54 protein-coding genes and 1 riboswitch (1 of these 55 cut by a window edge) are annotated in these 56,908 nt (G+C 71.8%); of the genes, 19 read left to right on the forward strand and 35 right to left on the reverse strand.

What is annotated here, in order from left to right; genetic code table 11:
* Positions 1-200: 200 nt before the first annotated feature.
* From JKV81_RS16290 to rsmH, 16 genes are all read right to left on the reverse strand, one after another.
* On the reverse strand, positions 201-1,376 hold the full coding sequence (locus JKV81_RS16290; RefSeq protein ID WP_202076468.1) for a DivIVA domain-containing protein: 1,176 nt from the start codon (positions 1,374-1,376) through the stop codon (positions 201-203).
* 49 nt (positions 1,377-1,425) lie between these two features.
* The gene (locus tag JKV81_RS16295) at positions 1,426-1,722 is read right to left on the reverse strand and encodes a YggT family protein (RefSeq protein ID WP_031098947.1); all 297 of its coding nucleotides are present in this window, start codon (positions 1,720-1,722) and stop codon (positions 1,426-1,428) included.
* A 67-nt stretch (positions 1,723-1,789) separates the two neighbouring features.
* Complete coding sequence (locus tag JKV81_RS16300; protein ID WP_033303289.1) at positions 1,790-2,401, reverse strand: cell division protein SepF; 612 nt, start codon at positions 2,399-2,401, stop codon at positions 1,790-1,792.
* Positions 2,402-2,528: 127 nt separating this feature from the next.
* Complete coding sequence (locus JKV81_RS16305; protein WP_129262198.1) at positions 2,529-3,248, reverse strand: YggS family pyridoxal phosphate-dependent enzyme; 720 nt, start codon at positions 3,246-3,248, stop codon at positions 2,529-2,531.
* Positions 3,249-3,254: 6 nt separating this feature from the next.
* Positions 3,255-4,007: a peptidoglycan editing factor PgeF gene (pgeF, locus tag JKV81_RS16310; RefSeq protein ID WP_124276933.1), complete on the reverse strand. Its 753-nt coding sequence runs from the start codon at positions 4,005-4,007 to the stop codon at positions 3,255-3,257.
* Positions 4,004-5,218 carry a cell division protein FtsZ gene (gene ftsZ / locus JKV81_RS16315; protein WP_099176238.1) on the reverse strand — a complete coding sequence of 405 codons (1,215 nt, stop codon included), beginning with the start codon at positions 5,216-5,218 and terminating at the stop codon, positions 4,004-4,006. Before ftsZ ends, pgeF begins: the two co-directional genes overlap by 4 nt.
* A 276-nt stretch (positions 5,219-5,494) precedes the next feature.
* A complete protein-coding gene (locus JKV81_RS16320) occupies positions 5,495-6,289 on the reverse strand; it encodes a cell division protein FtsQ/DivIB (protein ID WP_124276931.1) in 795 nt (264 codons plus the stop codon).
* A gap of 49 nt (positions 6,290-6,338) precedes the next feature.
* Entirely contained in the window at positions 6,339-7,433 is a 1,095-nt protein-coding gene (gene murG, locus JKV81_RS16325) for an undecaprenyldiphospho-muramoylpentapeptide beta-N-acetylglucosaminyltransferase (RefSeq protein WP_014156748.1), read from the reverse strand.
* A 6-nt stretch (positions 7,434-7,439) separates the two neighbouring features.
* Positions 7,440-8,909 carry a putative lipid II flippase FtsW gene (ftsW, locus tag JKV81_RS16330; protein WP_202076469.1) on the reverse strand — a complete coding sequence of 490 codons (1,470 nt, stop codon included), beginning with the start codon at positions 8,907-8,909 and terminating at the stop codon, positions 7,440-7,442.
* A gap of 129 nt (positions 8,910-9,038) precedes the next feature.
* Positions 9,039-10,481, reverse strand: coding sequence for a UDP-N-acetylmuramoyl-L-alanine--D-glutamate ligase (murD, locus tag JKV81_RS16335; protein WP_202076470.1), 1,443 nt, complete (start codon positions 10,479-10,481; stop codon positions 9,039-9,041).
* Complete coding sequence (gene mraY / locus JKV81_RS16340) at positions 10,463-11,533, reverse strand: phospho-N-acetylmuramoyl-pentapeptide-transferase (RefSeq protein WP_099176243.1); 1,071 nt, start codon at positions 11,531-11,533, stop codon at positions 10,463-10,465. The genes murD and mraY overlap by 19 nt, the downstream gene beginning before the upstream one ends.
* Positions 11,530-12,948 (reverse strand): UDP-N-acetylmuramoyl-tripeptide--D-alanyl-D-alanine ligase, encoded by a 1,419-nt coding sequence (locus JKV81_RS16345; RefSeq protein WP_124276928.1) that lies wholly within the window; start codon positions 12,946-12,948, stop codon positions 11,530-11,532. Before JKV81_RS16345 ends, mraY begins: the two co-directional genes overlap by 4 nt.
* A 4-nt stretch (positions 12,949-12,952) precedes the next feature.
* Complete coding sequence (locus JKV81_RS16350) at positions 12,953-14,683, reverse strand: UDP-N-acetylmuramoyl-L-alanyl-D-glutamate--2,6-diaminopimelate ligase (RefSeq protein WP_129262210.1); 1,731 nt, start codon at positions 14,681-14,683, stop codon at positions 12,953-12,955.
* 16 nt (positions 14,684-14,699) lie between these two features.
* Positions 14,700-16,691 carry a peptidoglycan D,D-transpeptidase FtsI family protein gene (locus JKV81_RS16355; protein ID WP_124276926.1) on the reverse strand — a complete coding sequence of 664 codons (1,992 nt, stop codon included), beginning with the start codon at positions 16,689-16,691 and terminating at the stop codon, positions 14,700-14,702.
* Positions 16,692-16,695: 4 nt separating this feature from the next.
* On the reverse strand, positions 16,696-17,229 hold the full coding sequence (gene ftsL, locus JKV81_RS16360) for a cell division protein FtsL (protein WP_307820551.1): 534 nt from the start codon (positions 17,227-17,229) through the stop codon (positions 16,696-16,698).
* Between the two features lie 49 nt (positions 17,230-17,278).
* The gene (gene rsmH, locus JKV81_RS16365) at positions 17,279-18,244 is read right to left on the reverse strand and encodes a 16S rRNA (cytosine(1402)-N(4))-methyltransferase RsmH (RefSeq protein WP_202076472.1); all 966 of its coding nucleotides are present in this window, start codon (positions 18,242-18,244) and stop codon (positions 17,279-17,281) included.
* 409 nt (positions 18,245-18,653) lie between these two features.
* Between rsmH and JKV81_RS16370 the strand changes: the two genes are divergently transcribed.
* The 4 genes from JKV81_RS16370 to JKV81_RS16385 all read left to right on the forward strand — a co-directional run bounded on the left by JKV81_RS16370 (position 18,654) and on the right by JKV81_RS16385 (position 24,245).
* Positions 18,654-19,217 (forward strand): beta-class carbonic anhydrase, encoded by a 564-nt coding sequence (locus JKV81_RS16370; protein WP_124276923.1) that lies wholly within the window; start codon positions 18,654-18,656, stop codon positions 19,215-19,217.
* Positions 19,218-19,408: 191 nt separating this feature from the next.
* Positions 19,409-20,458 (forward strand): AAA family ATPase, encoded by a 1,050-nt coding sequence (locus JKV81_RS16375; protein ID WP_129262214.1) that lies wholly within the window; start codon positions 19,409-19,411, stop codon positions 20,456-20,458.
* On the forward strand, positions 20,458-21,828 hold the full coding sequence (locus JKV81_RS16380; RefSeq protein WP_129262216.1) for a DUF58 domain-containing protein: 1,371 nt from the start codon (positions 20,458-20,460) through the stop codon (positions 21,826-21,828). Before JKV81_RS16375 ends, JKV81_RS16380 begins: the two co-directional genes overlap by 1 nt.
* The gene (locus tag JKV81_RS16385; RefSeq protein WP_202076473.1) at positions 21,825-24,245 is read left to right on the forward strand and encodes a transglutaminase TgpA family protein; all 2,421 of its coding nucleotides are present in this window, start codon (positions 21,825-21,827) and stop codon (positions 24,243-24,245) included. Before JKV81_RS16380 ends, JKV81_RS16385 begins: the two co-directional genes overlap by 4 nt.
* Before the next feature lie 627 nt (positions 24,246-24,872).
* Here JKV81_RS16385 and JKV81_RS16390 read toward each other — a convergent pair.
* The 3 genes from JKV81_RS16390 to JKV81_RS16400 form a co-directional block, all read right to left on the reverse strand.
* Positions 24,873-25,277 carry an SCO2097 family morphological protein gene (locus JKV81_RS16390; protein WP_033303312.1) on the reverse strand — a complete coding sequence of 135 codons (405 nt, stop codon included), beginning with the start codon at positions 25,275-25,277 and terminating at the stop codon, positions 24,873-24,875.
* A 301-nt stretch (positions 25,278-25,578) separates the two neighbouring features.
* Positions 25,579-26,337, reverse strand: coding sequence for a class I SAM-dependent methyltransferase (locus JKV81_RS16395; RefSeq protein WP_129262220.1), 759 nt, complete (start codon positions 26,335-26,337; stop codon positions 25,579-25,581).
* A 102-nt stretch (positions 26,338-26,439) separates the two neighbouring features.
* On the reverse strand, positions 26,440-26,982 hold the full coding sequence (locus tag JKV81_RS16400) for an SAV_6107 family HEPN domain-containing protein (protein ID WP_147985343.1): 543 nt from the start codon (positions 26,980-26,982) through the stop codon (positions 26,440-26,442).
* A gap of 170 nt (positions 26,983-27,152) precedes the next feature.
* Between JKV81_RS16400 and JKV81_RS16405 the strand changes: the two genes are divergently transcribed.
* The 5 genes from JKV81_RS16405 (at position 27,153) to JKV81_RS16425 (ending at position 33,138) form a co-directional block, all read left to right on the forward strand.
* A complete protein-coding gene (locus tag JKV81_RS16405) occupies positions 27,153-27,926 on the forward strand; it encodes an ATP-binding cassette domain-containing protein (protein WP_129262224.1) in 774 nt (257 codons plus the stop codon).
* Positions 27,898-29,985, forward strand: coding sequence for a YhgE/Pip family protein (locus JKV81_RS16410; RefSeq protein WP_202076474.1), 2,088 nt, complete (start codon positions 27,898-27,900; stop codon positions 29,983-29,985). Before JKV81_RS16405 ends, JKV81_RS16410 begins: the two co-directional genes overlap by 29 nt.
* 29 nt (positions 29,986-30,014) lie before the next feature.
* Positions 30,015-30,626, forward strand: a complete 612-nt coding sequence (locus JKV81_RS16415; protein WP_124276915.1) for a TetR/AcrR family transcriptional regulator — start codon at positions 30,015-30,017, stop codon at positions 30,624-30,626.
* A gap of 354 nt (positions 30,627-30,980) precedes the next feature.
* Entirely contained in the window at positions 30,981-31,598 is a 618-nt protein-coding gene (locus JKV81_RS16420; RefSeq protein ID WP_129262228.1) for a DUF4126 domain-containing protein, read from the forward strand.
* Between the two features lie 31 nt (positions 31,599-31,629).
* Positions 31,630-33,138, forward strand: a complete 1,509-nt coding sequence (locus tag JKV81_RS16425) for a phytoene desaturase family protein (protein ID WP_129262230.1) — start codon at positions 31,630-31,632, stop codon at positions 33,136-33,138.
* 55 nt (positions 33,139-33,193) lie between these two features.
* Here the strand turns inward: JKV81_RS16425 and JKV81_RS16430 are convergent, their stop codons facing one another.
* The 6 genes from JKV81_RS16430 to JKV81_RS16455 all read right to left on the reverse strand — a co-directional run bounded on the left by JKV81_RS16430 (position 33,194) and on the right by JKV81_RS16455 (position 38,148).
* Positions 33,194-34,132, reverse strand: coding sequence for a hypothetical protein (locus JKV81_RS16430; RefSeq protein ID WP_202076475.1), 939 nt, complete (start codon positions 34,130-34,132; stop codon positions 33,194-33,196).
* A 50-nt stretch (positions 34,133-34,182) separates the two neighbouring features.
* A complete protein-coding gene (gene metF, locus JKV81_RS16435; protein ID WP_099176260.1) occupies positions 34,183-35,100 on the reverse strand; it encodes a methylenetetrahydrofolate reductase [NAD(P)H] in 918 nt (305 codons plus the stop codon).
* Between the two features lie 213 nt (positions 35,101-35,313).
* A complete protein-coding gene (gene thiE / locus JKV81_RS16440; protein WP_129262233.1) occupies positions 35,314-35,964 on the reverse strand; it encodes a thiamine phosphate synthase in 651 nt (216 codons plus the stop codon).
* 147 nt (positions 35,965-36,111) lie between these two features.
* Positions 36,112-36,477, reverse strand: a complete 366-nt coding sequence (locus JKV81_RS16445; protein ID WP_124276910.1) for an Rv2175c family DNA-binding protein — start codon at positions 36,475-36,477, stop codon at positions 36,112-36,114.
* 62 nt (positions 36,478-36,539) lie between these two features.
* A complete protein-coding gene (locus tag JKV81_RS16450; protein WP_129262235.1) occupies positions 36,540-37,778 on the reverse strand; it encodes an NAD(P)/FAD-dependent oxidoreductase in 1,239 nt (412 codons plus the stop codon).
* A gap of 28 nt (positions 37,779-37,806) precedes the next feature.
* Positions 37,807-38,148, reverse strand: coding sequence for an avidin-fold protein (locus JKV81_RS16455; RefSeq protein ID WP_129262237.1), 342 nt, complete (start codon positions 38,146-38,148; stop codon positions 37,807-37,809).
* Positions 38,149-38,199: 51 nt separating this feature from the next.
* A riboswitch (TPP riboswitch) is annotated at positions 38,200-38,312 on the forward strand.
* On the opposite strand from JKV81_RS16455, the gene thiO reads away from it, so the two are divergent.
* From thiO to JKV81_RS16480, 5 genes are all read left to right on the forward strand, one after another.
* Positions 38,310-39,545, forward strand: a complete 1,236-nt coding sequence (thiO, locus tag JKV81_RS16460; protein WP_202076476.1) for a glycine oxidase ThiO — start codon at positions 38,310-38,312, stop codon at positions 39,543-39,545. (Overlaps the previous riboswitch by 3 nt.)
* Positions 39,542-39,814, forward strand: a complete 273-nt coding sequence (thiS, locus tag JKV81_RS16465; RefSeq protein WP_129262241.1) for a sulfur carrier protein ThiS — start codon at positions 39,542-39,544, stop codon at positions 39,812-39,814. Before thiO ends, thiS begins: the two co-directional genes overlap by 4 nt.
* A gap of 1 nt (position 39,815) precedes the next feature.
* Entirely contained in the window at positions 39,816-40,610 is a 795-nt protein-coding gene (locus JKV81_RS16470; RefSeq protein ID WP_124276905.1) for a thiazole synthase, read from the forward strand.
* 149 nt (positions 40,611-40,759) lie between these two features.
* The gene (gene pknB, locus JKV81_RS16475; protein ID WP_202076477.1) at positions 40,760-42,679 is read left to right on the forward strand and encodes a Stk1 family PASTA domain-containing Ser/Thr kinase; all 1,920 of its coding nucleotides are present in this window, start codon (positions 40,760-40,762) and stop codon (positions 42,677-42,679) included.
* Positions 42,680-42,712: 33 nt separating this feature from the next.
* Positions 42,713-43,576 carry a deoxyribonuclease IV gene (locus tag JKV81_RS16480; RefSeq protein ID WP_202076478.1) on the forward strand — a complete coding sequence of 288 codons (864 nt, stop codon included), beginning with the start codon at positions 42,713-42,715 and terminating at the stop codon, positions 43,574-43,576.
* A 25-nt stretch (positions 43,577-43,601) separates the two neighbouring features.
* Here JKV81_RS16480 and JKV81_RS16485 read toward each other — a convergent pair whose 3' ends face one another.
* Complete coding sequence (locus JKV81_RS16485) at positions 43,602-44,234, reverse strand: sulfite oxidase-like oxidoreductase (RefSeq protein WP_129262245.1); 633 nt, start codon at positions 44,232-44,234, stop codon at positions 43,602-43,604.
* A gap of 155 nt (positions 44,235-44,389) precedes the next feature.
* Between JKV81_RS16485 and bfr the strand changes: the two genes are divergently transcribed.
* Positions 44,390-44,869: a bacterioferritin gene (gene bfr / locus JKV81_RS16490; RefSeq protein ID WP_124276902.1), complete on the forward strand. Its 480-nt coding sequence runs from the start codon at positions 44,390-44,392 to the stop codon at positions 44,867-44,869.
* A 45-nt stretch (positions 44,870-44,914) separates the two neighbouring features.
* Here bfr and JKV81_RS16495 read toward each other — a convergent pair whose 3' ends face one another.
* Positions 44,915-45,184 carry a (2Fe-2S)-binding protein gene (locus JKV81_RS16495; RefSeq protein WP_129262247.1) on the reverse strand — a complete coding sequence of 90 codons (270 nt, stop codon included), beginning with the start codon at positions 45,182-45,184 and terminating at the stop codon, positions 44,915-44,917.
* Positions 45,185-45,346: 162 nt separating this feature from the next.
* Positions 45,347-46,693: a class II 3-deoxy-7-phosphoheptulonate synthase gene (locus JKV81_RS16500; RefSeq protein ID WP_161198839.1), complete on the reverse strand. Its 1,347-nt coding sequence runs from the start codon at positions 46,691-46,693 to the stop codon at positions 45,347-45,349.
* 104 nt (positions 46,694-46,797) lie between these two features.
* Between JKV81_RS16500 and JKV81_RS36835 the strand changes: the two genes are divergently transcribed.
* Together JKV81_RS36835 and JKV81_RS16510 are read left to right on the forward strand one after the other, a co-directional pair.
* The gene (locus JKV81_RS36835) at positions 46,798-46,854 is read left to right on the forward strand and encodes a trp operon leader peptide (RefSeq protein WP_124277238.1); all 57 of its coding nucleotides are present in this window, start codon (positions 46,798-46,800) and stop codon (positions 46,852-46,854) included.
* A gap of 95 nt (positions 46,855-46,949) precedes the next feature.
* Entirely contained in the window at positions 46,950-48,908 is a 1,959-nt protein-coding gene (locus JKV81_RS16510) for an anthranilate synthase family protein (protein ID WP_202076479.1), read from the forward strand.
* Positions 48,909-48,987: 79 nt separating this feature from the next.
* Here JKV81_RS16510 and JKV81_RS16515 read toward each other — a convergent pair whose 3' ends face one another.
* The 5 genes from JKV81_RS16515 to JKV81_RS16535 all read right to left on the reverse strand — a co-directional run bounded on the left by JKV81_RS16515 (position 48,988) and on the right by JKV81_RS16535 (position 53,960).
* On the reverse strand, positions 48,988-49,992 hold the full coding sequence (locus JKV81_RS16515) for a 2-hydroxyacid dehydrogenase (RefSeq protein ID WP_202076480.1): 1,005 nt from the start codon (positions 49,990-49,992) through the stop codon (positions 48,988-48,990).
* Positions 49,993-50,105: 113 nt separating this feature from the next.
* Positions 50,106-51,143 carry a 6-phosphofructokinase gene (locus JKV81_RS16520; RefSeq protein WP_129262253.1) on the reverse strand — a complete coding sequence of 346 codons (1,038 nt, stop codon included), beginning with the start codon at positions 51,141-51,143 and terminating at the stop codon, positions 50,106-50,108.
* A gap of 112 nt (positions 51,144-51,255) precedes the next feature.
* Entirely contained in the window at positions 51,256-51,957 is a 702-nt protein-coding gene (locus JKV81_RS16525) for a response regulator (RefSeq protein WP_124276897.1), read from the reverse strand.
* Positions 51,954-53,180 (reverse strand): MacS family sensor histidine kinase, encoded by a 1,227-nt coding sequence (gene macS, locus JKV81_RS16530; RefSeq protein WP_202076481.1) that lies wholly within the window; start codon positions 53,178-53,180, stop codon positions 51,954-51,956. Before macS ends, JKV81_RS16525 begins: the two co-directional genes overlap by 4 nt.
* A gap of 60 nt (positions 53,181-53,240) precedes the next feature.
* Entirely contained in the window at positions 53,241-53,960 is a 720-nt protein-coding gene (locus JKV81_RS16535; RefSeq protein ID WP_099176278.1) for a lysophospholipid acyltransferase family protein, read from the reverse strand.
* 215 nt (positions 53,961-54,175) lie between these two features.
* On the opposite strand from JKV81_RS16535, the gene JKV81_RS16540 reads away from it, so the two are divergent.
* Positions 54,176-54,955: an alpha/beta hydrolase gene (locus JKV81_RS16540; protein ID WP_202076482.1), complete on the forward strand. Its 780-nt coding sequence runs from the start codon at positions 54,176-54,178 to the stop codon at positions 54,953-54,955.
* Positions 54,948-55,616, forward strand: coding sequence for a hypothetical protein (locus JKV81_RS16545; protein ID WP_202076483.1), 669 nt, complete (start codon positions 54,948-54,950; stop codon positions 55,614-55,616). The genes JKV81_RS16540 and JKV81_RS16545 overlap by 8 nt, the downstream gene beginning before the upstream one ends.
* Before the next feature lie 66 nt (positions 55,617-55,682).
* On the opposite strand, the gene JKV81_RS16550 is transcribed toward JKV81_RS16545, so the two are convergent.
* Positions 55,683-56,456, reverse strand: a complete 774-nt coding sequence (locus tag JKV81_RS16550) for an endonuclease/exonuclease/phosphatase family protein (protein WP_202076484.1) — start codon at positions 56,454-56,456, stop codon at positions 55,683-55,685.
* A 73-nt stretch (positions 56,457-56,529) separates the two neighbouring features.
* Positions 56,530-56,908 carry the 3' end of an ROK family glucokinase gene (locus JKV81_RS16555; RefSeq protein WP_099176282.1) on the reverse strand. 563 nt of this gene lie beyond the right edge of the window, so only the last 379 of its 942 coding nucleotides appear in the window; the start codon falls outside the window, past its right edge; it ends in the stop codon at positions 56,530-56,532.

Consider the following 56,908-nt stretch of genomic DNA (forward strand, 5'->3'; position numbering starts at 1 on the left):
CCGGCGTTTGAGGAGCGGGGTCCGGGGCGGAGCCCCGGTTCGGGAAGGGGCGGGTAGGGGATCAAGCCCCGCGCAGCGACCCACGCCCCCGCTCCCGCCCCCACCGGCGCCGGCCACGACAAAGGGCCGGGCCCCGGGGAAATCCCCGGGGCCCGGCCCTCTGCCTGCCGACGGCTACGCGCTCAGCGAGCGCGTCCCGCTCAGTTGTCGTCCTCGTCGATCAGGAACCCACGCATCGGCGACGGCGCCTGCTGCATCGGCTGCGGCGCCTGCGGCCGCACCGGTGCCATCGGCTGCGTCATCGCGGGCGACATCTGCTGCTGGCCGCCGCCGTACGACGGGCCACCGCCCATCGACTGGTTGCCGCCACCCATCTGCTGGCTGCCGTGACCGCCGTGGTTGCCACCCATGGTGTGCCCCATCGCACCCGCACCGGCCGGAGCCAGCGAAGGCGACGGCGGCAGCGAGGCGGCGGCGGGCGTCCGCGGCGGAGCCAGCGAGTCGTCGGCCTGGGTCTCCAGCTGACGCAGCTGGCTCTCCAGGTAGGACTTCAGACGCGTCCGGTACTCGCGCTCGAAGCCACGCAGGTCCTCGACCTTGCGCTCCAGCGTCGCGCGGGCCGACTCCAGCGAACCCATCGCCACGCGGTGCTTCTCCTGCGCGTCCCGCTCCAGGGCGTCCGCCTTGGCACGGGCGTCACGCTCGAGGCCCTCGGCACGGCTGCGCGCCTCGCCGACGATCTTGTTGGCCTCGGAACGGGCCTCCGCGATCGCCTGGTCGGCGGTCTGCTGCGCAAGGGAGAGGACACGGGCGGCGCTGTCGCCACCGGGGCCCTGACCGGGCTGCTGCATCTGCTGCTGCTGCATCTGCTGCTGCTGCTGCATCTGCTGCTGCTGCTGCTGCGGGGCGTGACCACCCATGGGGCCGCCCATCGGGCCACCCATGGGACCGCCCTGCATCGGGCCGGGGCCGTGCGGGCCCTGCGGACCGGGACCGTGGCCGCCCTGAGGACCATGGCCGCTGGGACCGGCAGGCAGCTGCGGAGCGCCACCGGGCAGCTGGGGGGGACCCATCTGCGGGGGCTGCTGCTGCTGTACCGGCGGACCAGATATGGCGGCGGGCACCGGGGCCCCCGGCCGGTCCTGCTGCTCCGGCGGTTTACGCATTCCCTGCTGCTGTTGCTGCTGCTGGTTCTGCGCGGCCGCACGCGTGGCGGCGGCCAGCTTGGCGCGCAGGTCCTCGTTCTCGCGGAGCAGTCGGGTCAGTTCCGACTCGACCTCGTCGAGGAAGGCATCGACCTCGTCCTCGTCATAGCCTTCTCGGAGGCGGACGGTCGTGAACTGCTTGTTCCGCACGTCCTCGGGGGTCAGCGGCATCTCTTCTTCACCTCTACGTAGTCGTCGGCAGTCGGCAAGACCGTATCGTTCACACGCTGCTCGCAAGCTTGCCCACGAGATTGAGCAGAATGTAGACGATGATCATCAGAACGAAGAAGGACAGGTCAAGTGCCACGCCCCCGAGACGCAACGGCGGTATGAACCGCCGCAGAAGCTTCAGCGGTGGATCCGTGACAGTGTAAGTGCCCTCGAGAACGACCACCATCGCCTTGCCTGGCTGCCATGAACGTGCGAACTGGAAGACATAGTCCATGACCAGCCGGAAGATCAGCACGATGAGGAAACACATCAGCGCGATATAGACCACATCCAGTGCGACGCCCATGTCCCGCGCTTCCCTCTCCCCTGGCTCTCGTAGCCCCGGCCTCCCGGCCGGGTTGTTCCCGGTGTTCTCAGCTCTGGTTGAAGAACCCGCCCTCTGCGATGCGGGCCTTGTCCTCCGCCGTGACATCGACGTTAGCAGGCGACAACAGGAACACCTTCTGCGTCACACGCTCAATGCTGCCATGGAGACCGAAGACGAGTCCCGCGGCAAAGTCGACAAGTCGCTTCGCATCGGTGTCGTCCATCTCCGTGAGATTCATGATCACCGGAGTGCCTTCGCGGAAGTGTTCCCCGATGGTACGGGCCTCGTTGTAGGTCCTGGGGTGCAGCGTGGTGATCCGGTAGGGCTCCCGCTCGGACACGACCTTGGGCATGATCACCGGTGCGTTCTTCTCCATGTTCGGGCGGTCAGGTGTGATGGATGCCACGGGGGCGATTCGGGCGGGTCGTCCGCTTTCCGCCGGGAGCTGAACCGGTTCCCGCGGTGCGGGTGGCTGTACCGCTCGTACCGGTTCGTCCCGTTCCCGCTCCACCGGGTGCGCGGGCTGATGCCGCCGCCGGTCCCGCTCGGGCTCCGGCTCGGGTTCGAATTCGTCGTCGGGGTCGAACCCCGGACCGTCGTACCCATCGTCCTCCACGAGGCCGAGGTAGACCGCCATCTTGCGCATCGCGCCGGCCATGCTCCGAGTCCTCCGCTCTGTGGTGGATCGGCATTCGTGTCACCAAGTGCCCGAGATCCACTCCGGCCTGCCCGCTCGAAGCGGGAATGACCATATTTTCTGCTGTGGTCCGACTTGCTTCGCGACGTTACCCGAGCCGGGGTCGGACTCCGAGTACCGCCGTACCGACGCGTACATGTGTCGCTCCGGCCGCGATCGCGTCCTCGAGATCCGCACTCATCCCAGCAGACACCATGTTCGCAGCCGGATGGTTCCCGCGCAGGCGTGATGAGAATTCCATCAGCCGGTCGAACGCGGCCCGCTGCCGGCCCGCGTAGGGACCGGCGAGCGGGGCGACGGTCATCAGACCGTCGAGTCTGAGCCCTTCCGCCGCCTCGACGGACGCGGCCAACTCCTCGATCGCGTCGGGCGCGACACCGCCCCGGTCCCCTCGTTCACCGCTCTCTGCGTCGAGGGCGACCTGGATGAGGCAGCCGAGCTCACGCCCACGCCGGACCGCCGCCGCCGAGAGCGCGGTGACGAGCTTCACCCGGTCAACGGACTGCACGACATCGGCATAACCGGCCACGGAGCGAACCTTGTTGGTCTGCAACTGTCCGACAAAGTGCCATGTGAGCGACAGATCCGCACATGCCGCGGCTTTTGGCGCCGCGTCCTGATCACGGTTCTCCGCGACCTGACGCACACCGAGTTCGTGCAGAATGCGCACGTCGCTCGCGGGGTAGGTCTTGGTGACCACGATGAGGGTCACTTCCTCCCGCTTACGGCCGGCCGAGGCGCAGGCGGAAGCAATGCGTTCCTCCACCTGTGCCAGGTTCGCCGCGAGTTGAGCCCTGCGATCCGTCATGTCCTATCAGTCCAACCAGACATATCCGGCGAGCCGTCCTGTGGTGCGGTCGCGGCGGTACGAGAAATGGTCACCGGATTCCAGTGTGCAGAACGGCGAGCTGTGCCGGTCGGTGACACCGAGCTCGGCGAGCTGGGCGTGGACCCCGGCCGTGACGTCCACCGCCGGGGTTCCCCAGGAGGTCTGCGACCACGATGCCGGGACGACCCCGGCGACCTCGGCGCGCATCTGCTCCGGAACCTCGTAACACCGTCCGCAGACGGCCGGTCCGGTGTGCGCGGTGATCCGGGACGGTTCCGCGCCGAGCGCGATCATGGCCTCGACGGCGGCCGGTACGACCCCCGCGACCAGACCCGGCCGTCCCGCGTGGGCGGCCGCGACGACACCGGCCGCCGGATCGGCGAGCAGGACGGGTGTGCAGTCGGCGGTGAGCACCGCGAGCGGCAGTCCGCGCCGGGCCGTCACCACCGCGTCCACCGCGGGGATGTCCCGGGTGTCGCCCCAGGGGCCTTCGACCACGGCCACCTCACGCCCGTGCACCTGGTTCATCCAGACCACCAGGGCCGGGTCGAGACCCAGCGCACGGGCCGCACGGGCCCGGTTGGCGCCGACGGCGGCGGGGTCGTCGCCGACCGCGCCGCCGAGGTTGAGCTCCTCGTACGGAACGGCGCTCACTCCGCCCCACCTGTCGGTGAAGGCGAAATGGGCGCCGCCCGCCGAAGACTCCGCGGCTCGCGCCGCGTGCTGCGGACCTATCACTTCAAGAAATCCGGTACGTCCAGCTCTTCGGCCTGGTTGTCCTGGTAGGGACGGGCCGTCGGGACGTGCGGAGGGGTGACCGGCGGGAGCGAGGTCTCGTTCGCCACCGGCGCCGGCTCGGCCGGCGTCTGGGGCTCCTCGCGCGGGGGCACGGAGCCCAGTCCGCCGGTCTGGCGGGCCGGTTCGGCGGTCCGGGCCGGCGGAGCCGACTCCTCCCGCTTGCCGACGCTCGATCCGAGGACGTTCTCCCGGCGGGCCGGCGGCTGGCCGCCGTCGAATCCGGCGGCGATGACGGTGACCCGCACCTCGTCGCCCAGCGCGTCGTCGATGACCGCGCCGAAGATGATGTTCGCCTCGGGGTGGGCCGCCTCGCTCACCAGCTGGGCGGCCTCGTTGATCTCGAAGAGACCGAGGTCGCTGCCGCCGGAGATCGAGAGCAGGACACCGCGGGCGCCGTCGATGGACGCCTCCAGGAGCGGCGAGGAGATCGCCATCTCCGCCGCGGCCACCGCACGGTCGTCGCCGCGGGCCGAGCCGATGCCCATGAGTGCCGATCCCGCCTCGGACATGACCGACTTGACGTCGGCGAAGTCGAGGTTGATCAGACCCGGGGTCGTGATGAGGTCGGTGATGCCCTGGACACCCGAGAGCAGCACCTGGTCGGCCGACTTGAACGCGTCGAGCACGCTGACCTGGCGGTCCGAGATGGACAGCAGCCGGTCGTTGGGAATGACGATGAGGGTGTCGACCTCTTCGCGGAGTTCGGCGATGCCGTCCTCCGCCTGGTTCGCGCGTCGCCGGCCCTCGAACGTGAACGGGCGGGTGACCACACCGATCGTCAGGGCGCCCAGCGAACGGGCGATGTTGGCGACGACGGGTGCGCCGCCGGTGCCGGTGCCGCCGCCTTCTCCGGCGGTGACGAAGACCATGTCGGCCCCCTTGAGGACCTCCTCGATCTCCTCACGGTGGTCCTCTGCCGCCTTACGACCGACGGCCGGGTTCGCCCCGGCGCCGAGGCCACGGGTGAGTTCACGGCCGACGTCGAGCTTGACGTCGGCGTCGCTCATCAACAGTGCTTGCGCATCGGTGTTGATCGCGATGAACTCGACGCCCTTGAGACCGACCTCGATCATTCGGTTGATGGCATTGACACCACCGCCGCCGACACCGATGACCTTGATGACTGCGAGGTAGTTCTGCGGTGCTGCCACGTCGAAGGCCTCTCGCCTCGAGTTACGTGTCGTCGCTTCGCGGTAGTCCCGCCGCGACGACGGATGCCGATTGGGTCGGTCCGGACGCCGACCCAAACCCTAACCTTGAAGTTTAGGGTTACCAGTGTGTCTGCTTCTTGGACTCTTCCGAACAGGACACTAAGTCGACAAGTGGCGCACGTTCAACGAACACGCCGAACCTCCCGTTTTTCTTTTCACCCTATGTGATCACCCGTAGCGCTGACCAACCAGGGGGTTGGCCAGGCGAAACGTGCGTCAACTCTTCGACACAGCAGGCGCGGTGGGAGCGCTCACGTCGAAGTGTCCTGCTTTGGGAGACGCTTTCATGAGAGCGGCGAGCACCCGCGCCTTCACGGGCCCCTGCTCACTGCTGCCCCACATCACCGTTCGTCCCCCGGTCAGTTCCAGTACGGCGGAGTCGTACGAGGTGACCCGTACGACCTCGGTCTCCCCCGCCACCTTCCCCGGAAGATCTCCCGCGACACGGACCGCTTCCCGCAGCAGACGGTCACCGCCGAAGCGGCGAAGGCTCGCCGACCGGTCGGGCTTCAACTCCAGGAGCGGGACATGGGCCGGCGCCTTGTCCACGGTTGCGAAGCGGACACCTTGTGCGTCCACTTCGATGAACTTTTCGCCCTTTTCAACCAGCAGGACCGGTTTCCGTTCGGTCACTTTAAGGCTGACACCGTGCGGCCATGACCGTACGACATCCACGGAGTCGATACGAGGCAACTTCTGGCGCAACCGGTCAGCGATCGCACCGGTGTCCACGGAGATCAGGGGGGACCCGACCGGGGCCGCCGCGGCGGCCTCCACCTCACTCCGGGTCAGGACGTCGGTGCCGGTGGTCGTCACCCGCTCCAGCCTCAGCCAGGACGAGCCGTAGAGCACCCACACCGTGGCCGCCGAGATCATGACGAGGCCGAGAGCGGCCAGGATCAGCCGCGTACGGCCCGTCAGTCCTGGCCCCTGGGGGCCGATGTGGGGCGGGCGGGCCGGGGTGTCGGCCCGCTCGGCCTCGCCGCGCTGGGCGGTCGTCGGTCCGGCCACGCTCGCTCCTTCGCCGGACCCGGGGCGCACACCCCGGGTCCGCACCGCCTCACGCCTGGCGGCGTGCGGCAATCGCCTCGTACACCATGCCGACGAGCAGGTCGTCGGCGTCCCTTCGCCCGAACTCCGCGGCGGCACGGGACATCTCGTACAGCCTGTGCGGATCCGAGAGCACCGGGAGGACGTTGCCCTGCACCCATTCCGGGGTGAGCGCCGCGTCGTCCACCAGCAGGCCACCGCCGGCGTTCACCACCGGCTGGGCGTTGAGCCGCTGTTCGCCGTTGCCGATGGGCAACGGGACGTAGGCGGCGGGCAGCCCGACGGCGGAGAGTTCGGCGACGGTCATCGCGCCCGCGCGGCAGAGCATCATGTCGGCCGCGGCGTACGCGAGGTCCATCCGGTCCACGTACGGTACCGGGATGTAGGGCGGCATCCCGGGCATGTTGTCGATGCGCGGCAATTCGTTCTTCGGGCCGACCACATGGAGGATCTGGATCCCGGACCGCTGGAGCAGCGGCGCGATCCGTGTGACCACCTCGTTGAGGTGGCGGGCGCCCTGCGAGCCGCCGGAGACGAGCAGCGTCGGCAGGTTGGGGTCGAGCCCGAAGGCGGCACGCGCCTCCGGACGGACCCGGGCCCGGTCGAGGGTGGCGATGGTCCGGCGCAGCGGGATGCCGATGTAGCGGGCACCGCGCAGCTTGCTGTCCGGGGTGGAGACGGCGACCCCGTGGGCGTACCGGGAGCCGATCTTGTTGGCCAGGCCGGGCCTGGCGTTGGCCTCATGGACGACGATCGGGACCCCGACGCGCTTGGCCGCGAGATAGCCGGGCAGGGCGACGTAGCCGCCGAAGCCGACCACGCAGTCCGCCTTGGTGCGCTCCAGGATCTGCTCGGCGGCCTTGATGGTGCCGCGCAGCCGCCCCGGGACGGTGATCAGCTCGGGTGTGGGCTTGCGCGGCAGCGGTACGGCAGGGATCAGTGCCAGGTCGTACCCCCGCTCGGGTACGAGCCTGGTCTCGAGTCCGCGCTCCGTGCCGAGGGCAGTGATTCCCACGGTCGGGTCCTGCCTGCGCAGGGCGTCTGCGAGGGCAAGCGCGGGCTCGATGTGCCCGGCGGTCCCCCCGCCGGCGAGTACGACATGCACCGAAATTCACCGCTCTCCGGACGGACGCTTCATGACGCGCCGTCTCATCGTCTTCCATCTGACCCCGGGCGTCCGCATGGCCAGGGCCGCTCTCGCCGCAGGGTCCTCACGCGCGAAGGCGATGAGGAGTCCCACAGCGAACATGGTCGGCAGCAGGGCCGACCCCCCGTAGGAGAACAGCGGCAACGGGACACCGGCGATCGGCAACAGGCCGAGCACCGCACCGATGTTGATCACGGCCTGCGCCGTGATCCAGGTGGTCACGCCTCCCGCTGCGTACCTCACGAAGGGGTCCTCCGTGCGTCCGGCCACGCGGATACCCGCATAGCCTAGAGCCGCGAAGAGGGCCAGTACCGACAGCGTCCCCGCCAGGCCCAGTTCCTCCCCGGTGATGGCGAAGATGAAGTCGGTGTGCGGTTCCGGAAGTTGACCCCATTTTTCCACACTCGCGCCGAGCCCGGATCCGAACCATCCGCCGGAGGCCAGTGCGTAGATTCCGTGCACCGCCTGCCAGCACGAGTCGCCGGGGCCCGGTTCGGAGGCGCCGATGCAGCCGAGCCGGGACATCCGGTTGGGGCTGGTCTTGATGAGCAGGAATCCGATGAGACCGGCGAAGGCGAGCACCCCGGCGAAGAGCCTGGTGGGGGCGCCGGCCAGCCAGAGGAGGCCGAAGAGGATCGCGGTGAGGATGATCGCGGTGCCCATGTCGCCGCCGAGCATGATCAGTCCGAGCAGCATGAAGGCGACCGGCACGAGCGGTACGAGCATGTGCTTCCACTGCGCGAGCAGCCGCTTGTCCTGTTTGCGGGCGAGCAGGTCGGCGCCCCAGAGGATGAGGGCGAGCTTGCCGAACTCGCTGGGCTGGAGCTGGAAGGGGCCGCCCAGATAGATCCAGTTCTGGTTGCCGTTGACCGACATCCCTATGCCCGGGACCTGGACCAGGATCATCAGGAAGACCGTGCCCATGAGCAGCGGGTAGGCCAGCGCCCGGTGGAGTTTGACGGGCATCCGGGAGGCCAGCAGCATCAGTGCGGCGCCGATCACGGCGGCGATGAACTGCTTGCGGAAGAAGTACGTGCCGGGCCGGGCCAGCTCCAGCGCCTTGATCATCGAGGCGGAGTAGACCATGACGAGGCCGAGCACCGTGATGAGCAGGCTCGATCCCAGGATCAGGTAGTACGCGGTCAGAGGGCGGTCCCAGGCCCGCCGTACCCGCTCGTAGCTCCTGCGCACCCCCGCGCCCCGGCGCGGCCCCGGCGGCACGCCTCCGGCGGCTCCGGACGGCCCCCTGCCGCGTGGCGCGGGGGCCCGTCGGGGTCCGGTGGCGGGCCTGCTGCGCAGGGCGGGCCCCGCGAGGGGCCCGTGGCCCGCGGGCAGCGGTCCTGCGGGCAGGGGCGGGGTGAGCGCCCGGCGGATCGCGGCGGTGGCCCGTGAACGGCCGGCCGCGCGGGCGGCTGAGCTCTCGTCGGCCGGCATTGTCGCTGTCCCCTCCACTGCTCGTGCCCGGGGCTGTCGCCGGGGGCCCGGGCCCCCGGCCGTGCTGCTGACGGCCGGTTCCCGGGCCGTCCGGTCCTCAGGGACGGTACGACGCGGAGACCGGGCCCGTCAGGCGCTCTCGTCGGCGAGTTCGCGGACCGCGTCCGCGAACGCCTCGCCCCGCTTGTTGTAGTTGACGAACATGTCCATCGAGGCACAGGCCGGGGCCAGCAGGACGGTGTCACCCGGACCCGCCAGCCGTGCCGCTTCACGGACCGCTGCGGACATCGCCCCAGTGTCGGTCCGGTCGAGGTCGACCACCGGTACCTCGGGGGCGTGTCGCGCCAGGGCTTCGCGGATCAGGGCCCGGTCGGCGCCCATCAGCACGACGCCCTTCAGCCGCTTCGCCGCCCCGGTCACCAGCTCGTCGAAGGTGGCGCCCTTGGCGAGGCCCCCGGCGATCCAGACGATCGGGTCGTAGGACGCGAGGGAGGCCTCGGCGGCGTGGGTGTTGGTGGCCTTGGAGTCGTCGATGTACGTGACGCCGGAGACGTCGGCGACGTGTTCGATGCGGTGGGCGTCGGGGCGGAAGGCCCGCAGCCCGTCGCGCACGGCCTTCGGGGGTACGCCGAAGGCGCGGGCCAGCGCCGCCGCGGCCAGGGCGTTGGCGATGTTGTGGGGGGCCGGCGGGTTGACGTCGCTCGTCTCGGCGAGCTCCTGGGCCTGCTTCTGCCGGTCGGCGACGAACGCCCGGTCGACGAGGATGCCGTCGACCACCCCGAGCTGCGAGGGGCCCGGGGTGCCGAGGGTGAAGCCGATGGCCCGGCAGCCCTCCTCGACGTCGGCCTCGCGTACGAGGTCCTCCGTCGCCGCGTCCTGCGCGTTGTAGACGCAGGCGACGCGGTTGCCCTCGTAGATCCGGCCCTTGTCGGCGGCGTAACCGGCCATGGAGCCGTGCCAGTCGAGGTGGTCGGGGGCCAGGTTGAGCACGGCCCCGGAGTGGGCGCGCAGCGAGGGCGCCCAGTGGAGCTGGTAGCTGGAGAGCTCGACGGCGAGGACGTCGTACGTCTCGTCGCCGAGCACCGCGTCCAGCAGAGAGACCCCGATGTTGCCGACGGCGGCCGTGCGCAGGCCGGCCGCCTCGAGGATCGAGGCGAGCATCCGCACGGTCGTGGTCTTGCCGTTGGTGCCGGTGACCGCGAGCCAGGGTGCCGGTTCCCGGCCGTCCTGCCCCCTCAGCCGCCAGGCGAGTTCGACGTCGCCCCAGACGGGGACACCCGCCTCGGCGGCCGCCGTGAAGAGCGGCTTGCCGGGCTTCCAGCCGGGGGCCGTGACGACGAGCTCGGTGGACTCGGGCAGGGTGTCGCCGTCGCCGAGGCGCACGGTGATCCCGAGCGCCTCCAGCTCGGCGGCCTGGGCGCGGGAGCGCTCGTCGTCGCGGTCGTTGACGACGGTGACCAGCGCTCCCCGCTCGTGCAGGGCACGGGCGGCGGGGATCCCGCTGACGCCGAGACCGGCGACCGTGACGTGCTTGCCCTGCCAGTCCACGTTGCTCACTTCTTGGCTGCCCATCCCGCGTAGAAGAGGCCGAGTCCGACGATCACGCACATGCCCTGGATGATCCAGAACCGGACCACGACAAGGACCTCGGACCACCCCTTGAGTTCGAAGTGGTGCTGGAGGGGCGCCATACGGAAGACCCGCTTGCCGGTCATCTTGAACGAGCCGACCTGGATGACCACGGACATGGTGATCATCACGAAGAGGCCGCCGAGGATGGCCATCAGGAACTCGGTGCGCGAGCAGATCGCGAGACCCGCGAGCGCGCCGCCGAGGGCGAGCGAACCGGTGTCGCCCATGAAGATCTTCGCGGGCGAGGTGTTCCACCACAGGAAGCCGAAGCAGGCGCCCATGAGGGCGGAGGCGACGACCGCGAGGTCGAGCGGATCACGTACCTCGAAGCAGGCGCTGGGGTTGGTCAGCGTCTCCGCGTTGGCGCAGGACTCCTGGAACTGCCAGAGCCCGATGAAGGTGTAGGCGCCGAAGACCATCACCGAGGCGCCGGTGGCCAGGCCGTCCAGACCGTCCGTCAGGTTCACGCCGTTGGACATGGCGAGGATCATGAACAGCGCCCAGACGCAGAACAGCACCGGGCCGATCGACCAGCCGAAGTCCTCGACGAACGAGAGCCTGGTGGAGGCCGGGGTGTTGCCGTGGATGTCGGCGAACTGGAGCGAGAGCACCGCGAAGGCGATGCCGACGATCAGCTGGCCGGCCATCTTCGCCTTGGCGCGCAGCCCGAGGGAGCGCTGCTTGACGATCTTGATGTAGTCGTCGAGGAAGCCGACGAGGCCCATCCCGGCCATCAGGAACAGGACGAGGACGCCGGAGAAGCGCATGTCCTCGCCGGTGATCACCTTCGCCAGGATGTACGCGATGATCGTCGCCAGGATGAAGGCGATCCCACCCATGGTGGGAGTGCCCTTCTTGCTGCCGTGGGTACGCGGGCCGTCGTCCCGGATGAACTGCCCGTAGCCCTTGCGGGCCAGAAGTTTGATCAGAAGCGGGGTACCGACCAGGGTCAGGAAGAGCCCTATGGCCCCCGCGAAGAGGATCTGCCTCATCGGACGGCGACCTCGCCCTCGGTCGTCTCCAGCAGTGCCATGGCGACCTTCTCCAGGCCGACCGACCGGGACGCCTTCACCAGCACGACGTCTCCCGGGCGCAGTTCACTGCGCAACAGGTCGACGGCCGCCTGTGCGTCGGACACGTGCACCGACTCCTCACCCCACGAACCCTCGTTATATGCGCCCAGTTGCAGCCAGGAGGCTTCTCTTCCTCCGACAGCGACGAGCTTGCTGACGTTGAGCCGGACGGCGAGCCGTCCGACCGCGTCGTGCTCGGCGAGCGACGCGTCACCGAGCTCGGCCATCTGACCGAGCACCGCCCACGTGCGCCCCCCGTCTGCCCGTCGGGCCTTGCCCATGGCGGCCAGCGCACGGAGTGCGGCCTTCATGGATTCGGGGTTCGCGTTGTAGGCGTCATTGACGACCGTCACACCGTCCGGACGCTCGGTGACCTCCATGCGCCAGCGGGAGAGGGTGCCCGCCCCGGAGAGCGCATCGGCGATCTCGGTCACGGACATGCCCAACTCATGGGCGACGGCGGCCGCGGCGAGCGCGTTCGACACGTGGTGCTCACCGTACAGGCGCAAGGTCACGTCGCTGCACCCGGTGGGTGTGTGGAGCTCGAAAGCGGGGCGGCCGTCGTCGGTGAGCCGCACGTTCTCTCCCCGTACGTCCGCATCCGGGCCCTCCCCGAAGAGGAGCACCCGGGCTTTTGTGCGGGACGCCATGGCCCGCACGAGCGGGTCGTCGGCGTTGAGGATCGCGGCGCCGTCCTCCGGGAGGACCTCGACGAGCTCGCCCTTGGCCTGGGCGATGGCCTCGCGGCTGCCGAACTCCCCGAGGTGGGCGCTGCCCACGTTGAGGACCAGGCCGATCCGAGGAGGCGTCAGGTCGGCGAGGTAGTGGATGTGGCCGATTCCGCGCGCACCCATCTCCAGCACGAGATGGCGGGTTTCCGCCGTGGCGCGGAGCGCGGTGAGCGGCAGACCGATCTCGTTGTTGAGGGAGCCGGGTGTCCAGACCGTGGGCGCCTTGCGTTCCAGGATCTGGGCGATCAGGTCCTTCGTGGACGTCTTGCCCGCCGAGCCGGTCAGCGCGACGACGGTGGTGCCGAGGCGTTCCACGGCGGCGCGGGCGAGGGCGCCGAGCGCGGCCACGACGTCGTCGACCACGATCGCGGGCACACCGACGGGGCGGGCGGCGAGCACGGCCACCGCGCCGGCCTCGACGGCGAGCTGCGCGTAGTCGTGGCCGTCGACGCGCTCGCCCGCGAACGCGGCGAACAGGGAGCCCTGCCGCACCTCCCGGGAGTCGATGACGACGGGCCCGGTGACGACGGCGGACGGGTCCGGTACGTCGTGCGGCTGCCCGCCGACGATTCCGGCGATCTCGGCGAGGGAAAGGGCGATCACTTGGTCATCCCTGACTGTTGTTCTCATGGGTGTCTACGCGGGCCTCGGGGGCCTGCGCGGTGCTCGTGCGTCCCAGGGAGCGTTCGATGGCCTCGCGCAGGACCTTCCGGTCGTCGAAGGGGCGTACCACTCCGTGGATGTCCTGACCCTGCTCGTGACCCTTTCCGGCCACCAGTACGGTGTCACCGGGCTCGGCGCGGGCGACCGCGGCGGCGATGGCCGCGGCGCGGTCGGCCTCCACGAGCACGTCGCCGCGCTCGTGGACGGGGACCTCGGCGGCGCCGGAGAGCATCGCGGCGAGGATCGCGAGGGGGTCCTCGGAGCGGGGGTTGTCGGAGGTCAGTACGGCGGTGTCGGCGAGCCGTGCCGCGGCGGCGCCCATCGGGCCGCGCTTCGTCGTGTCGCGGTCGCCGCCGCAGCCGAGCACGATGTGCACCCGGCCCTCGGTGACCTTCTGCAGGGAGCGCAGGACGGATTCGACGGCGTCGGTCTTGTGCGCGTAGTCGACGACCGCGAGGTACGGCTGTCCGGCGTCGACGCGTTCCAGCCGGCCGGGCACGCCCGGGACGTCCGCGATGCCGTCGGCGGCGGTCTGCGGGTCGACGCCCGCGACGGCCAGGGTGACGATCGCGGCCAGGGTGTTGGCCACGTTGAACGGGCCGGGCAGCGGGGCCCTGGCGGTGACGCGCTCGTCCTTGGGGCCGATCACGGTGAAGGTGCTGTCCCGGGGGCCGACCTCCACGTCCTCGGCCCGCCAGTCGGCGTCCGGGTGGCCCTCGGCGGAGAAGGTGACGACCGGGACGGACGCCTCCTTCACGAGCCTGCGGCCGTACTCGTCGTCGAAGTTGAGGACCCCGAGCTTGCTGCGCTGCGGGGTGAACAGCTGCGCCTTGGCCTGGAAGTAGTCCTCCATGCCGGAGTGGAACTCCATGTGCTCCGGGCTGAGGTTGTTGAAGACGGCGACGTCGAAGACGCAGCCGTCGACCCGGCCGAGCACCAGGGCGTGGCTGGAGACCTCCATGGCGACGGCCTCGACCCCGCGTTCGCGCATGACGGCGAACAGGGCCTGGAGGTCGGTGGCTTCGGGGGTGGTGCGCTCCGACTTGATGCGCTCGTCACCGATCCGCATCTCGACGGTGCCGATCAGTCCGGTGCTGCGTCCGGCACCGCGCAGGCCGCCCTCGACGAGGTAGGCCGTGGTGGTCTTGCCGGACGTTCCGGTGATGCCGATCTGGAGGAGGCCGACGCCCGGCCGTCCGTAGATCTCGGCCGCGATGTCGCCCATACGGCCGCGCGGGTCGTCGGTGACGAGGACCGGCAGGCCGGTGGCGGCGGCGCGCTCGGCGCCCGCCGGGTCGGTGAGGATCGCGGCGGCGCCGAGACCCTCGGCCTGGGCGGAGAAGTCGGCGCCGTGGAAACGGGCACCGGGCAGGGCCGCGTAGACGTCCCCGGGGCGCACGGCCCGGGAGTCGTGGGTGATTCCGGTGACCTCACCGGAATCCTGCGGTCCGGCACCGAGCCGGGCGGCCAGCTCTCCGATGGACGTCGGCCGGATCCGGTCCGGTCGGGGCGCTCCCGGGTAGGTCACAGGCGCGTCCTTCTGAGTGGTTTGGCACTGATCAGCGTGGGGCACGGCGGTGAGCGTACCGGGCGGACCCGGCCTCTCGCGAAGTGAGGGGCCGGGGTCGCGGTACTTCTCGTTCCGGTTCCCGGGATCAGGGGTGATGGTCGTCACTGAGGGTTCCCCCGAGTTACTCGCCGGGCTTGAAGGACACCGGCAGCCGGGCTGGATCGCTGCCGGAGGGAGGGGTCTGGAGGGTCTTCAGGGCGAACTCCATGACCTTCTTGTAGATCGGCCCGCAGATCTGGCCGCCGAAGTAGCTGCCCTTGGTGGGGTTCTGGATGGCGCAGTAGACGGTGACCTGCGGATCGTCCGCGGGGGCGAACCCCGCGAAGGACGCGGTGTAGCCCTTGTAGATGCCGCGTACGGGATCGACCCGGTTGGCCGTGCCCGTCTTGCCCGCGACGCGGTAGCCCTGGATGTGGGCCTTGGTCCCGGTGCCCTCCCGGTCGTCGACCACGGACTCCAGCATCTTCGCCAGGGTCCCGGCGGTCTTCTCGCTGACCACCCGGGTGCGTTCGGGGGCCTCGGAGGCGGTGTAGCGGCCGTCGGCGCCCTTGGTGCCGCGGACGAGGCTCGGCTCGATCCTGACGCCGCCGTTGGCGATGGTCGAGTAGACCGACGCCGCCTGCATGGCGTTGAGCGAGAGGCCCTGGCCGAAGGGGATCGTGTACTGCTGCGAGGTCGACCAGTCCTGGGGCTTGGCGAGGATGCCGGGCGACTCGCCCGGGTAGTCGAGCCCCGTGGTACTGCCGATGCCGAACTTGCGCAGGTAGGAGTGGAGGACCTTGTTGGCCTCGGCCTGGGTCTTGCCCAGCTGTCCGGTGGCCAGGATGGTGCCGATGTTGCTCGACTTGGCGAGTACGCCGTTGAGCGTGAGGTACCAGGTGGGGTGGTCGATGTCGTCCCGGAAGAGCCGGTCGCCCCGGTGCAGCCGGTTGGGGACCGTGACGTGCGTCCCGGGCGTGGCCGCTCCCTCCTCCAGCACTGCGGCCATGGACATGACCTTGCTGGTGGAGCCGGGCTCGTACACGTCCTGGAGGGCCGCGTTGCCCAGGCCCGCCGCATTGCTCCGGGCGAGGTCGTTCGGGTCGTAGCCGGGGGCGTTGGCCATGGCGAGCACCTCGCCGGTCCGGGTGTTCTGGACGATGACGTAGCCGCGGTCGGCCTGGGACTTCTCGACCTGGTCGGCGATGGCGCGCTGCGCCGCCCACTGGATGTCGCGGTCGATCGTCAGCTCGACGTCGGCGCCGGCGACGGCCGGGATCTCCGTGGAGCCGGCGGTCGGCACGGGACGGCCGCCCGCCTGGGCGTAGCGGATCTTGCCGTCCTCGCCCTGGAGCTGCTTGTTCAGCTGTGCTTCCAGCCCGCCGCCGCCCTTGCCCTCGGCGTTGACGAATCCCAGTATCCCGGCGGCGAGGTCGCCGTTGGGGTACACGCGCCTGGTGGTGGGCTCCTGGAGGACCCCGGCCAGCACGTCGGCTCCGGGGCCGCCCTTCGCCTTGTCCTCGGCCGCCTTCTCCGCGAAGACGGACTTGAGGTCCTTGATCTGCTTCCAGACCTGCGGGGTCTGCCGGCGGGCCAGCACGGTGTAGCGGCTCTTCGGGGTGGAGAGCTTCTTCGCCAGTTCCGCCTCGTCCTTGCCGAGGATCGGGGCGAGGAGGGCGGCCGCCTGCTGCGGCGCGTCCGGGGCCTTGCTGTCCTCGGGCGTGAACAGCTTCGGGTCGGCCGTGATGTCGTGCGCGTCGACGCTGGTGGCGAGGGCGATGCCGCTGCGGTCGGTGATCTCGCCGCGTTCGGCGGCGATCGTGTACTCCAGGTAGCGGTTCTTCTCGGCCTTGGCGGCGTACGTACTCGCGTCGACCGCCTGCACCTGGAGGAGCCGGATGACGAACGCCAGCATGACGAGGGTCAGGCAGAGGCTGATCAGGCGCAGCCGCGGGCGCGGGCTGCCCAGCCGGATGGACCGCGAGGAGCCGCCCCGTCGCTTCCTGGCCACCGGACGCCCCGGACGCCGGGGGTCGGGGCGGGCCGCGGGCCGGGGGCGTCCCGAGCCGCCGGCCGCGTTGCGGGAGCGCGCGGGGCCGGGTACTCGGCGGCGCGGCGGTTCCTTGGACGGCACTGCGTCACCTGCCGGAGCTCGTCGGGGTCGGGGTGGTCGGGGCCGGAGCGGCGGGCGCCGTCGACGGGGTCGCGGGGGACGGTGAGGGCGACGGCGGCACGGAACCGGAAGGGGAGGCGGAACCGGCCGCGCTCGCCTCCGGTTCGGGCGGGGCGGCGGGGGAAGGCTGCGCGGTGGCCCGCTCGGGCACTCCTCGGACCTTCCCGTCCGGGTCGAGGAAGGCGGGGCTGCCGCCGGGCACCATGCCGAGCTCCCTGGCGCGGCGTTCCAGCGCGTCGGGTTCGGAGTAGTTGTCGACGTCCCGCTGGAGGGCCTGCTGCTCGTCGGTGAGCTCGGTGGTCTCCCGCTTCAGCTTGCTCAGCCTGAACGATCCTTCATTGAGCGCCGAGTTCAGCAGGAGGAGCGAAATCAGGCCACCCGCGAGCAGCAGCACGACCAGCAGGACGAAGGGGGTGCGGGCCGCGGTGCTCGGCCCCGACGGCATCAGCCGGGCGAGCCGGCCGGCCCGCCCCTTCATCTGCTCGGCCGTCCCGGTCACCGCGGAGCCACCGTCCCCGTCCGCTTCCGGGCGGCCCGGGTGGGCGCGCTCATCGCTCCTCCTCGCGGATCCGCTGGGCGCCGCGCAGCCTGGCGGGGGCGGCCCGCCGGTTCTCGGCGACCTCTTCCTCGGTGGGCAGTTCGGCGCCGCGGGTGAGCAGTTTCAGCCGGGGCTGGTAGCGCTCGGGGACGACGGGCAGTCCGGGCGGCGCCGTGTTGGCGGCACCGGCCGCGAAGACCTGCTTGACGAGGCGGTCCTCCAGCGAGTGGTACGAGAGGACGGCGATCCGGCCGCCGACGGCGAGGGTCCCCACCGCCGCCGGGATCGCCCGCTCCAGGACGGTGAGTTCGCCGTTCACCTCGATGCGCAGGGCCTGGAAGGTGCGCTTGGCCGGATTGCCGCCGGTGCGCTTGGCGGCCTGCGGCAGGGAGTCACGGATCAGCTCGACCAGGCGGGCGCTGTTGCTGAAGGGTTCCTTCTCGCGTTCGCGCACGACGGCCGAGACGATGCGCTTGGCCTGCTTCTCCTCGCCGTACGCGCGCAGGATCCGCACCAGGTCGCCCGGCGGGTAGGTGTTGAGCACCTCGGCCGCGCCGATGCCGGTGCTCTGGTCCATGCGCATGTCGAGCGGCGCGTCCTGGGCGTACGCGAAGCCGCGGTCCGCCTCGTCCAGCTGCATGGAGGAGACACCGAGGTCGAAGAGCACTCCCTGGACCTTGGGGATCCCCAGCCGGTAGAGGACCTCGGGGAGTTCGTCGTAGACGGCGTGCACCAGCGTGGCGCGGTCGCCGTACGGCGCGAGGCGCTCGCCGGAGAGCCTCAGCGCCTCCTTGTCACGGTCCAGGGCGACCAGCCGGGCCTCGGGGAAGGCTTCGAGCAGGGCCTCGCTGTGCCCGCCGAGCCCGAGGGTGCAGTCGACGACGACAGGGGGCTGCGGTCCCGTCGCCTCCAGAGCCGGGGCCAACAGGTCCAGGCATCGCTGGAGCATCACCGGGACGTGTCGGGTCTGGCTCAAAGCGCCCTCTCAGGCTCTGCCCCGTGTGGCGGTACATACGGTCTGGTCCCCGCCCGCCCGGAAGGGGAGGTCGGCCGGCGCCGGGGAAGGAGGCGTCGGCCGGCCGTCGAGCGGGAGAGGGCCGGGCCGCACGTACGCCGCACATCACGGGGAACTCGAAACATGTAAAAATATGCGGAACGCGCAGGCGTGTCGGTAACTTCGCGTCACTTTAGTCCACCCTGCCATTCGATCCATTCCCGATCAACGAACCGCGCAGCGCGTCGGACCGCCGCGGCGGCAGGGGAACCTCACCCGGTCGGACGCCTGGCCGTGAGGCTTGTGGGTTACCTCACAACAAGCCACGTTGACGTTCTTTGTCCCCTTCCACAGCACGCCAGGAGCGGTCACGAACGCTAACGTCATACCTATGTCGACTTCTGCGCAGCCTTCCGCCGAGACCGATTCGCCTTCCTCCCCCGCGACCCGTTCCGAGGGCACGGTCACCGACCGCCTCGTCGAACTGAACGCGCGTTACGCGGAGGCGTTCACCGACCCGGGCATGGACGCACGGCCCGTCCTGCACGTCGCCGTGGTCGCCTGTATGGACGCCCGCCTCGACCTGCACGCCGCGCTCGGCCTGGAGCTCGGTGACTGCCACACCATCCGCAACGCGGGCGGCGTGGTCACCGACGACGTGATCCGGTCCCTGACCATCAGCCAGCGGGCGCTCGGCACCCGCAGCATCGTCCTCATCCACCACACGAACTGCGGTCTGGAATCGCTGACCGAGGACTTCCGGCAGGAGCTGGAGCGCGAGGTCGGCCAGCGCCCGGTCTGGTCGGTGGAGGCCTACACGGACGCCGACCAGGACGTGCGCCAGTCGATGCAGCGCGTGCGCACCTCGCCGTTCCTCCTGCACACGGACGACATCCGCGGTTTCGTCTTCGACGTGACCACCGGATCGCTGCGCGAGATCCTGCCCGCCTCCTGAACCCTCCTCGACATACGGCCTACATCCGGCATATCGCCCCCACTTATCCACAGGCGAGTGACACGAAGCGGTAACGGCAACAAGAATGCGGGTGTGACATCTCTCCGGGTCCTCCGGAGAGTGTCCGTATTTCGGGGCGGGCCGGGCAGCTTTGTGCGTCGGCCCGTGCACAAGGGGCCGAGGAGGGCCGGGTGACGACCTATGACGATCGAGCGAGCCTCACAGATCTGACCACGACAGCGGAGCGGGTGCGCAGGTCGGTCGAGGGTGTGATCGAGGGCAAGCCTGAGGTCGTACGGCTTTCGCTGACCGTGCTGCTCGCGGAGGGGCACCTCCTGATCGAGGATGTGCCCGGGGTCGGCAAGACGATGCTGGCCAAGGCGCTGGCGCGGTCCATCGACTGCTCGGTGCGGCGTATCCAGTTCACGCCGGACCTGCTGCCCTCGGACATCACCGGGGTCTCGATCTTCGATCAGCAGCGGCGGGACTTCGAGTTCAAGCCGGGGGCGATCTTCGCCCAGATCGTGATCGGCGACGAGATCAACCGCGCGTCCCCCAAGACCCAGTCTGCGCTGCTGGAGTCGATGGAGGAGCGCCAGGTCACGATCGACGGCACGACCTACGAACTGCCCGACCCCTTCATGGTCGTGGCCACCCAGAACCCGGTGGAGATGGAGGGCACCTACCCTCTCCCCGAGGCGCAGCGCGACCGCTTCATGGCCCGGGTGTCGATCGGTTATCCGAGCGCCGAGGCCGAGCTCCAGATGCTCGACGTGCACGGCGGGGCCTCCCCGCTGGACGACCTGCAGCCGGTGGCGCACGCCCACGACATCGTGAAGCTGATCGACGCGGTGCGCACGGTGCACGTGGCCGAGGCCATCCGGCGGTACGCGGTGCAGCTGGTGGCCGCCACCCGCCAGCACCCCGACCTCAGACTCGGCGCCTCGCCGCGCGCCACCCTGCATCTGCTGCGCGCCGCCAAGGCGTCGGCCGCGCTGAGCGGGCGGGACTACGCCCTGCCGGACGACGTCCAGGCCCTGGCGGTCCCGGTGCTCGCCCACCGGCTGCTGCCGACGGCGCAGGCGCAGCTCAACCGCCGTACGGCCGAGCAGGTCGTGCTGGACATCCTGCAGCGCACCCCGGTGCCGACATCCGGAGGTGGCACGCCGGCCCCGGCGCAGCCCCAGCAACGGCCCGGCAGCCCGGTGTACGGCGGTCAGCCCGGCGCACGGCGCCTGTGATGACGGCCGGGGCTCCCGGCCCCGTGGACGACAGCGACGACAAGGGCGGCCTGCGGGCGGCGCTGAGCGGGCTCACGACACGGGGCCGGTCCTTCCTGGCCGCCGGTGTGGCGGCGGCGGTCTGCGCCTATGTGCTGGGCCAGGGCGACCTCCTCCGGGTCGGTCTGCTGCTGGCGGTGCTGCCGCTGGTCTGCGTCACCGTGCTCTACCGCACCCGCTACCGGGTGGCGGGCAGCAGGCGGCTGTCGCCCTCGCGGGTGCCGGCCGGCTCGGAGGCTCGCGTCCATCTGCGCATGGACAACGTCTCCCGGCTGCACACGGGCCTGCTCATGCTCCAGGACCGGGTGCCGTACGTCCTCGGCCCCCGGCCCCGGTTCGTCCTGGACCGGGTGGAGCCGGGCGGCGTGCGGGAGGTGTCCTACCGGGTCCGCTCCGACCTGCGCGGACGCTATCCGCTGGGGCCGTTGCAGCTGCAGCTGAGCGATCCGTTCGGGATGTGCGAGCTTTCGCGTTCGTTCAGCGCCTACGACACCCTGGTGGTCGTCCCCCGTACCGAGCCGCTGCCGCCGCTGCGGCTGGCCGGGGCGGCCACCGGGTACGGCGACGGCAGGGCGCGCTCGCTGGCGCTGGCCGGCGAGGACGACATCATTCCGCGCGGCTACCGCCACGGCGACGACCTGCGCCGGGTGCACTGGCGCTCCACCGCGCGCTACGGCGAGCTGATGGTGCGGCGGGAGGAGCAGCCGCAGCGGGCCAGGTGCACGGTGCTGCTGGACACCCGGCGCATCGCCTACCGGGGTGCCGGGCCGGGCTCGGCCTTCGAATGGGCGGTGTCCGGGGCGGCGTCCGCGCTGATGCACATGCTGGAGCGTGGCTTCGCGGTGCGGCTGCTCACCGACGAGGGAAGCGTCGTGCCGGGTGAGAGCGCCGACGGGTTCGCCGGGTCGACCCAGGACTCCGCGGACTCGGCGGGTCTGATGATGGACACCCTCGCGGTCGTCGACCACTCCGACGGCGGCGGTCTCTCCCGCGCGTACGACGTGCTGCGCGGGGGGAACGAGGGGCTGCTGGTGGCGTTCTTCGGCGATCTCGACGAGGAGCAGACGGCGGTGGCGGCCAGGATGCGGCAGCGCAGCCGGGGGGCCGTCGCGTTCGTGCTGGACGGTGACGACTGGGCGCGCGGTGCCGAGGCCGCGCCTGCCGCGCCGGTCTCCGAGCGTCTGCGACTGCTGCGGGAAGCGGGATGGACGGCGATGGCGGTGCCGCCCGGGACGGAGCTCGCCCGGCTGTGGCAGCAGGCGGGCGAGGAGGGCGGCGGGCAGTCCTCCGCGGCCGGATCGACGACAGGGCTCTCCGGGGGATGGTCATGAGCGGGCGTACCCGACTGGCGCTCTGCGCCTTCGCGGCCACGATGCTGGCGGCGGCGTCCTTGCTGCCGCTGGTCGAGACGGCGAAGTGGTTCCTGCAGGCCGCGTTCCTGCTGGCCCTCCAGACCGGTGTGGGGGTGCTCGCCCGCCGGATGCGCCTGGCGCGGGTCCTGACGGTCTCCCTCCAGCTGCTCGTCACCCTGCTGACGCTGACCGTGTCGTTCGCCAGGGAGTACGCCCTGTTCGGGGTGGTGCCCGGGCCGCAGGCGGTCCAACGGCTCGGCGAGCTGCTGACCATGGGCGCCGACGACGTCAACAGGTACGCCATTCCCGCACCGGCGACGGACGGCATCCGGCTGATGCTGATCGGCGGGGTGCTCCTGGTCGGGCTCACCGTGGACGTTCTCGCGGTGACCGTGCGCGCCGCGGCGCCTGCCGGTCTTCCGCTGCTCGCGCTGTACTCGGTGGCGGCCGGTCTCTCCGACGGCGGGGCGGGCTGGCTCTTCTTCCTGCTCGCGGCGTGCGGTTATCTGCTGCTCCTGCTGGCCGAGGGCCGGGACCGGCTGTCCCGGTGGGGGCGGGTGTTCGGCGGGGTGTCCCGTACGTCGGGCGGTCTGTCGGCCGGCCTGGAGGGGTCCGGGCGCGCGGTGGCGTCGGTCCGTACGGGGCGGCGCATCGGCGTGGTGGCGCTGGGCATCGCACTGGTGGTGCCCGCGGCCCTGCCCGCCCTGGACGGCGGGCTGCTGGGCGGTACGGGAGGCGGTTCGGGCAGGGGTGGCGGCGGGGGCACCATCTCCGCGGTGAACCCGTTGGTCTCGCTGCAGAACAATCTCAACCAGCCGGAGAACCGCGAGGTGATGTCGTACCGCACCAACGCGGACAATCCCCAGGACTTCTATCTGCGCATCCTGGCCCTCGACCAGTTCAACGGCGGCGAGTGGCGTCCGTCGACCCGCCGGCTGAAGGACGTCCCCGACAGGCTGCCGCAGCCGGCCGGGCTGGCCGGGGACGTCTCGGTCACCGAGGTCAGGACGAACATCTCGGCGTCCCGCTCGTACCAGCAGACGTATCTGCCGCTCCCCTACCCGGCGAGCGAGGTGGACATCCAGGGCCGCTGGCGGTTCGAGCCCGAGGGGCGCACCCTCGTCGGCGACGACGGACAGACGACGCGCGGCGCGCGGTACGAGGTCAGCAGTCTGGTGGTGGAGCCGACTGCCGCGCAGCTCGCCGGGGCGATGGAGCCGCGTTCGGACCTGGCCCGTGAGTACACGCGGGTGCCCTCGTCGCTGCCCGATGTCGTCCAGGAGACCGCCGAGGTGGTGACCGAGGGCGCCGCGAACGACTACGAGCGGGCCGTGAAGCTCCAGAACTGGTTCGCCTCGGAGGGCGGCTTCCGCTACGACACCACGGTCACGTCGGGTACGGGCACGGCGGCGATCGAGCGGTTCCTGAAGGAGAAGGAGGGCTTCTGCGTCCACTTCTCCTTCACGATGGCCGCGATGGCCAGGACCCTGGGCATACCGGCCCGGGTCGCGGTGGGCTTCACCCCCGGCACGGTGCAGGCGGACGGTTCGGTGTCGGTCGGGCTGCGGGACGCGCACGCCTGGCCCGAGCTGTACTTCGAGGGTGTGGGCTGGACCCGCTTCGAGCCGACACCGTCCCGGGGCAGCACCCCGGTGTACACCCTGCCGGACACGCCCTCGCAGGACCCCAGCGATCCCGCGCTGCCGACGGACGGTGCCTCCGTGGCGCCGACCGACACCCCCTCCACCTCGGAGTCCTGCCCGGCGCAGGAGCGTCAGCAGGGTCAGTGCGGTGCCTCCACGGCTCCTGGTGCGACGGACTCCGCCGATCCCGGCACCCCGGCGGGCACGGTGGCCCTGTGGGTGCTCGGCTCCCTGGTGGTGCTCACGCTCCCGCTGCTGCCGATGCTCTGGCGTACACGGGTCCGTGGCCGGCGGCTCGGGTCCTCGGGAGGGCGTACGGCCGCCGACGCGGCGGCCAGGGTGATGGCCGCCTGGGACGAGATCACCGATTCGGCCTGGGACCACGGCATTCCGCCGGACGAGTCGCTGACCCCACGCAAGGCCGCGGCGCGGATCGTCCGGCTGGGACGGCTCGACGGGGCGGCGGCCGCCGCGGTCCACCGGGTCGCGGGGGCGGTGGAGCAGGTGCTCTACGCCCCGGAGCCGGGCACGGCGTCCGCACCGGCCGATGACGTGCTGGCCGTCCGGACGGGGCTGCGGGCCTCGGCCGGCCGCTGGGACAGGCTGGGGGCGACACTCGCACCGCGTTCGGCCGTACGGGTGATCTGGGCGGTCTCGGAACGCCGGACGGCGCTCGCCCGCCGATGGTCGGACCGCATGGGCCGGGACCGCTGGGCGGCCCGGCTCCGGCGGCCTTCACGACAGCAGGGCTGATGGCCTGGCCCGGGGTCGGGTAACCGGTAACCGGAGCGGGCGGGCTCGGCGGGGCCTGGGCGGGCCTGGGGCCGAGCCCTGGCTGGGCTGGACTGAGGCTGGGCCGAGGCCTGGCTGGGCCGGGGGCCGGAGCTGCTGGGCCTGAGCTGGGCTTGGGTCCGGAGTCGGCCAGGCCTGAGCCTGTGCCGGAGCAGCCCGGCTCCGGGCCTGAGCAAGGCTTGGGTCCGGAGGAGCGGGCGGTCCTGGACCTGGGCGTGGGACCGGAGCAGCCGGGCCTGGGTCGGCGGGCCAAGGCCCCGTGGCCCGGGAGCGGCCGGGGGCCCGAGCTGGGCCTGGTCCGGCGGGCTGAAGATCATCCGCCCCAGGTCCGGCCCTCGTACGCACCCCGATGCCTGCCGACGCCCGCGCAGGTCCGGGCCCTCGGCCGCGCCCCGGGACCGGGCGTCACCCCCGCAGGGGCTGCGCCCTCGGCCGTCCGTGCACGCACACACGCAGACGCACATGAGGGGCGGTCGCTGTGATGCGACCGCCCCTCATGTGAGGCCGGCGTCAAGTCTTCGGTGTGCGCGGTCCGCGTCCTGGGCCGGTGGCTGGGGCTGTCCACCGCCGGGCCAGGAGGCGGAAAGCTCACTGGCCCTGTTCGTCGCGGCGGCGCTGCCACCGCTGTTCGATCCGGTTCATCATCGACCGGCGCTGCCTGGGATGTCGGCGTTCGCCTCCGCCCCCGCTCGCACTCCCCGCCGGCTGCTGCTCACCGGGCTTCGGCGCCTTGCGCCATCCGGTGACCGCCAGCACGGCACAGCCCAGCATGACGAGGAAACCCGCCACACTGACCCAGGTCTGCTGGAAAACCATTCCGGCCATGAGGAGCGCGATACCCACCAGAAAACCGGCTACCGCCTGGTAGACCCGTCGCCGGGTGTACCTGCGCAGCCCGCTTCCCTCAAGCGCTGTAGCGAACTTGGGATCTTCGGCGTACAGCGCTCGCTCCATCTGCTCGAGCATTCGCTGCTCGTGCTCCGAGAGCGGCACGGAGTCCTCCTCGTCGTCGGCCGCGGGGGCGACCGGTATGCGGCCCTTCCAGGATAGGCAGGGATTCGCCCCCGTGAAACCCGCCCTCTAGCCATAGCCAGTCCGGACCGCCATTTCGGCTCGGCTGCTGAGGCGTAGATTCCCCGACCTCCGATCCGTCATGCCGGATGGTGTCACCCGATCATACGGGGCCCGCGGCCCGATCGGGTGTTCCAAGCTGTACTCCGTCTGCAGCTGCGTTGCTGATCAGCCGGGCCGCCGTCGCTTCCGGCGCCGTACTCCGGTGGTGTCACCGGACGCCTCAGGCGCGCTTCTCCCCCAGAACGTGCAGCTGGGTCGCCACCGAGTGGAAGGCCGGCAGTTCCGCGACGGCCGCCTCCAGCCTGAGGAGCTCCTCCATCGCGCCCGGTTCGGTGTCCACGAGAACGCCCGGCACGAGGTCGGCGAAGACCCGCACACCGTGGACCGCGCCGACCTCGATGCCCGCGGCCTCGACCAGGCCGGTCAGCTGGTCCGCGGTGAACCTGCGGGGCACCGGGTCGCCATCACCCCAGCGCCCGGCGGGGTCCGACAGCGCCTGCCGGGCCTCGGCGAAGTGCCCCGCGAGCGCCCGGGCCAGGACGGCGCCGCCCAGGCCGGCGCCGAGCAGGCTGAGCGCGCCGGACGGGCGGAGGGCGTCCACCGCGTTGCGTACGCCCTCGGCGGGGTCGTCCACGTACTCCAGGACGCCGTGGCACAGGACCGCGTCGTAACCCACGCGGTCGACCACCTCGAACAGGCCGAGGATGTCGCCCTGGACACCCCGGACCCGGTCAGCGACACCGGCCTCCTCGGCACGGCGCTCCAGCGCGAAGAGGGCGTTCGGGCTGGGGTCGACGACGGTGACCCGGTGGCCGAGCCGGGCGACGGGCACGGCGAAGTTGCCGGTGCCGCCGCCGGTGTCCAGCACGTCCAGGGCTTCCCTGCCGGTCGCCTTGACCCGGCGCTCGAGAGCGTCCCTGAGGACCTCCCAGACCACAGCGGTACGGAGGGAGGCTCGGGGGCGCAGCTGGTCCGACACGGCAGTTGACTCCTCGGCACGGTGCCGCCACGGACGGCGGAGCGTGAACAGTGCAGGTGGTACGGGTGCTCTCCACCCTATTGCCTCGCACCGCCCGCACGGTCACCCCGCGTCGGGCCGCTGCCGCCCGGGCCCGTCCCTGCGGGGCTGCGGAAGGACGGGCTGGAGGACCAGCATCCGCTCGACCAGCCGCAGGAACATGGCCACGTCGCGCAGCAGGTCGTCGGCGTCGCGGCTGGTGGCCGCGCCGGGTATGCCCGCCTCCGCACGGGCCCTGCGCGGGGCTCCGGAGGCGAACAGGGCGCTCCACTCGGTGAGTTCCGGTGCGATGTCCGGGAGGACCTCCCAGGCGCTGCGGATCCGCTCCCTGCGGCGTCTGCCGGTCTCGGGCCGCCCGCGGGCGGCGAGCACGGCGGCCGCGGTGCGCAGCGCGGCGAGGTGTGCGGTGGCGTACCGCTCGTTGGGCACGTCGAGGACGGCTGCCTCGTCCAGCCCGGCGTGGGCCTGGGCGAGCAGATCGAGGGCGGCGGGCGGCGCCGTGGTGCGGCGCGGCACGGGGTGGACGTCGGCTGCCGGGCCGGTCAGTGAGGGGGCAGGGCTGCCTGCGCGGCGCCGCGGGGCGGCGGCTGCGGACGAGCTGGCCATGACGAACCTCCTGTCGTCGTGTGACGGCTCCGTGGCCGTATGTGTCCATCGTGACGGCCCCCACTGACAATCCCTCAGATCCCGCCTCTGACCAGGCACTTTGCTTCGAGCGCGAGTTCGGGCTAGTTTTTTGCACTGACTGGTCAGTTCAAAAACTTGGGGGTGGGGTCGTGGACAGCCCGCACGGGGCGTCGCTGAGCGCCGAGGACTTCGGGCTGAAGGGCCCGCGCGGCTGGGCCTTCCGGGGAGTGGAGTTCAGCGCGGATCCCGGATCGCTCGTCGCGGTGGAGGGACCCTCCGGCTCCGGCCGTACGTGTCTGCTGCTCGCCCTCACCGGCCGGATGCGCTCCACCCAGGGCCATGCCGAGGTCGGCGGCGAGCGCCTGCCCGGACGGCTCGCCGCCGTACGCGGGTTCAGTGCCCTCGGCCCGGTCCCCGGCGTCAGCGACCTGGACCCGTCCTTCACCGTGGCCGAGCACCTTCGGGAACGGGCCCTGCTGCGGCGCCGGTTCGGCGGTTCACCGCGCGCCCTGCTGCGGCCCCGCGCCGAACGCGCCGCCACGGCGCGGGCGACGATCGACACCGCCCTGGAGGCCGCGGGGCTCGACCTCGCGGAGCTGCCCAAGGCCGAACGGACCTCCGTGCGGGACCTGGAGCGCCTGGAGGCCCTGCGCCTGTCCGTCGCCCTCGCCCTGATGGGCCGCCCGCGGCTCCTCGCGGTGGACGACACCGACCTCAAACTCTCCGCCCCCGACCGCGCCCTGGCCTGGGAGCTGCTGCGCGGCCTCGCGGCCGGCGGCACCACCGTGCTGGCCGTGTGCAGCGAGTCCCCCGAGGACGCGCTCACCGTGCGCACCCGCCCGGCGGCGGAGACCGATACGCCCGACGACACGACCACCGGGAAGGAAGCGGACGATGCGATCGCCGAGACTGGCCGCGCTTGAGCTGAGGCGGTTCGGCAGGGGCCGGATGCCCCGCGCCGCACTCGTGGCGCTCCTCCTGCTCCCCCTGCTGTACGGAGCGCTCTACCTCTGGTCCTTCTGGGACCCGTACGGGCGGCTCGACCGCATCCCCGTGGCGCTCGTCAACGACGACAAGGGCGCGAGCGCCGAGGGCGAACGCCTCGCGGCCGGTGACGAGATAGCTGGCCGGCTGCTCGACTCGAAGGTCTTCGACTGGCACGAGGTCGGCTCCGCCGAGGCGGAGAAGGGCGTCGAGGACGGGACGTACTACCTCTCCCTGACCATGCCCGCGGACTTCAGCAAGCAGATCGCGTCGAGCGGCGGGGACTCCCCCGAGACCGGCGCCCTCGAGGTCCGTACGAACGACGCCAACAACTACATCGTCGGGCAGATCTCCAGGACGGTCTTCGCCGAGGTCCGCAGCGCCGCGTCCACGAAGGCCTCGCGCGGCTTCCTGGACCGGATCTTCATCAACTTCTCCGGTCTGCACGACGCGACCGCGAAGGCGGCCAAGGGGGCCGACGACCTCGAGAGCGGCCTCACGAAGGCGAAGAAGGGCTCCAAGGACCTCGCGGACGGCCTCACGACCGCCAAGTCGGGCAGCGGCACGCTCTCCACCGGCGTCACCAAGCTGAACAAGGGCGCAGGCGACCTGGAGACGGGTTCCAAGCAGGTCGCCGGCGGCACCCAGCTGCTCGCCGACAAGGTCAACGCGGTCGCCGCCGACGTACGCCCCTTCCTGAAGGACAACGGCAAGGCCATCGGGGACACGGCCCGGCTGGTCGCCGACTCCTCGAAGGCCGTACGGGACAACCTCGACCTGCTGGTGGAGGCGGCGCCCACCGCCTCGGCCGCCGCCCACGAGGCCTCCGACGACCTGACCGAGGTCTACCGCCTCCGCTGCGAGGACCAGCCGATCCCCGATCCTGGGGTCTGCCCGCAGCTGAAGCGCGCCAAGACCGCGGCCGAGGATGTCGCCAAGGTCTCCGACGACGTGAACGCGCTGGTCACGAACCAGAAGGGCGACCTCGCGAAGCTGCGCACCCAGCTGACCGACCTGGAGAAGAAGGCCGACGCGCTGGCGAAGCGGGCGCCGAACCTGGACACGGACCTGGAGTCGGCGGTGAAGAAGATCAACGCCCTCAACACCGGTGCGCACAAGGTCGCCAAGGGTGCCGGTGAGCTCCACACCGGCCTCGGCACCGCGAAGACGGGGGCCGGGGACCTGGACGCGGGCGTCAAGAAGCTCAAGGCGGGCGCCAAGACCCTGGACAGCGGGCTGTACCGGCTGGGTGACGGCTCCGCGACGCTCGCGCAGGGGTTGAACGACGGGGTCGGCAAGATCCCGGACTACGACAAGAACGACCGCGACGCCCGTACCGGTGTCATGGCCGACCCCGTCAAGCTGGCCTCCTCCTCGCTGCACGCGGCGCCCAACTACGGCACCGGCTTCGCCCCGTACTTCATCCCGCTCTCGCTGTGGGTCGGCGCGATGGTGGCGTACATGCTGATCCAGCCGCTCAACCGGCGGGCGCTCGCGGCAGGGGCCCCGGCCTGGCGGATCGCCTTCGCGGGCTGGCTGCCCGTCGCCGCGACGGGCCTGCTCCAGGTCGCCGCCCTGATGTCGGTGCTGCACTGGCAGCTCGGTCTCCAGATGACGCACGCCGCCGGGACGATGGGCTTCCTGGCCCTGGTGACCTGCTGCTTCGCCGCGATCGTGCAGTGGCTCAACGCCCGCTTCGGCGCGGCGGGCCGGATCCTCGTCCTGGCGGTGCTGATGCTCCAGCTGACCTCGGCCGGGGGCACCTACCCCGTCCAGACCAGCCCGGGGTTCTTCGGGGCGATCCACCCGTACCTGCCGATGACGTACGTCGTGGACGGGCTGCGCCGGCTGATCACGGGCGGCGGACTCGGCCCGGTCTGGCAGGGCTGCGCGGTGCTGCTGGCCTTCACCGCCGGGGCGCTGGCGCTGACCGCGCTCTCCGCCCGCCGCAAGCAGGTGTGGACCCTGGACCGGCTGCACCCGGAGCTGAGTCTGTGACCGCGCCGGGACCTGTGAGAATCAGGGGCATGGACAGCAGTGGCACCACGCGTCGCCAGGTCACCCGGCAGAAGCTCTACGAGGCGGCGGTGACCCTCATCGCGGAGAAGGGGTTCTCCGCGACGACGGTGGACGAGATCGCCGAGCGTGCCGGGGTGGCCAAGGGCACGGTCTACTACAACTTCAAGAGCAAGACGGAGCTGTTCGAGGAGCTGCTGCGGCACGGCGTCGGACTGCTCACCCAGTCGCTGCGGTCCGCCGCGGACGCGACGGAGGAACGCGGCGGCACCCGTGTGGAGGCGCTGGACGCGATGATCAGGGCCGGTCTGGTCTTCATCGACCGCTACCCGGCCTTCACCCAGCTGTACGTCGCCGAGCTCTGGCGCACCAACCGCGCCTGGCAGTCGACCCTCCTGGTCGTGCGTCAGGAGGCCGTGGCGGTCGTCGAGGGGGTGCTCAGGGAAGGCGTCGCGAACGGCGAGCTGAGCGAGGAGATCGACATCCAGCTGACGGCCGCCGCCCTGGTCGGGATGGTCCTGGTCGCGGCTCTCGACTGGCAGGCGTTCCAGCCCGAGCGGACGATCGACGACGTGCACTCCGCGCTGTCGCTGCTGCTGCACGGCCGGGTCAGCGGACGCTGAACCACGCCACGGCGCACGCACGCACGGAAAAGACGCCGGTCCGGTGGAATTCGATCCCCCCGAATTCCGCCGGACCGGCGTCCCGTAGCGCCGCGAAGCCCTCCCCCGTGACCCCGTGTCCCCCGTGGTCCCGGACTCCGCGCCGTGCGCCCCCGTTGTGTCCGGGGTGCGACGCCGTTCCGCCGCCCCGTGCCGGCGGTCCGGGCGCCGCGCCCCTTCCGTGGTCTCCACTCTTCCGTCCGCGCAGGTGGGAGCCCATCCGCATCCCTACTCATCTCACGCACTAGGTAGGGATACTCAGGCCTGTGCGAAAGGCCCCGCGGGGGCGTCGCCCGACTGGTTACGATCGCGTCCGTGTCCGTACTCCCCCTGGTGTTCACAAGCGGCTGGGCGAGCGGGATCAACGCCTACGCGGTGGTCCTCCTCCTCGGCCTCTTCGGCGCGACCGGTCTCACCGACGAGGTGCCCGGGTCCCTCCAGCGCACCGATGTGCTCGTCGTCGCCGGTGTGCTGTTCCTGTGCGAGGCGGTGGCCGACAAGATCCCGTACGTGGACTCGGCCTGGGACACCGCGCACACGGTGATCCGGCCCGTGGCGGGCGCGGTCGTCGCGGCGCTGCTGGCCGGTGGGAGCGGGTCGCTGCCGGAGCTCGCGGCGGGCGCGGTCGGCGGCTCCACCGCGCTGATGAGCCATCTGGTGAAGGCCGGGACCAGGATGGCGGTCAACACCTCGCCGGAACCCTTCAGCAACGTCGGGGTCAGCGTCCTGGAGGACCTGGGGGTCGCCGGGATCATCACCTTCGCGGTCTTCCACCCGGTGGCGGCGGCCGTCATCGCCGGGATCCTGCTGCTGCTCGGACTGCTGGTCCTGGTCTTCCTGGCCTCCCGGATCCGCCGGTTCCTGCGCCGCAGGGCCCGGCGCCGCGAGGAGAGGCGTCCGGCCGGAGCGGGCGGGCCCTGGCCTCACGGATGAGCTGTCGGTGGCACCCCTTAAAGTCACTGACATGGCACGAATTGCGGTGATCGGCGCCGGGACCGGCGCGATGGCGGCGGCGGCCCGGCTCTCCGTGGCCGGCCACCGGGTGACGGTGTACGAGCGCTCGGAGACCTACGGCGGCTCGCTCGGACGGTATGCGCGCGACGGCTTCGTCTTCGACACCGGCCCGGGACTGCTGCACCTGCCCGCGGTCTACCGCGACCTGTTCGTGAAGACCGGCAAGGAGAGCCTGGAGCAGTGCGTGACGCTCACCCAGGTCGACCCGGCGAGCCGCCATCTCTTCGGTGACGGCACCGAGGTGTCGCTGCCCAACGCCTCACGGGCCGGTGTGGTCCGCGCGCTGGACCGGGCGCTCGGCGAGGGGGCCGGGGCCCGGTGGGGGGACTTCCTGGACCGGGCCGGTACCGCCTGGGACCGGTCCCGCCGGCCGCTCCTGGAGGAGCCGCTGCCCGATGACCCGCGGATGCTGAGCCGTGACCCGTACCCCGCGGTGCGCCGGCGCAGGCTGCTGCGCACCGCCCGGCAGGCGGCGACGGTGGCGGAGGTGGGCGCCTGGGAGCTGGCCGACCCCCGCCTGGCCGCCCTCCTCGACGGCTGTGCCCTGTCGTACGGGCTCGACCCCCGCCGCGCCCCGGCCGCCGCGGCCCTCCTGCCGTACATGGAGGAGACCTTCGGCACCTGGTACGTCGCCGGGGGCATGCGCGCGCTGGCCGATGCGGTGTACGAGCGGTGCCTGGCCCGGAAGGTGGAGTTCGTCTTCGGCGCCGAGGCGGTCCGGGTGTCCGAGAAGGACGGGCGTGCGGCGGGGATCGAGCTGGCGGACGGCAGGAGCGTGGAGGCCGATCATGTGGTCCTCGGCGCGCAGCCGTCGCCCGGACTCATGCCGGTCCCCGGTCCGGTCCCCGAAGGAGGGCCCGGCGGGGCGCACCGCGCTCCGGTGCCGGGCCGCTTCGTCGTCCTGCTGTCGCTGCGCGGCGCCCGGGAGGCCGGTGCCGCGCACCGGACGCTGGTGCACGCGGTGGACCCAGGGGCGGAGCAGGAGGCGGTGTTCGGCGGCCGGACGGCCGAGCGGCCCACGGTGACGGTGCTGCGCCCGGACGACCCGGCCACCCGTCCCGACGAGGACCACGAGGCGGTGACCCTGACGGCGACGGTGGCGCCGCACGGCCCGCTCGACTGGACGGACGCGGCGCTGCGCGAGCGGTTCGCGGACGTGGTGATCGGCCGGGCCGCGGAGGCGATGCCCGGCCTCCGCGAACGGATACTCCACACCGAGGTGCGTACGCCCGCCGAGACCGCGGCCGGCACCGGGGCGGAGGGCGGTTCGGTGCCCGCTCCCGCGCTGGCCGGGGCGGGGGGCGCGTATCTGCACGCCGGGAACCGCACCTCGCTGCCGGGGCTGTATCTGGCGGGCGGCTGGGCGCATCCGGGCGGCGGGACGGCCCACGCCGGGATGTCGGGGGCACTGGTCGCCGGACTGGTCGTGGAGGGGGACGGCTTCCGCGGGTCACAGTGAGCGCCCGCCCCTTGCTCCGGGTCCGGCCGTCGGGTGCCGACGGCCGGACGGCCGGTCAGTAGCGGTACTGCTCGTTCTGCCCGGTGTCGTACCCGTTGCCGTACGGGGCCTGGACGGGCGCTTCCGGCGGCAGCGGGGGGGACTGGTCGCTCTCGCGCTGCTGCGGGACCCAGACGCCGCCCGGCGGGGTGTCGGTGTACTGCTCCGCACCGTACGGGTCCACGGGCGGCTGCCCTGCGCCGTACGAGGGGTCGTACCCGCCGCCGTAGGCGGGGTCGTACGCGGCGTACTGCCCGGTGCCCGAGGTGGTGTCCGTGCCGATGTACGGGTCGGAGTAGGCGGCGTAGCCCTGCTGGCCCGTGCCGTAGTCGTACGGGCCCGCGTAGGTGCCCTGGTCCTGGTACGCGCCCTGGCTGTCCTGGGCCGGGTATCCCTGGCCGGCGTAGGGGTCCTGGGGGGCCTGCTGGCCGTAACCGCCGTACGGGTCGTAGCCGGCGTACTGGGGCTGGGGTTCGCCGTGCTGCTCGTGGCCCGCGTCGCGGCCGGCCGGGGCGGGGTCGGTGTAGATGCCGTACTGCCCGGTGTCGTCCGGCAGCGGCTCCGGTTCGTAGACCGCCGCGGGGGCGGCGGCGGTCTCCGGCTGCTGCGGGTCGCCCTCGTACTCCACGCCGGAGACCTCGAGTGTGGGCTTCTGGCTGACCGGGCCGCCCGCCCCGCGCCGGCGGCGGCTCTCACCGGGGCTGCCGCCTATGGCCCATCCCGTCGAGAAGCCGCGCCGGAAGGAGAGCGTCACATACGTCTGGCCCGTCGCGAAGGCGATCGCCCCGAGGGCGATCACCAGCACGGAGGGGATCAGAACGCCCAGCACCACACCGAGGAATCCGGCGAAGGCCAGCAGCCTCCAGCGCAGGCGTGCCTTGTACTGCAGCAGGACCTCGCCCAGCAGCCACAGCGCCACTATGCCGAATGCGATGTAGAGGACCGTCCAGCCCACGCCCGCCCCCTCCTACGGCCACCGCCCCGGTTGGTGGCGGGTACGGCCGGTCAGGACTGCTTGTGCAGTCCGAGATTCTCGTAGATCTCGAGTGTCGCCGTCGAGTTGTTGAGCGTGATGAAGTGCAGCCCCGGGACACCCTCGGAGAGCAGTTTCGCGCAGAACTCCGTGGCGAACTCGATGCCAATGGAGCGTACAGCGGCCGGGTCGTCCTTCGCGGCGAGGATGCGTTCTTTCAGTGAGGAAGGCAGAGAGGCGTTGCTGAGCTGCGCGAACCTCTCCAGCTGTTTGACGCTGGTGAGCGGCATGACCTCGGGAATGACCGGGGTGTCGCAACCCGCAGCGACCACACGGTCACGCATCTGCAGATAGCTTTCCGGGTGGAAGAACATCTGGGTGATCGCATAGTCGGCACCGGCGCGGCACTTGTCCACGAAATGACCGATGTCGGAGTCCCAGTCGGTGGATCGCGGATGCATTTCGGGGAAAGCCGCGACGCCGACGCAGAAATCACCGGCCTCCTTGATCAGCCGTACGAGGTCCGCCGCGTACCGGACGCCCTGAGGGTGCTCGATCCACTCGCCCATCGGGTCGCCGGGCGGGTCTCCGCGCACCGCGAGGATGTTGCGGATCCCGGCATCGGCGTACTGCCCGACCATGTTGCGCAGCTCGGCCACGGAGTGGTCGACGGCGGTGAGGTGGGCGACCGGGGTGAGGGTGGAGTCCGCCGCGATCTGCTGGGTCGCCCGGACCGTCCCGGCGCGGGTCGAACCGCCCGCCCCGTACGTCACGGAGACGAAGCTCGGTCCCACCGCCTCGACCCGGCGCAGGGCGTTCCAGAGGTTCCGTTCGCCCTTCTCGGTCTTGGGCGCCCAGAACTCGAACGAGAACGACGTCTCGCCGGTCGCGAGCAGCTCACGCACGGTGCGCGCGTGATCTGTCCTGGTGGAAGGTGTGCCAAGGGCCATATGGGGAGGTTAACCAGGGCCCGGCGGTACCCCAACCAGAGAGGGCGAATTGCCCGGAATGCGGTAGGTCTTGTCCACCCCTCGGACATCCCTTCGGTACCGCCTCCGCTCCGCCTCCGGTCCGCCCGCGATGCCGCCTTCCCGGCGACCTTCCCGGCGGCCTTCCCGGCGGCCTTCCCGGCGGCCTTCCGAGCGCCCCCGGTGACCGCCGGCTCAGAGCGCGCGGGCCCGGATCCGCCCCGCGAGCGACGCGGCGGCCTCGCCCGGATCCGCCGCCTCGGTGATCGCCCGTACGACGACGACCCGGCGGGCTCCGGCGTCCAGCACCTCGTCCAGATTGCCGGCGTCGATCCCGCCGATGGCGAACCACGGGCGCGCGGGGGCGAGCGAGGCGGCGTAGCGCACGAGGCCGAGGCCCGGGGCGTGCCGGCCGGGCTTGGTCGGGGTGGGCCAGCAGGGGCCCGTGCAGAAGTAGTCGACGCCCGCCTCGGCGACGGCGGCGTCGACCTCGGCCTCGGCGTGGGTGGAGCGGCCGATCAGCACGTCGTCGCCCAGGACGGCGCGGGCGGCGGGCACGGGCAGATCGCCCTGCCCGAGGTGGAGCACGTCGGAGCCGATGGCGTGGGCGACGTCGGCCCGGTCGTTCACGGCGAGGAGCGCGCCGTGGCGCTTGCAGGCGTCGGCGAACACGGCGAGGTGTTCGAGCTCCTCGGCCGCCTCCATGCCCTTGTCCCGCAGCTGCACGATGTCCACACCGCCGGCCAGCACGGCGTCGAGGAACTCGGGGAGGTCACCCTGCTGCTTGCGGGCGTCCGTGCAGAGGTAGAGCCGGGCTCCGGAGAGCTGCTCGCGAGGCGTGGACATGAAGAATTTCCCCCGTCGGTGCGTCGTCGGATCACTGGTGCGGCGGCTGTGCGCCCGTACGTCGATGGATCGCCGTGCCGGCAGCCCGGTAACGGCGGAGTGCGGGCCGTGTGTGCCACGGCCCGCACCCCACTCACGGTCGTCCGGTCAGACGGCGAGCGCCTGGGCCCGGCGCTTCACCTCCGTACCGCGATTCTCGCTCAGGGCCTGCGCGGGGGTGCCGGGCAGGGTCGGGTCGGGGGTGAAGAGCCAGTCCAGCATCTCTTCGTCGTTGTAGCCGTCGTCCCTCAGGAGCGTCAGGGTCCCTGCGAGACCCTTGACCACCTTGTTGCCGTCGATGAAGGCGGCAGGCACCTGGAGCGTCCGGTTCTCACCACGGCGTACGGCGATGAGCTGGCCTTCCTTGACCAGCTGCCGTACACGCGTCACCTCGACATCGAGCATTTCCGCGATGTCGGGAAGGTGGAGCCAGGCGGGGACGAGAGCATCGATCTTTACGTCAATCTCGGTCACAAGGACAAGCGTGCCATCCCGGACCGACAGTCGGTACCCGGGCCGACCGTACGAGGCCGTGGCTACCCCCGGAGCACCGTGGATTTCAGCGGTACGGAGGAGTCGGCGGCCCGCGCCGGATCGATCCGCGCCCCCGCCTCGACGAGCTTGCGCCCCTGGGCCAGGTCCCGGGGCCGGCTCACGGCCAGCACCGCGACGAGCACTCCCTGCCGCAGCCAGCAGACCGTCCAGGCCGGGTCCGCAGGGTCGCCCCGCCACAGCAGCGTGTCGGCGCCGGCGTGGTGTCCGGCGTACTGCACGAAGCGGCCGAACTGCTCGGACCAGAAGTAGGGCACCGGGTCGTACGTCACGGCCGCGCCGCCCGCGAGGGCTGCGGCGACCGTCCGGGGCCCCTGCAGGGCGTTGTCCCAGTGGTGGACCAGGAGCCGCTCGCCGTAGCGGGCGGACGGGAAGGAGGCACAGTCGCCGACGGCGTAGATGTCGGGCAGCGAGGTGCGCAGCGAGCTGTCCGCGGTGACCGAGCCGTCCGGGCCGAGCGCGATGCCCGAGCCGGCGAGCCACCGGGTGGCGGGCCGGGCGCCGATGCCGACGACCACGGCCCCGGCGGGGATCACACGGCCGTCGGCCAGGTGGACGGCGCCCTGTCCGACGCGCGCGACCCGGGCGCCGGTGAGGAGTTCGGCTCCGCTCTCGGCGTACCAGGCGGCCATCGGCTCGGCGACCTCGGCGGGCATCGTGCCCGCGAGGGGGCGGCCGGCGGCCTCCACGACGGTGACCGCGCAGCCGGCCGCGCGGGCGGCGGTGGCGAACTCCGCGCCGATCCAGCCCGCTCCGACGACGACCACGTCGTGCTGCCGCTCCAGGACGGGCCGCAGCCGTGCGGCGTCGTCGAGGGTGCGCAGCAGATGGACTCCGGGCACCCCCTCGGAACCGGGCAGTCCGACGGGCTCGGCGCCGGTGGCGAGGACCAGGACGTCGTAGGCGACGGGCCCTTCCGGGGTGTCCAGCTCGTGGTCCCCGGCGCGCAGGCCGCTCACGTCGAGGCCCAGGCGCAGGGTGATGTCCAGGGCCTCGAAGTCGACGTCGAAGGCGGAGCTCTCCGCCGTGCCGAGCAGGACCGCCTTGGAGAGCGGCGGCCTGTCGTACGGCTGGTGGGGTTCGGCGCCGATCAGGGTGACCGGGCCCGTGAAGCCCTGTTCGCGCAGGGCCACGGCCGTCTGCACGCCGGCCATGCCCGCTCCGACGATCACGACGCCGTGCGGCCGGCCTCCGGCTGCCTGGTCCTGTGTCTGCTCGCTCACCTGTCCACCCTAATCACCTGACGCTCCGTCAGCTCTTGAGCTCCTCCACCACGCTCGTACCGCTGCCCTCCTGGGACTCCCACTCCCAGGTCTCGTCCAGGCGCACCCGCCCGTCCGGGAGGCCGGTGACGGTGGAGACGCAGTGGCCCGAGGAGGTCGTCCCGTCCTGCTTGAGCTGGACGTACCTGAAGTCGAGGGTGTCGCCCTCCCGGGTGCCGACGAGGTGTCCCCGGACGACGTCCCCGCCCGCGTACTCGGCCCATATCCGGCCGTCCCGCTCGTGGTACGTGAAACGGGTGCGGGTCCCGACCTGGCCGGGGGCCTGGTCGGCGACCGGCGAGAGGACGAGTCCGTCGAGCGAACGGGCCACGGGTACCGCTCCCTTACTGGCTGTGCGGGGTGGGGTCTAGGCTGGTCACCGTAAGGCACTCGCGGGAGCCCGGGCGCACCGGGCTGAGAGGGAGGCTGACCGGCCTCCGACCGTACGAACCTGATCCGGGTCATGCCGGCGAAGGGAGGGGCTGGACGCCCATGCGCATCTCCTCGGACAGTTCCGACGTCCTGATCGTCGGAGGCGGCATCATCGGCCTGGTGACCGCCTGGCGGTCGGCCCAGCAGGGCCTTCGCACCACGCTGGCCGACCCCGAGCCGGGCGGCGGCGCCGCCCAGGTCGCGGCCGGGATGCTCGCGGCCGTCACCGAACTCCACTACGGCGAGCAGACGCTGCTCGGCCTCAACGTGGCCTCCGCGGCACGCTATCCGGCGTTCGTGGCCGAGCTGGAGGAGGCGAGCGGGCAGGAGACCGGCTTCCGCGCCTGCGGCACCCTCTCCGTCGCGCTGGACTCCGACGACCGGGCGCACCTGCGGGAGCTGCACGCCCTGCAACAGCGCTCCGGGCTGGAGTCCGAGTGGCTCACCGGCCGCGAGTGCCGCCGTCTGGAGCCGATGCTCGCCCCGGGTGTGCGCGGCGGGCTGCGGGTCGACGGCGACCACCAGGTGGACCCCAGGCGGCTGGCCTCGGCCCTGGTCACCGCGTGCGAGCGGGCGGGGGTGGTGTTCCGCCGCGCCTGGGCCGAGCGGCTCTCCGTCACCGGCGGCCGGGCGACGGGCGCGGTCCTGGCGGACGGCACGGAGCTCGCCGCCGGCCAGGTGGTGCTCGCCGGCGGCAGCCTCAGCGGCCGGCTCGCGGGCGTCCCCGAGGCGGTCGTGCCTCCCGTGCGCCCGGTCAAGGGGCAGGTGCTGCGGCTGACCGTGCCGCCCGCGTACGCCCCCTTCCTCAGCAGGACCGTGCGGGCCGTCGTGCGCGGCGCGCAGGTCTACCTGGTGCCGCGTGCCAACGGTGAGCTGGTGGTCGGCGCGACGACCGAGGAGCTCGGCTGGGACACCACGGTCACCGCGGGCGGGGTGTACGAGCTGCTGCGCGACGCCCATGAGCTGATGCCGGGCATCACGGAGCTGCCGCTGACCGAGACCCGGGCCGGTCTGCGGCCCGCCTCGCCGGACAACGCGCCGCTGCTGGGGCCCACGGCCCTGCCCGGCCTGCACCTCGCCACCGGGCACCACCGCAACGGGGTGCTGCTGACACCCGTCACCGGCGAGGTGATGGCCCATGTGCTGACCACCGGCGAGCTGCCCGAGCTGGGCAGGCCCTTCGCGCCGGGCCGTTTCGCCGCCACCGCGTCCCCGGGGGCCGCACCGGCCTCCTCCCCCGACTCCCCCGACTCCCCCGAACAGACCGCCCCCGCGCCGCAGGAGCAGCCCGTATGACACAGCACGTGCCCGCCGCCGGCCCCGTCGTCCCCGACGACGTCCCGGACGCCGCCGTCACCCTCACCGTCCCGGTCTCCGTCAACGGGGAGCTCCGCACCGTCCCCGCCGGCACCGCGCTGGACACCCTGGTCGCGGAGCTGACCGCCGCACCGTCCGGGGTCGCCGCCGCGGTCAACGAGACCGTCGTCCCCCGCGGCCGGTGGTCCGCCACCACGCTTGCCGACGGCGACCGCGTCGAGGTCCTCACCGCGGTCCAGGGAGGCTGAGATGTCCGACGACCTCTTCACGCTCGGCTCCGCCTCCTTCTCGTCCCGGCTGATCATGGGGACGGGCGGGGCGCCCAGCCTGGACGTGCTCGAACGCTCCCTGATCGCCTCGGGCACCGAACTGACGACCGTGGCGATGCGCCGCCTCGACCCGACCGTCCAGGGCTCGGTGCTCTCCGTCCTGGAGCGCCTCTCGATCCAGGTCCTGCCGAACACCGCGGGCTGTTTCACCGCGGGCGAGGCCGTGCTGACGGCCCGGCTGGCCAGGGAGGCGCTGGGCACCGACTGGATCAAGCTGGAGGTCGTGGCCGATGAGCGGACCCTGCTGCCCGATCCGATCGAGCTGCTGGACGCCGCCGAGATCCTGGTCGACGACGGCTTCACCGTGCTGCCGTACACCAATGACGACCCGGTCCTGGCCCGCAAGCTCCAGGACGTGGGGTGCGCGGCGATCATGCCGCTGGGCTCTCCCATCGGTTCCGGGCTCGGCATCCGCAACCCGCACAACTTCCAGCTGATCGTCGAGCAGGCCGGGGTCCCGGTGATCCTGGACGCGGGCGCGGGAACGGCCTCGGACGCGGCGCTGGCGATGGAGCTGGGCTGCGCCGCTGTGATGCTCGCCTCGGCGGTGACCCGGGCGCAGGAGCCCGAGCTGATGGCGGCGGCGATGCGGCACGCGGTGGACGGCGGGCGCCTGGCCTACCGCGCGGGACGCATCCCGCGCCGCCATTTCGCCGAGGCGTCCTCGCCCGTGGAGGGCCGCGCGGTGCTCGATCCGGAGCGCCCCGCCTTCTGAGATCCCGGTCCCGCCCGCCGGGAGCCCGTGCGCCGGCGGCGGTCCTCCCGTCACGGCATGTGCATGCGGCTGTCACGGCTCGGCACCGGAACCGGCTCCGGGGGGCCGGGCCGATCCGCGGTGTCCGTGGCAGCTCGTAGACTCGCCCCGTGGACACGACCCTCCAGGACCCCCTTGTCGGGCAGCTGCTCGACGGCCGCTATCGCATCGATGCGCGCATCGCCGTCGGCGGTATGGCCACGGTCTACCGGGCCGTGGACACCCGGCTCGACCGGGTGCTCGCGCTCAAGGTCATGCACCCGGCGCTGGCGACCGACGCCGCGTTCGTCGAGCGCTTCATCCGCGAGGCCAAGTCCGTCGCACGGCTGGCCCACCCCAACGTGGTGGCCGTCTTCGACCAGGGCGCCCAGGGCGCGTACGTCTACCTGGCGATGGAGTACGTCGCCGGGTGCACCCTGCGCGACATCCTGCGCGAGCGCGGGGCGCTCCAGCCGCGGGCCGCGCTGGACATCCTCGAACCGGTGCTGGCCGCCCTCGGCGCCGCCCACCGCGCGGGCTTCGTCCACCGCGACATGAAGCCGGAGAACGTCCTGATCGGGGACGACGGCCGGGTGAAGGTCGCCGACTTTGGTCTCGTACGCGCGGTGGGGACCGCCACGGACACCACCGGCTCGCTCCTGGGCACAGTCTCCTACCTCGCCCCGGAGCAGATCGAGCAGGGCACGGCCGACACCCGGTCCGACGTGTACGCCTGCGGTGTGGTGCTCTACGAGATGCTGACCGGTGGCAAGCCCCACGGCGGGGACACGGCCGCGCAGGTCATCTACCAGCACCTGAACGAGGACGTCCCCGCGCCGTCCGGTGCGGTGCCGGGCCTGGCCGCCGGGCTGGACGAGCTGGTGGCCGCCGCGACGGCCCGCAACCCCGACATCCGTCCGGAGGACGCGGTGGCCCTGCTCGCGCGGTCCCGCGAGATACGGGCGGGTCTCACCGAGGAGCAGCTCGACGCGATGCCTCCGCAGGCCATCGCGGAGGAGCACGACGCCGCCGAGGACCGTACGAGCGTGATCCCCCGGGTGATCCCGCCCGGCCAGGGCACCGCGCACCACACCAGCCGGCTGGAGATGCCTCCGTCCGCGCCCCAGGGGCCCGGACGCGGACGGCGCCTGCTGTCCGGCCGGGGCCGGCGCGGGCCGCTCGCCGTGCTGATCGCCGTCCTGCTGGTGCTGGGGACCGGTGCGGGAGTCTGGTACATCAACTCGGGCCAGTTCACCCGGGTCCCCTCCCTCCTGGGCCAGACCCAGAGCGCCGCCGAGAAGCGGCTCGCGGACGAGGGGCTCGATCTGAAGGGCGTGGAGCGCGCCTACAGCGACACGGTGAAGCGCGGCACGGTGATCAGCAGCGATCCTGGGTCCGGGGAGCGGATCCGGGGCAACGACGCGGTGAAGCTGGTGATCTCGCGCGGCCCGGAGATCGTGAAGGTCCCCGACGTCGAGTCGCTCGCCCTCGCCGAGGCCCGGCGTGAGCTGAAGAAGACGGGGCTGGCGCCCGGCATGGTGACGCGGGAGTTCAGCGAGGAGATCGACCGGGGCAAGGTGATCCGTACGGATCCCCGGGCCGGCACCGAGCGCCACCCCGACTCGGCGGTCGCCCTGGTCGTCAGCAAGGGCAGCCCCGTCGACGTGCCCGACCTCACCGGCCTCTCCGTCGAGGACGCCACGGACGTTCTGGACGAGGCGGGCCTGAAGGCGAAGGTGCTGCCCGACCGGGTCAACTCCCCGGAGGAGGCCGGCGAGATCGCCCGGCAGACGCCCGGAAGCGGCGCGGAGGCCGCCGAGGGCGACACCGTGGAGCTGACCGTCTCCAAGGGCCCGCGCATGCTCCCGGTCCCCGACGTCACGGGGAAGGACGTCGACGAGGCCCGGAGCACACTGGAGGAGGCGGGGTTCGAGGTCAAGGTCGACCGTCCGTTCCTCTCCTTCAGCGACACGGTCAAGAGCCAGTCGGTGGAGGGCGGCGAGAAGGCCGCCGAAGGCTCCACGATCACCATCAGGACCAAGGGCCTGTAACAGCCCCGTAGACACCCCGAAGGCCGGCAGCACATGCGTAACCCCATCGGTGGCCACGTTCCCGTGGCCGGCGGACTCGCCAAGATCGGCCTCGGCTACGCCCGTGAGCTGGCGGCGGAGACCGTGCAGGTCTTCGTCGCCAATCCGCGCGGCTGGGCGACACCGGCCGGGAACCCTGCGCAGGACGAGCTGTTCCGCTCGGAGTGCGCGGCCGGGGCGCTCCCGGCGTACGTCCATGCCCCGTACCTGATCAACTTCGGCTCGCACACCGAGGCCACGGTCGAGCGGTCGGTCCTCTCGCTGCGCCACTCGCTGCGCAGGGCGCGGGAGATCGGCGCCCTCGGCGTGGTGGTGCACACCGGCTCGGCGACCGGCGGGCGTCCGCGTGAGGTGGCCCTCGCCCAGGTGCGTACGCACATGCTTCCGCTGCTGGACGAGCTGACCCACGACGACGACCCGTTCCTGCTGCTGGAGTCGACCGCCGGGCAGGGCTCCTCGCTCTGCTCACGGACCTGGGACTTCGGCCCGTACTTCGAGGCCCTGGACTCCCACCCCAAGCTGGGGATCTGCCTGGACACCTGCCACATCTACGCGGCGGGCCACGACCTGACCGGTCCCGTCGGCATGCGGCAGACCCTGGACCTGCTGGTGGACACGGTCGGCGAGGGCCGGCTGAAGCTGATCCACGCCAACGACTCCAAGGACGTGGTGGGCGCCCACAAGGACCGGCACGAGAACATCGGCGCGGGCCACATAGGCGCCCAGCCGTTCCGTGAGCTGTTCTCGCACCCGGCGACCGAGGGAGTGCCGCTGATCATCGAGACGCCGGGCGGCAAGGAAGGCCACGCGGCGGACGTGGCGCGGCTGAAGGAGCTCAGGGGCACCGCAACCGGCTGAGACGGCGCGCCCTCGGGCGGACCGCTCAGAGCTCGGGGCCGTCCCCGGGCTCCTCCTGGTAGGAGTAGCGCTGCTCGCTCCACGGGTCACCGATGTTGTGGTAACCGCGCTCCTCCCAGAAACCGCGGCGGTCGGCCGACATGTATTCGATGCCGCGGACCCATTTGGGGCCCTTCCAGGCATACAGATGCGGGACGACCAGGCGCAGCGGAAATCCGTGTTCGGCGGTGAGCAGTTCGCCGTCCTTATGGGTGGCGAACAGGGTCCGGTCCGACATGAAGTCGGCGATCCGGAGGTTCGAGCTGAATCCGTATTCCGCCCAGACCATCACATGGGTGACGTGGGGGGCGGGCGGTGCCAGTTCCACTACCTCGCGGGCCAGTACTCCGCCCCATTCGGCGCCGAGCATGCTGAATTTCGTCACGCAGTGGAGATCCGCGACGACGGAGGAGAAGGGAAGTGCCGTGAATTCCTGGTGATTCCAGCAGTGCTTGTCGCCGTCGGCCGTCGCGCCGAAGACCCGGAACTCCCAGCGGTCCGGTTTGAACTTGGGCACCGGCCCGTAATGGGTGACCGGCCAGCCGCGCTGCAGCCGCTGTCCCGGTGGAAGCCCGGACTGCTCTGCTGTGCCGCGTTCCCGGCTTTCCGGCTGACCCATGCCTCCATGGTGACAGACAGCCAGGGGTGGTCATGACCAGGGGAGAGTCGATTCGGGCAACTCATACTAAGCGTGCACTTACTGGACGACCACTTGGTGCGATGCGAGGATGCGCGCACACGTGCCTGGTTCACCGGTTGGAAGGAGCCTCTGCGATGCAGGGCGACCCCGAGGTCCTCGAGTTCCTCAACGAACAGTTGACCGCCGAATTGACTGCTATCAATCAGTACTTCCTGCACGCGAAGATGCAGGAGAACTTCGGCTGGACGAAGCTCGCCAAGTACACCCGCGCGGAATCGTTCGACGAGATGAAGCACGCGGAGATCCTCACGGACCGGATCCTGTTCCTGGACGGGCTGCCCAACTATCAGCGGCTCTTCCATGTGCGGGTCGGCCAGACGGTCACCGAGATGTTCCAGGCCGACCGCCAGGTCGAGGTGGAGGCGATCGACCGTCTCAGGCGGGGTATCGAGGTGATGCGCGGCAAGGGGGACATCACCTCGGCGAACATCTTCGAGTCCATCCTCGAGGACGAGGAGCACCACATCGACTACCTCGACACCCAGCTGGATCTGATCGAGAAGCTCGGCGAGCCGCTCTACATCGCCCAGGTGATCGAGCAGCCGGACAGCTGATCCGCCGGCGGCCCCGGCAGGGCCCCTCAGCCCCGGGCGGAATGCTCAGGCGGCGTCGGAGAGCCCGGCACCGGGCGTGCCGCCGAGCGTGACGGGTGCACCGGCCGGGGCGCCCGCCGGCGCCGTACGTCCCTCGACGAGGTCACGGCGCGGGCATTCGCCCCGGCCGAGCAGCGCCTGGATCCTGCGGACGCAGCCGCCGCAGTCGGTGCCCGCCTTGCAGGCGGAGGCGATCTGGCGGGGCGTGCACGCTCCGCCGTCCGCATGCCTCCTGACCTGGTCCTCCGTGATGCCGAAGCAGGAGCAGACGTACATGCGGTTCACCTCCCGACGGGTTCGATCGCTGCGCCGTACCGAACTCTTTCGGTGAGGCTAACCTAACCTTACCCGCGAGCCCCTGGCCACAAAAGCCCCGGTACGCCTGTGGGGCACGGATCACATCGATCCGTGCCCCACGTGCGTCACCAGGGAAGATCCCTACTGGTCGCGGTACATCTCGGCGACCAGGAAGGCCAGGTCGAGGGACTGGCTGCGGTTGAGGCGCGGGTCGCAGGCCGTCTCGTAGCGCTGGTGGAGGTCGTCCACGAAGATCTCGTGGCCGCCGCCGACGCACTCGGTGACGTCGTCGCCCGTGAGCTCGACGTGGATGCCGCCGGGGTGCGTCCCGAGCTCCTTGTGCACCTCGAAGAAGCCCTTGACCTCGTCCAGGACGTCGTCGAAGCGGCGCGTCTTGTGGCCGGAGGCGGCCTCGAAGGTGTTCCCGTGCATCGGGTCGGTCACCCAGACCACCTGGGCGCCGGACGCGGTGACCTTCTCGACCAGCTCGGGGAGCTTGTCGCGGACCTTGTCGGCACCCATGCGGACGATGAAGGTCAGCCGGCCCGGCTCGCGCTCGGGGTCGAGGCGGTCGATGTAGCCGAGCGCCTCGTCGACGGTGGTCGTCGGGCCGAGCTTGATGCCGATCGGGTTGCGGATCTTCGACGCGAACTCGATGTGCGCGCCGTCCATCTGGCGGGTGCGCTCACCGACCCAGACCATGTGGCCCGAGGTGTCGTACAGCTGGCCGGTGCGCGAGTCGGTGCGGGTCAGCGAGGACTCGTAGTCCAGCAGCAGCGCCTCGTGCGAGGCGTAGAACTCGACCGCCTTGAACTCGGCCGGGTCCGTGCCGCACGCCTTCATGAAGTTCAGCGCGTTGTCGATCTCGCGGGCCAGGGCCTCGTAGCGCTGCCCGGACGGCGAGGACTTCACGAAGTCCTGGTTCCAGGCGTGCACCTGGCGCAGGTCGGCGTACCCACCGGTGGTGAAGGCGCGCACCAGGTTCAGCGTCGAAGCGGACGCGTGGTACATCTGCTTCAGCCGCTCGGGGTCCGGGATGCGGGCCGCCTCGGTGAACTCGAAGCCGTTGACGGAGTCGCCGCGGTAGGTCGGCAGGGTCACGCCGTCGCGGGTCTCGGTCGGCTTGGAGCGCGGCTTGGAGTACTGCCCGGCGATCCGGCCGATCTTGACGACCGGCACGGAGGCGGCGTACGTCAGGACGGCGCTCATCTGGAGCAGCGTCTTCAGCTTGGCCCGGATGTGTTCGGCGGACACGGCGTCGAAGGCCTCGGCGCAGTCGCCGCCCTGCAGCAGGAACGCCTCGCCCTTGGCGACGGCTCCCAGGCGGGCGCGCAGCTGGTCGCACTCGCCCGCGAAGACGAGCGGAGGATACGACTCGAGGTCCGCGAGTACGTCGCGCAGAGCCTCGGCATCGGGGTACTCGGGCTGCTGCGCCGCGGGAAGGTCTCGCCAGGTGTGGCCACCGGCGACGGAGGTATTGGCGTTCACGGTCACCTCGACAACATTACGGGGTCGGCGAGTGCGCCCCCGCCGCCCGCTCAACAAATGAGACGCGCGCTCGTTTGTCCACCACGTCCGCTAGGGTACGTCGCATGTTCGCGCAGACGACTCAGAACTGGTGGTGGACCGCTCATCCGGCGGCCCGCTGATTCATCGCGCGTACAGACTTCGCGAAGGCCGCCCGAGGGGCGGCCTTCTCCGCGTTCCGGAGCCGGTGCCGTTCCTCCCCCAGGAAGGAACGCCCATGCCCGAGCCCACGTCCGACGGTGCCGACCGCACGGTCGGTGTGCTGTCCACGCTGCTCCGTGACGACGCCCCGCCCTTCGCCCTGCTGCACAGGCGCACGCCCGGCCGGGACCACGACACCGTCGAGGTCCTGACCGGTGAGGTGCGGGAGGTGGAGCGGCTCGCCGGCATCCCCGTGGGCGAGCTGCCCTCGCTGGCCCTGGTGCCCTTCCGGCAGATCGCCGAGCGCGGTTTCGACGTACGGGACGACGGGACCCCGCTCGCCGTGCTGGTCGCCGATCAGGCGCACGAGCTGCCGCTGGCCGAGGTTCTCGACGCCCTGCCCGGCCATGACGTGCGCGTGGAGGACGGTTCCTTCGACGTCCCGGACGAGGAGTACGCGGACATCGTCCGGCAGGTCGTCGACCACGAGATCGGGCAGGGCGAGGGCGCGAACTTCGTGATCCGGCGGACCTTCGGCGGTGAGATCCCCGGCTTCGGCAGGGCGGACGCGCTGGCGCTGTTCCGGCGGCTGCTGGCGGGCGAGCGCGGGGCGTACTGGACGTTCGTCGTCCACACGGGTGGCAGCGAGCCCGAAGGGCTCTCGACTTCGGGGCGGCGGCGGGTGACGGGTGGGCGGACGCTGGTCGGCGCCAGCCCGGAGGTCCATGTGCGGATGTCCGGCGGGACCGTCGTGATGAACCCCATCAGCGGGACCTACCGCTACCCGGCCGAGGGGCCGACCGCCGAGGGCCTGCTGGCCTTCCTCGGCGACCGCAAGGAGACCGAGGAGCTCTCCATGGTGGTCGACGAGGAGCTCAAGATGATGTGCACGGTCGGCGACATGGGCGGTGTGGTGGTCGGCCCCCGGCTCAAGGAGATGGCCCATCTCGCGCACACGGAGTACGAGTTGCGCGGGCGTTCCTCGCTGGATGTCCGCGAGGTCCTGAAGGAGACCATGTTCGCGGCGACGGTGACCGGCTCCCCGGTGCAGAACGCCTGCCGGGTGATCGAGCGGTACGAGCCCGGGGGCCGCGGCTACTACGCCGGCGCCCTGGCGCTGGTGAGCCGTGAGCCGGGCGGGGCGCAGACGCTGGACTCGCCGATCCTGATCCGCACCGCGGACATCTCGGCGTCGGGCCGACTGCGGGTGCCGGTGGGCGCCACGCTCGTACGCCACTCCGATCCCGCGGGGGAGGTCGCCGAGACCCACGCGAAGGCGGCCGGGGTGCTCGCGGCGCTGGGGGTGAGGCCGGGCAGGCCCGAGTCGGAGGCGGACCGTCCGCGGCTGGCCTCCGACCCGCGGGTGCAGGCCGCCCTGGACGACCGGCGCGGCGGTCTTGCCCCCTTCTGGCTGCGGATGCAGGAGCGCACGCGGGACCTGTCCGGCCACGCCCTGGTGGTCGACGGCGAGGACACCTTCACGGCCATGCTGGCGCATCTGCTGCGCTCGTCGGGCCTCACGGTGTCGGTGCGCCGGTACGACGAGCCCGGGCTGCGCGAGGCCGTGCGGGCGCACGAGGGTCCGGTGGTGCTGGGGCCCGGGCCCGGCGACCCGCGGGACGCGGCCGATCCGAAGATGCGGCTGCTGAGGGCGCTGGCGGCCGAGCTGGTCGCCGAACACCGGTACGGGCTGCTCGGCGTCTGCCTCGGCCATGAGCTGATCGCGGCGGAGCTGGGCCTGGAGATCGCGCGGAAGGCCGTGCCGCACCAGGGGGCGCAGACCCGCATCGATCTGTTCGGCAGGCCCGAGACCGTCGGCTTCTACAACAGCTTCACCGCGCTCTGCGACGGGGCGGCGGCCACGGAGCTGGGCGCGCACGGCATCGAGGTGAGTCGCGACCCGGCCTCCGGCGAACTGCACGCCCTGCGGGGCCGGGGCTTCGCCTCGGTGCAGTTCCACCCGGAGTCGGTGCTGACGCTGCGCGGCGCCGCGATCGTGACGGGGCTGCTGGCGGAGCTGCCGGTGGCCGGCTGAGGAGCCCGTGCGGGAGCCGGCGTCCGGGCCCGGTGGTGGGCTGGGACGCCGGCGGTGCCGGGACCGGCCCGGTGGTGGGCTAGGGCGCCGGCGGTGCCGGGACCAGGACGTTGTCGCTGCGGCGGCCGGCCAGGTGGTCGGTGACGTTCTGCACGGTGGCGTCGATGATCTGCCCCACGGCGTCACTGGTGTAGTACGCCTGGTGCGAGGTCACGATGACGTTCGGGAAGGTGACGAGCCGTGCGAGGGTGTCGTCGTCGATGCCCTCCACGGACCTGTCGACGTAGAAGAGCCCCGCCTCAGCCTCGTAGACGTCGAGCCCGACGCCGGTGAAACGGCCGGCCCGCAGTTCGGTGACCAGCGCGCGGCTGTCGATGAGGCCGCCCCGGCTGGAGTTGATCAGGATCGCGTCGTCCTTCATGACGGACAGGGCCTCCTCGCCGATGATGTGCTGAGTGGCCGGCAGCAGCGGCACATGGAGGCTGATCAGGTCGGCCTCGGCGAAGAGCCGTTCCTTGTCCACGTACGTCATGCCGAGCGCGGTGCAGGCGGGGTTCTCGGCGATGTCCCAGCCGAGCAGTTCCATGCCGAAGCCGTGGGCGATCCGGGCGAACGCCTCACCGATCTTGCCCGTGCCGACCACACCGGCCGTGCGGCCGTGCATGTCCCGGCCGAGGAGCCCGTGGAGCCGGAAGTCGAAGTCCCGGGTGCGGCTCACGGCGCGGACGATACGGCGGTTGACGGCCATGGTCAGGGCCCAGGCGAATTCGGCGACCGAGTAGGGCGAGTAGTACGAGACCCGGGCGACGCGCAGGCCGAGCCGTTCGGCGACGTCGAGGTCGATGTTGTTGAAGCCGGTGGAGCGCTGGGCGATCATCTGCGTGCCGCCCGCCGCGAGGGTCTGCAGGACGCGGCTGCCGAGGTCGGCGTTGACGCTGGTGGAGATGATCTCGTGGCCCGCGGCGATCGGGGCGGTGTCCTCGGTGAGGAAGACGTCCAGGCAGCGGACGTCGTGCAGGCCGGCGAAGGCCTTCTCGATCAGCGGCTTCTCGTCGGACTGCACGCCGAATGCCAGGATTTCCACGACGTCTCCCGGATCAGGGGGGTGGGGCCGGTCCTCGCGAATATACGGCCCGCACCCCCGGGGCGCCGCCCGGCCGGAGCACCCCCGTCGGGGAGGGGGCGGCCGGGGCGGTGTCAGCCGAAGAAGACTCCCGCCTCCGCGTACAGGGCGGGATCGACCGTCTTCAGGCGGGCCGTCGCCTCCGAGATCGGCACCCGTACGATGTCCGTCCCCCGCAGGGCGACCATGACGCCCGAGACGCCCTCGTGCACCGCGTCGATGGCGTGCAGCCCGAAACGGGTGGCGAGCCAGCGGTCGAAGGCGCTCGGTGTGCCGCCGCGCTGCACATGCCCGAGGACGGTGGTCCTGGCCTCCTTGCCGGTGCGCCGTTCGATCTCCTTGGCCAGCCATTCGCCCACGCCCGAGAGCCGGACGTGCCCGAACGAGTCGTGGGAGTCGTCCTTGAGGATCATCCCGCCCGTCGCGGGCGCCGCTCCCTCGGCTACCACCACGATCGGCGCGTAGCTCGCCCGGAAGCGGGAGGTGACCCACTCGCAGACCTGGTCGGTGTCGAAGCGCTGCTCCGGGATGAGGATGACGTTCGCCCCGCCGGCCAGGCCGGAGTGGAGCGCGATCCACCCGGCGTGCCGCCCCATCACCTCGACGACGAGGACGCGCATGTGCGACTCGGCCGTGGTGTGGAGCCGGTCGATGGCCTCGGTCGCGATGCCGACGGCCGTGTCGAAACCGAAGGTGTAGTCGGTGCCGGAGAGGTCGTTGTCGATGGTCTTGGGCACGCCGACGCACGGGATGCCGTACTCGTCGGACAGGGTCGCCGCGACACCGAGCGTGTCCTCACCGCCGATGGTGATCAGGGAGTCGATCCCGTACGTGGCGAGACTGTCCCTGATCCGGCGGACCCCCTGACCGGCGTACTCGGCGTCGAACGGATTGGTGCGGGAGGAGCCGAGGATGGTGCCGCCGCGCGGCAGGATGCCGCGCACCACCGGTATGGAGAGCGGCACGGTCACGCCCTCCAGGGGCCCGCGCCACCCGTCGCGGAACCCGGTGAAGTCGTAGCCGTACTCCTGCACGCCCTTGCGGACGATCGCGCGGATGACCGCGTTGAGCCCGGGGCAGTCGCCGCCCCCGGTCAGTACTCCGACCCGCATGGAAGCATCCCTTCGCCGAAGTGAGCTCGCTACGGGCCACGCTAAGGGTGACCCAGGTCACTCTGGGATGGGTGGGACGGTCAATTCCTGTGCCGCGCGGGCCTGTTGTGCGTCAGACGTCGTCGAGTCCGGCCTCGATGGCGTAGCGCACGAGCTCCACCCTGTTGTGCAGCTGGAGCTTGCCCAGGGTGTTCTGGACGTGGTTCTGCACGGTGCGGTGGGAGATGACCAGCCGCTCGGCGATCTGCTTGTACGAGAGTCCCTTGGCGACCAGCCGCAGGACCTCCGTCTCACGGTCGGTCAGCTGGGGGACCGCTCGCTGGTCGGGGGCGGCCGGGGCGGGGTCGGAGGCGAGCCGGCGGTACTCGCCGAGGACCAGCCCGGCGAGGCCCGGGGTGAAGACCGGGTCGCCGGCGGCGGTGGCGCGCACGGCGTCGGTCAGCTCCTGGGTGCTGGCCGACTTCAGCAGATAGCCGGTGGCACCGGACTTGACGGCCTCCAGGACGTCGGCGTGCTCGCCGCTGGCGGAGAGCACCAGGACACGCAGCGCCGGGTGCGATCCGACGAGCTCCTTGCAGACCTGGACGCCGGGCATCCCCGGCAGGTTCAGGTCGAGCACCAGGACGTCGGGGACCGCGGCCCTGGCCCGGCGGACGGCGCCGGGGCCGTCGCCCGCGGTCGCGACCACGTCGAAGCCGGCCTCGGCCAGATCGCGCGCCACGGCGTCGCGCCACATCGGATGGTCGTCGACGACCATCACCTTGATGGCGCGCTCCCCGGATTCCTGTGTCTGCGGTGTACGCGGTGTACTCATCGGGTCGTTCCTGCCTTCCCCCGTGAAACCTTCGGGACCTTCAATTCGACCTCGGTGCCCTGGCCGGGGACCGAGATCAGTTCTGCTGTGCCGCCCAGATCGCGTAGCCGCCCCCGGATCGAGAGGGCGACACCGAGCCGGCCCTCCCCCTCCGCCTGGTCGAGCCTGCCCTCGGGGATGCCCGGGCCGTCGTCCCGGACCGTGACGATCACCTCGTCCGGCTCGTCCTCGACGAGGATCCACGCCTGGGCGTCCGGCCCGGCGTGCACCCTGACGTTGTCCAGCGCGGCGCTCACCGCGGCGGCGAGCTCACGCGCCGCGCCGGCCGGGAGCACCACCGGGGCGCCGGGCTCGGCGAAGCTGACCCGGGAGCCGGCGTGCGGGGCGAGCAGCGCGCGCAGATCGGTCTCGGCGCTCTCCGGCTCGTCCGGCTCGTCGGTCGCCACCGCGCGGACCACCGCGCCCTCGGCGCTGTCCTCGGAGACCCGGGTGGTGGGCACCAGGCCGCTGGAGACCAGGGTGCGCAGGGCGACCTCCTGCTCCCCCGCCATCCGGCCGAGCTCCGCGGCCTCGCCGCCCAGGGCCGTGCCGCGCCGCTGGACCATGGCCAGCACCTGGAGGACGCTGTCGTGGATGTCCCGGGCGAGCCGCTCCCGCTCCCGGGTGGCGGCCTCGATCTCCAGGGCCCGTGCCAGGGTGCGCTCACTGGCGCGGGCCACCTCGACGACGTAACCGATGGCGATGGAGGCGACCCAGACCAGCACCACGTTGTGGAAGGTGTCCTCGCTGGGCTCACCGCGCTCGACGACGTTGGCGACGGCGACGAGGGTGGAGGCGAAGGCCGCCCAGCGCCAGCCGCCCTTGAGCGCGAAGGCGAGGACGGAGCCCGCCGTCCAGATCGACGGCAGCGTCGGGCCGTCCATGTGCTGGGCGTCGAAGTCGGCGAGCGGGGTCAGCAGGACCCCCGTCAGGGCGACGGTGAGGTCCAGGCCGAGGAAGCGCTTGGTGCAGCTGGCCGCGTTGGCGACCCGGGGAAGGGTGGCGAGGGTCCAGAGGGCGAGGATCCCCAGGAAGGCCACGGCCACCCAGGGCCGCTCGTACTTCGCGTGGCCGAAGCCGGCGAGCAGGGCCGCGTAGACCAGTGTCAGCACGCGGTACGCGGTCAGCGCGCGCCACAGCGGCTGCTCGACCGACATCCGTACGACCCGTTCACGCCCCGCCATGTGCACTCCCCCGGTTCCCGCCCCTGTCATGCTGCCCGCTCCGGACGGCCGGCCGCGCTCCTACGCGCCGGACCGGTCCGTCCCCTTGTTCTTCGCCGCCTCGGCGATCTGCCGCTTGGCCGCGGTCGCGTAGATGTCCACGTACTCCTGGCCCGAGAGCTTCATGATCTCGTACATGACCTCGTCGGTCACCGAGCGCAGGATGAAGCGGTCGCCGTCCATGCCCTGGTAGCGGCTGAAGTCGAGCGGCTCGCCGATCCTGATCCCGGGCCGCATCAGCTTGGGCATCACCTGGCCGGGCGGCTGGATCTTCTCCGTGTCGATCATCGCCACGGGGATGACGGGAGCGCCGGTGGCGAGCGCCACCCGGGCGAGGCCGCCGGGCTTGCCCCGGTAGAGCCGGCCGTCGGGCGAGCGGGTGCCCTCCGGGTAGATGCCGAAGAGGCCGCCGCTCTCGATGACCTGGATGCCCGCCCTGATGGCCGCCTCTCCGGCGCCGCGGCCGCCGGAGCGGTCCACCGGGAGCTGCCCCACGCCCTTGAAGAAGGCGGCGGTGAGCTTGCCCTTGACGCCGGGGGCGGTGAAGTACTCCGCCTTGGCGATGAAGGTCACCTTGCGGTCGAGGACGGCCGGCAGGAAGAAGGAGTCGGAGAACGACAGATGGTTGCTCGCGAGGATCGCCGGCCCGTGTGCGGGGATGTTCTCCAGGCCCTCCACCCACGGCCTGAAGGCGAGCTTCAGGGACCCGCCGATGGAGAACTTCATTGCGCCGTAGATCAACTCTGGTGCCTCCTGTGTGCCGTCGATCAGACCTTAACCCGTGGGGCCGCGGCCTCCCCCGTCCGCTCGGGGCGGTGTGCCCCACGGCTGCCCGCCCAGGTGACGGCTGCTCGGGCGGTGACGGCCCTGGTCGGTGTCGGTCCGGTCGCGTACGGTGAAGTCATCCTTTTGCACACCCCCCGCACCCCCGCCCGCTTCATGAACAGGAGACCCCGGTGCCGGTCCTCCCTGGAGCCGAGCCGTTCCGCCACGAGGGCGGAGAGGTCGGCGTCCTCCTCTGTCACGGATTCACGGGTTCGCCGCAGTCCCTGCGCCCCTGGGCCGATTATCTGGCGGAGCGCGGACTGGCCGTGTCCCTCCCGCTGCTGCCCGGGCACGGCACGCGCTGGGAGGACATGGCGGTCACGGGCTGGCAGGACTGGTACGCGGAGGTGGACCGGGAGCTGCGCGTGCTGCGGGCCCGGTGCGAGCAGGTCTTCGTCTTCGGCCTCTCGATGGGCGGTGCCCTGGCGCTGCGCCTCGCCGCGAAGCACGGGGACGAGATCGCGGGCCTGGTGCTGGTGAACCCGGCGAACAAGGTCCACGGTCTCTCGGCGTACGCCCTGCCCGTGGCCCGCCATCTGGTGCGGACGACGAAGGGCCTGACCAGCGACATCGCGCTGGCGGGCGCCGAGGAGGTCGGCTACGACCGGGTGCCGCTGCACGCCGCGCACTCCGTGCGGGCGTTCTTCCGGCTGGTCGACGCCGATCTGCCCCAGGTCACCCAGCCGATCGTGCTGCTGCACAGCCCGCAGGACCATGTCGTGCCGCCGGCGGACTCGGCGCGGATCCTCACCCGGGTCTCGTCCAGGGACGTCGAGGAGATCCTCCTGGAACAGAGCTACCACGTGGCGACGTTGGACCACGATGCGGAGCGGATCTTCGACGAGAGCTACCGGTTCATCGACCGCCTCGCAACCGACGCTGGCAAGAAGGGGAGCACGTCCGGTGGCTGAGCACGACGCGGAGCGCGCGGGCAGTGACGAGGAGCGCGAACCGCGCCCCACGGAAGGTACGGCTGTCCCCGAGGGCACGGAGGGGGTCCCGCTCGACGAGGCCGCCGCCTGGGAGGCGATCGTCGCGGGGTACGGCGAGGAGCCGCCGGACCCGCCGGGCGCCAAGCCGTTCAAGTCGATCGAGGACCTGGCCCTGCTGGAGGACGACCAGCTCAACGTCCTGGATCCCTCCCCGGAGTCCGGTGCGGGCGGGGACACGGACAAGGGCGTGGGCGGGAAGACACCCGGCGGACCGCCGGAGAAGAAGCCGCTCGGCGGTTCCGTCGTCTTCGCGCCCGGGGTCGCGGGTCCGCGCGACTACGGGCTGGCGGAGCCCGGGGACGGCGATGCCGACGATCCGGACGACAGCGAGGAGGGACACTTCGTCCCGCCGGAGCCGCCGCCGCTTCCCGAGGCCGATGTGACGGCCAAGTTCGCCTGGCTCGCCGTCGTCGGCGGTCCGGTGCTGATGCTGGTCGCCGTGCTGATGCAGTGGGAGATGACGTGGTGGCTCACCACGCTCTCCATCGGCGGCTTCCTGGGCGGCTTCGCCACCCTGGTGGCGCGGATGCCCCCCGACGACGACGAGGACGACGACCCGGGCCGCGGCGCGGTCGTCTGACCCGGCCCTGTACGGCCGCCCGGCCCGGGGCCCCGCCCCGGGTCACGGCATCTCCGGCGCCCCCGGTCACGCCCCGGTTCGGTCCCCCGCGGGCACCCTGAGGGCGGCCAGGACGGGCAGATGGTCCGTGGCCGCCCGGAGGTCCGCTGCGGTGACGCCGGGCAGGCTCTCCGGCACACCGCAGCCGAGCACCTCGATGCCGCCGGTCGCGAACACCGCGTCGATCCGCTTGCGCGGCGCACCGGGCGGGAAGGTGAGCTCGCCGCCCCACGGCCGCACGGTCCGGCAGTCCTGGAGACGTCCGGCCAGCCGCCGGAAGGCCTTCCCCTCGGGTACGTCGTTGAGGTCGCCGGCCACGACCGCGTGCGGGACGCCCATCGCGTCGACCCGCTCCAGCACCGCCTCCGCCTGCGCCCGGCGCTCCTCCCCCTGGAGGCTGAGGTGGCAGCTCACGACACCGAGCCGGGTCCCGGCGATCCGTACGACCGCCGTGGCCAGGCCCCGCCGGTGCAGCCCCGGGGTGCGGGGCAGCAGGACGTCCTCGGTGCGTTCCACGGTGGCGCGCAGGGAACAGAGCAGCAGGGGCCCGGCCGCCGTGGCCCCGCCGCTGAGCATCACCAGGTCGGTCATGGCCGCGAGCCGGGCCGCCGCCTTGCGCCAGCGGAAGAAGCGCGGTGCCTCCTGGACGCACACCAGGTCGGGTGCGCAGGCGCGGATGACACGGGCCAGCGCCTCGGTGTCGTCGCGCAGCGAGCGGACGTTGTAGCTGAGCACCCTGATGACGGCCGAACCGTCCGGCTCGGTACGGGAGTCGGGCAGCGGCGTCTCCATCGTGACCATGGAAGGCACGATACGACGGACGCCCGCCGCTCCCCGGGGGGCGCGACGGGCGTCGGACGTACAGCGGGTGGGGTCAGCCCTGGCGTGCCAGGTCCGCCGCGCCCACCAAGCCGGCCTTGCCGCCCAGTTGGGCCGCGAGGACCTGCGCGTGCGGGCGCCACTCGCCGCCGATCAGCCAGCGCCGGAACGACTTGCGGATCGGGTCGAGGACCAGCTCGCCCTCGTCCGAGACGCCGCCGCCGACGATGAACGCCGACGGGTCGAAGAGCGAGGCGAGGTCGGCCAGTCCGGCTCCGGCCCAGCGGGCCAGCTCACGGAAGGAGTCGACGGCGACCGGGCAGCCCTGCCGGGCGGCCTCGCTGATGTGCTTGCCCTCGATGCCCTCCACCGTGCCGTCGCCGAGTCCCAGCAGGATCGGGGCGTTCTCCGGGGTGGCGTTGGCGCGCTGCTTC

This window comes from Streptomyces silvae (assembly GCF_016745505.1).
Lineage (GTDB): Bacteria > Actinomycetota > Actinomycetes > Streptomycetales > Streptomycetaceae > Streptomyces > Streptomyces silvae.

Coding starts and splice junctions, on each gene's coding strand:
- JKV81_RS16290 (WP_202076468.1), bottom strand. CDS start 1,376: ATGCCGCTGACCCCCGAGGACGTGCGGAACAAGCAGTTCACGACCGTC.
- JKV81_RS16295 (WP_031098947.1), bottom strand. CDS start 1,722: ATGGGCGTCGCACTGGATGTGGTCTATATCGCGCTGATGTGTTTCCTC.
- JKV81_RS16300 (WP_033303289.1), bottom strand. CDS start 2,401: ATGGCCGGCGCGATGCGCAAGATGGCGGTCTACCTCGGCCTCGTGGAG.
- JKV81_RS16305 (WP_129262198.1), bottom strand. CDS start 3,248: ATGACGGATCGCAGGGCTCAACTCGCGGCGAACCTGGCACAGGTGGAG.
- ftsW (WP_202076469.1), bottom strand. CDS start 8,909: ATGCCGGCCGACGAGAGCTCAGCCGCCCGCGCGGCCGGCCGTTCACGG.
- murD (WP_202076470.1), bottom strand. CDS start 10,481: ATGGGCAGCCAAGAAGTGAGCAACGTGGACTGGCAGGGCAAGCACGTC.
- mraY (WP_099176243.1), bottom strand. CDS start 11,533: ATGAGGCAGATCCTCTTCGCGGGGGCCATAGGGCTCTTCCTGACCCTG.
- JKV81_RS16370 (WP_124276923.1), top strand. CDS start 18,654: ATGTCGACTTCTGCGCAGCCTTCCGCCGAGACCGATTCGCCTTCCTCC.
- JKV81_RS16380 (WP_129262216.1), top strand. CDS start 20,458: ATGACGGCCGGGGCTCCCGGCCCCGTGGACGACAGCGACGACAAGGGC.
- JKV81_RS16385 (WP_202076473.1), top strand. CDS start 21,825: ATGAGCGGGCGTACCCGACTGGCGCTCTGCGCCTTCGCGGCCACGATG.
- JKV81_RS16400 (WP_147985343.1), bottom strand. CDS start 26,982: ATGGCCAGCTCGTCCGCAGCCGCCGCCCCGCGGCGCCGCGCAGGCAGC.
- JKV81_RS16410 (WP_202076474.1), top strand. CDS start 27,898: ATGCGATCGCCGAGACTGGCCGCGCTTGAGCTGAGGCGGTTCGGCAGG.
- JKV81_RS16415 (WP_124276915.1), top strand. CDS start 30,015: ATGGACAGCAGTGGCACCACGCGTCGCCAGGTCACCCGGCAGAAGCTC.
- JKV81_RS16425 (WP_129262230.1), top strand. CDS start 31,630: ATGGCACGAATTGCGGTGATCGGCGCCGGGACCGGCGCGATGGCGGCG.
- metF (WP_099176260.1), bottom strand. CDS start 35,100: ATGGCCCTTGGCACACCTTCCACCAGGACAGATCACGCGCGCACCGTG.
- thiE (WP_129262233.1), bottom strand. CDS start 35,964: ATGTCCACGCCTCGCGAGCAGCTCTCCGGAGCCCGGCTCTACCTCTGC.
- thiO (WP_202076476.1), top strand. CDS start 38,310: ATGCGCATCTCCTCGGACAGTTCCGACGTCCTGATCGTCGGAGGCGGC.
- thiS (WP_129262241.1), top strand. CDS start 39,542: ATGACACAGCACGTGCCCGCCGCCGGCCCCGTCGTCCCCGACGACGTC.
- JKV81_RS16470 (WP_124276905.1), top strand. CDS start 39,816: ATGTCCGACGACCTCTTCACGCTCGGCTCCGCCTCCTTCTCGTCCCGG.
- JKV81_RS16480 (WP_202076478.1), top strand. CDS start 42,713: ATGCGTAACCCCATCGGTGGCCACGTTCCCGTGGCCGGCGGACTCGCC.
- JKV81_RS16485 (WP_129262245.1), bottom strand. CDS start 44,234: ATGGGTCAGCCGGAAAGCCGGGAACGCGGCACAGCAGAGCAGTCCGGG.
- bfr (WP_124276902.1), top strand. CDS start 44,390: ATGCAGGGCGACCCCGAGGTCCTCGAGTTCCTCAACGAACAGTTGACC.
- JKV81_RS16495 (WP_129262247.1), bottom strand. CDS start 45,184: ATGTACGTCTGCTCCTGCTTCGGCATCACGGAGGACCAGGTCAGGAGG.
- JKV81_RS16510 (WP_202076479.1), top strand. CDS start 46,950: ATGCCCGAGCCCACGTCCGACGGTGCCGACCGCACGGTCGGTGTGCTG.
- JKV81_RS16520 (WP_129262253.1), bottom strand. CDS start 51,143: ATGCGGGTCGGAGTACTGACCGGGGGCGGCGACTGCCCCGGGCTCAAC.
- JKV81_RS16525 (WP_124276897.1), bottom strand. CDS start 51,957: ATGAGTACACCGCGTACACCGCAGACACAGGAATCCGGGGAGCGCGCC.
- macS (WP_202076481.1), bottom strand. CDS start 53,180: ATGGCGGGGCGTGAACGGGTCGTACGGATGTCGGTCGAGCAGCCGCTG.
- JKV81_RS16550 (WP_202076484.1), bottom strand. CDS start 56,456: ATGGTCACGATGGAGACGCCGCTGCCCGACTCCCGTACCGAGCCGGAC.